The sequence below is a fragment of the Curtobacterium sp. ABR8 genome, from assembly GCF_057812125.1.
On the sequence record NZ_CM173818.1, the window covers coordinates 1,181,093 to 1,238,763 of the forward strand.

The window sequence follows — 57,671 nt, forward strand, 5'->3', positions numbered from 1 at the left end:
GTGCGTCGGCGATGCTGAACGCCACGGGCTCGGCGATCTGGGTCCACACCGGCACCGTCGCCTTCGCCCACTGCTCACGCGTGTAGAGGCTCGGGGTGGCGGTGAGCTCGGCGACCGTCGTGACCTCGTCCAGCCAGAGCGCCGCGACCTGGAACGCCTGGTCGGCCGCCTGCGAGGCCACCGGGTCGACGGCGTGGCCGCCCTCGCGGGCGATCGCGGTCGCGCGCTCGGCGGTCGCGGAGAAGTCGATGCCGTCCCCGCCGGACTGCGCGGCACGCTGCAGCTGGCTCATGAGGTTCGCGACGAAGGCCGGGTCGTTCGGCAGGCCGGCCGCCCCGGCGAGCTGCGACGGGTCGATCTGGCCCTCGCCCGAGAGCAGCTTGCGCAGCATCTCCTGGAAGTCGTCGTCCGGCCCCGGCTGTGGTTCATCAGGCATGCCGACTACGCTAATCGCTGCTCACGGGGCCGCACCTGGGATGCCCCCGTGGGAACGCCCGAACCGCTGCGCCGAGGGCGAACAGTCCCGCCGTACGGCGAGGACGACCGCCCCGCCGCCAGGCCCGGCGACCGCCCCTGGAAGGACCCCGCGTGACCCTCTTCGCCCCCGCGCCCCGTCGTCGTTCGCGTGCCAGGACCGTCGGGTGGGCGTTCGTGATCGGGGCCGTGGTGCTGGGCATCCTCGCGAGCGTGCTGCCGAGTCCGTACCTGATCGAGGTCCCCGGACCGGTCTACAACACCATCGGGACGCAGGAGCAGGGGACGGGCAAGGACGCGAAGGACGTCAAGCTGATCCAGGTCTCCGGGCACGAGACCTACCCCACCGCCGGAGCGCTCGACATGCTGACGGTCGGCATCCAGGGCGACGCGACGAACCGTCCGTCGTGGACCAGCGTCGTCCGCGCGATCTTCACGAAGTCCGAGGCCGTGATCCCGGTCGAGGCGATCTACCCGACCGGCACCACGACCGAGCAGGTCAACCAGCAGGACTCCGCCGACATGCAGGCGTCGCAGCAGTCCGCCGTGGCCGCGGCGCTGATCCAGCAGGGGAACGACCTGCCGACCGAACTCGAGGTCGGCACCGTGCAGCCCGGCTCGGCTGCCGACGGTCCGATCGAGAAGGGCGACGTCATCACGGCCTTCGACGGCACCTCGCTCACGACGAACGCCGACGCCACCTCGCTGCGCGAACTCGTCGCGAAGCACGGCACGTCGACCCCGGCGACCGTCACCATCGAGCGCGACGGTGCGACGAAGGACGTCCGGGTGACCCCGCGCGACGAGCAGGGCACCGCGCTCCTGGGCGTCGGCGTCACCGAGAAGTACGACTTCCCGTTCGACGTCTCGATCAAGCTGCAGGACGTCGGCGGCCCCTCGGCCGGCATGATGTTCGCGCTCGGGATCATCGACGAGATCACGCCCGGCAAGCTCAACGGCGGCAAGCACGTCGCGGGCACGGGCACGATCACCGCAGACGGCGAGGTCGGCGCCATCGGCGGCATCCGGCAGAAGCTCTACGGGGCACGGGAGGCGGGCGCGACGGTGTTCCTCGCCCCGGCTGACAACTGCGACGAGGTCGTCGGGCACGTGCCGGACGGGCTCGACGTCTACAAGGTGTCGACGCTCGACCAGGCCGTCACCGATCTGCAGACCATCGCCGACGGCAAGAGCACCGCGAAGCTCGCCCGCTGCGGTTCCTGACCGGTTTCCTGAGTCCTCGCACAGTTTCACACTCCGCGCGGTCCAATAGGATCAGTGCACTGACGGCCCGCCGCGAGCCGGGCCCGCCGGTCCGACACGTCTGGAGCACATCAAGTGACGACAACCTCGTCCACCTCGGGGCGGCGTTCGCCGCGGGTCCCGATCGTGGTCACGATCATCGTGCTGGCCGCACTGGTGATCGGCTTCTTCATCTTCGCCAGCCTGTACACGGACTACGCGTGGTTCGCGCAGCTCGGGTTCCAGCAGGTCCTCACGACGCGGTGGGTCGCAGGGACCTTGATGTTCCTCGCGGGCTTCCTGGGCATGGCGGTGCCGGTCTTCCTGAGCATCGGGCTGGCCTTCCGGTACCGCCCGGTCTACGCGAAGCTCAACTCGCAGCTGGACCGGTACCAGCAGGTCATCGAGCCGCTGCGTCGTGCCGTCATGATCGGCATCCCGGTGGTGCTCGGCATCTTCGCCGGGTTGTCGACCTCGGGGCGCTGGAGCATGGTGCTCGAGTACTTCAACCGGACGCCGTTCGGCAAGACGGACCCGCAGTTCGGCCTCGACATCGGCTTCTACGTCTTCGAGCTGCCGTTCTGGCGCTCGATCGTGGCGTACTCGTCGGCCGTGGTGCTGATCGCCGGCCTCGCCGCCCTCGCTGCCTGCTACCTGTACGGCGCGCTGCGCTTCGGGGGACGTGAGGTCCGCATCTCGCGTGCCGCGCGCATCCAGCTCGCCGTCACCGCAGCGCTCTACATCGCGCTGCAGGCCGTGAGCCTCTGGCTCGACCAGTACGCGGCGCTCACGAAGTCGAACTCGCTCATCACCGGTGCCCAGTACACCGAGGTGAACGCGGTCATCCCGGGTCGCGAGATCATGGCGGGCATCGCGGCGATCGTCGCGATCCTGTTCATCGTCACGGCGGTCATCGGTCGCTGGCGCATCTCGATCGTCGGGACCGGGCTGCTGCTCGTCGCCGCGATCGTCATCGGGGGCATCTACCCCTGGATCGTCCAGCGCCTGCAGGTCAAGCCCTCGGAGCGCACGTACGAGTCCGCGTACATCGAGCGGAACATCAAGGCGACGCGTGACGCCTACGGTGTCTCCGACGTCAAGGAACAGAACTACGACGCCACGACCGAGGCCAGCTCGGGCGCCCTCGCGCAGGACGCCCAGACGACGGCGAACATCCGCCTCATCGACCCGAAGATCGTCTCCGACACCTTCAGCCAGCTGCAGCAGTACCGGCAGTACTACCAGTTCCCGGACGAGCTCGACGTCGACCGTTACGACGTCAAGGGCGAGACCGAGGACACCGTCATCGCGGTGCGCGACATCGACCTCGACGGGCTGAGCTCGGCCGCGAACACCCAGTACAACCGGGCGTTCGTGTACACCCACGGCTACGGCGTGACCGCGGCCTTCGGCAACCAGCGTGCGAGCGACGGCAAGCCGGTGTTCCTCGAGTCGGGCATCCCGTCGAACGGTGCGCTGGGGGACTTCCAGCAGCGCGTGTACTTCGGTGAGACCTCGCCGGCGTACTCGATCGTCGGCGCCCCGAAGGGCTCGAAGGACGTCGAGCTCGACTACCCCTCCGGGTCCGATGACGACAACGGCGGGAACGCCACCACGACGTACTCCGGTGACGGCGGACCGAGTGTGGGCAACTTCTTCAACCGACTCGTCTACGCGGCGAAGTTCCAGTCGGAGCAGGTCCTGCTGTCGGACGCCGTCAACAAGGACTCCCAGATCCTCTACGACCGCGACCCGATCACGCGTGTGCAGAAGGTGGCTCCGTACCTGACGGTCGACAGCGACGCCTACCCGGCGATCGTCGACCACCGCATCCAGTGGGTCGTGGACGGCTACACGACGAGCGACGCCTACCCGTACTCGCAGAGCCAGAGCTTGTCGGACAGCATCGCCGGTTCGGAGTCCTCGGCGTACCGCACCGACCAGGTGAACTACATCCGCAACTCGGTCAAGGCCACGGTCGACGCCTACACGGGCAAGGTGACCCTCTACGCGTGGGACACCAAGGACCCGGTGCTGAAGACCTGGGAGAAGATCTTCCCGACGTCGGTCAAGTCGGTGTCGAGCATGAGCGCCGAGTTGCTGGACCACGTCCGGTACCCGACGGACCTCTTCAAGGTGCAGCGGTCGATCCTCGGCACGTACCACGTGACGAATGCGAACTCGTTCTACTCGGGTGACGACGCGTGGAACACGCCGCAGGAGCCCACCACGACCGGCGGGACGGACAGCGACGCGAGCGCCGCGGACACGTCGACGACCACGAACGCCCTGGGCGCGCAGACGACGACGACCGCGAGCAAGGCGAACCTGCAGGACCCGTACTACCTGACGATGAAGGTGCCGGGGCAGGAGACCGCGTACAACCTGTACACGACCTACATCCCGCAGCAGTCCGCCGGCGCGAACAACCGCAACGTCCTGACGGGGTACCTGGCGGCCGACTCCGACGCGGGAGGTGCGGGCAAGGGCAAGAAGGCGTCGGGCTACGGCAAGCTCACGTTGTTGACGATGCCGAAGACCGACAACATCCCGGGCCCGGCGCAGGTGCAGAACCTGTTCAACTCGGACACCACGGTGTCGCAGGAGCTGAACATCCTGAAGCGCGGCAACTCGACGGTGAAGCAGGGCAACCTGCTCACGCTGCCGGTCGGCGGCGGCTTCCTGTACGTGCAGCCCGTGTACGTCCAGTCGACGTCGAGCGGCTCGTACCCGCTGCTGCAGAAGGTGCTGGTCGCGTTCGGCGACAAGATCGCGTTCGAGGACACCCTCGACGAGGCGCTCAACTCGCTGTTCGGCGGTGACTCCGGTGCTGCTGCCGGCGATTCCGATGCCAGCGGCTCGGGGAGTGGCTCCGGCTCGTCGGATTCGGGTTCGTCCGACTCCGACTCCGGCTCCGACTCCGACACGGGGTCCGGTTCGACGGGCGGTACGAGCGGCTCGGGTGCCACGGGCAACGACGCGCTGCAGCAGGCGCTGTCCGACGCGAACGACGCCCTGCAGGACCGCCAGCAGGCCTACGCCGACAACGACCTGGTCGCCGCGGCCGAGGCCGACAAGCGCCTGCAAGAGGCGATCGAGGCCGCGACCGCAGCCGAAGACGGCAGCTGACACGCCGTGGCGGGGCACACGATTTGTGCCCCGCCACGACCGTGTGTAGGCTATTCAACGTGCCGCGGGGTGGAGCAGTTCGGTAGCTCGCTGGGCTCATAACCCAGAGGTCGTAGGTTCAAATCCTGCCCCCGCAACCAAGCGTCACACGAAAGCCCCGGTCCGAAAGGACCGGGGCTTTCCTCGTTCCCGGGCGCGTGCACGCCGGAGCGCGCCGCGGTGCGCCGCAGTGCGCCGGTACGCTCGGCGGATGGGCACCCTCACGATCGCCGCCGCGCAGTTCGCTCCCGCGGACGACAGCGCCGCGAACCTCGAGACCGTCCGGGCCGCGGCCGTCGACGCCGCCGCGCGGGGAGCGGCTCTGCTCGTCACGCCGGAGTACTCGTCGTACTTCACGGCCGAGATCGACGACCGGTTCGTCGCCGCAGCGCAACCGCTCGACGGCCCCTTCGTGTCAGGGCTGCAGGACATCGCCCGCGACACCGGTGTCGCACTGGTCGTCGGGATCGCCGAGACGACGGAAGCAGCGACCGCAGAAGCAGCGACCGCAGAAGCAGCGACGACAGAAGCAGCGACGACGGACGCGGCGGCCACGGCGGGTCCCACGCGCTTCCGCAACACCCTGGTGGCGGTGCTCCCCACCGGCGAGCTCGCGGCGACGTACCGGAAGGTGCACCTCTACGACGCCTTCGGGTCGCGGGAGTCCGACCGCATCGAGTCCGGCGATCCGGAGCAGCTGCCGGTCTTCGAGCTCGAGGGCGTCCGGATCGGACTCGAGACCTGTTACGACCTGCGCTTCCCCGAGGTCACCCGGCGGCTGGCCGCACCGGAGCACGGTGCGGCCGACGTCGTCGTGCTGCCGGCCGAGTGGGTGCGCGGCCCGGGCAAGGAACACCACTGGCGGACGCTGCTCACGGCGCGGGCGATCGAGAACACCGTGTGGGTCGTCGGCGTCGGCCAGACGCCGCCGGTCGGCATCGGCGCCTCGGTGGTGCTCGACCCCTCCGGCGTCGCGGTTGCCGCCGCCGGGTCCACGCCCGGCACGCTCGTCGCGACCGTCGACACCGCCGTGACCGCGGCGGTCCGGCAGGTCAACCCGTCGCTGGCACTCCGGCGGTACGACGTCGCGCTGCGCGCCCTGCCCGGAGGCGCGGCTCGCCCCTGACCTGTGCGTCCCGTCCGGTGCGTGGTCGCGGCTGCGCCGGTGGCGGGATCGGGCTCAGGACGGCGCGTGGAGGCGTGCCAGGCGTCCGGCGGCGTCCTCGAGGACCGAGCGCCGCTTGCAGAACGCGAACCGCACGAGCGACCGGTAGCCCGCGGCGTGGTCCGGTCGGACGAACGCCGACACCGGCACGCCGACGACCCCGGCCAGTGCGGGCAGCTCGAGGCAGAAGGCCCGCGCGTCGTCGTACCCGAGCGGCGCGGTGTCGGCGATCACGAAGTACCCGCCGTCCGGGCGCATCACGTCGAAGCCCGCTGACCGGAGCCCCGAGGCGAGCAGTGCGTGCTTGGCGGCGAGTTCGGCGGCGATCCCGGCGAAGACGGCGTCGGGCAACCGCAGTCCCACGGCGACGGCCGGCTGGAACGGCGCACCGTTGACGAAGGTCAGGTACTGCTTCACCGTCGTGATCGCGTCGACGAGCGTCGGGGGAGCAGTCAGCCACCCGATCTTCCACCCGGTCGTGCTGAAGGTCTTGCCGGCGCTCGAGATCGACACCGTCCGCTCGGCGGCTCCGGGCAGGGTGGCGATGGGGGTGTGCGGGACGGTGAACGTCAGGTGCTCGTAGACCTCGTCGGTGATGATCACGGCGTCGTACCGGGTCGCGAGTTCCACGATCGTGCGCAGGACCTCGTCGGGCAGGACCCTGCCGGTCGGGTTGTGCGGCGTGTTGACGAGGACGACGCGGGTGCGGTCGGTGAACGCGGCCCGCAGGGTGTCCTCGTCCGGCAGGAAGTCGGGGGCCGTGAGGGGCACCGTGACGTGGGTGCCGCCGGCGAGCCGGACGAGCGCACCGTAGGCGTCGTAGAACGGTTCGAACGTGATGACCTCGTCGCCGGGTTCGACCAGGGCGAGGAGCGTCGCGGCGAGGGCCTCGGTGGCGCCGGCGGTGACCAAGACCTCGCGGTCGGGGTCGACGTCGAGGCCGTACCACCGCTGCTGGTGCTCGGCCACGGCGGTGCGGAGGTCGGCCGTCCCGCGTCCGGGCGGGTACTGGTTGACGCCGTCCCGGATGGCGCGGACCGCGGCTTCGAGCACCTCGGCGGGGCCGTCCTGGTCGGGGAAGCCCTGCCCGAGGTTGATCGCTCCGGTGCTCGCGGCGAGGGCGCTCATCTCGGCGAAGACGGTGGGCGCGGGGGTGCCGTCCGGTCCGAGGAGCATCGCTCCCTCGGCTGCTCGCAACCAGGGTCCTGCCTGCCGCATGTGGTTCCCTCCGGTGACGGCGACGACGTGTCGCGCTGAACGGACCCCAACCTAGCTGGCCGTCCGACGGCGATCCGGGGACGGACCCACAGCCCACGCATAAGATCGGCAGAGGATGCTTCCAGCGTCGCCAGAAGCACCGCTCAGGTGGTTGCGACAGACTGCACGAGCTTGAAAGGAGCACGTCCAGCATGACCGACACCACGCCCAACGGGCAGGGCGACGAACGCCGTCCGGACGATGCGGCATCGCCTGCCGCCAGCGAGGACGCCGCCGCAGCGGCCACGAAGGGGAACACGTCGATGCCGAACGACTCCGAGCAGTTCAACGACGCCGAGCGGTCCGACGCCGCCGCGCAGCACGCGGCTCCGTCCGACGACGCCACGGGCGCCGACCACACCGATGTGATCCCGTCGGCGACCGACCACCCCACGGACCGCTACACGGCTCCGTACCCGACGCCCTCCGGTGACCAGCAGCGCGGCCCCGGCCAGCAGCAGACCGGCTACGGGCAGCAGGCCTCGCCGTACGGGCAGGCGTCCCAGTACGGGCAGCAGCCTGCGGCCGACCAGACGAGCCCGTACGGCCAGCAGGGCCAGTACGGCCAGCAGTCGCAGTACGGCCAGCAGGGCCAGTACGGCCAGCAGGGCCAGCAAGGTCAGTACGGCCAGAACCACCAGAGCCAGTACGGCCAGCAGAACCAGCAGAGCCAGTACGGCCAGCAGAACCCGTACGGCCAGAACCAGCAGTCCCCGTACGGCCAGCAGCCGACCGGGGGTCAGCCCCGGTACGGCGAGTACGCCCAGCCGGCCTCCGCCGCGGCCCCCGCGTCCTCGTCGGAGTACGCGACCGCATCGGCGCAGGCGCCGCAGTCCGCCACGAGTGCCTTCGGCGACGTCGACGGCGCGAACCAGCGCAACGGCCACTACTTCGACGACAGCGCCTCCGGCGCGGCCTCGACCGCCGCCGGCACCCGCTCGGGCCGCAGCAAGCTCGTCCTGCCGATCATCGCCGGACTGGTCGTCGCAGGTCTGGTCGGCGGCGGTGCCGGCTGGCTCGCCGGGTCGTCGCAGGGTGGCACGGTCACGTCGTCGCCCGGTTCGTCGCAGGGCGGCAACCTGACGGTGAACGACTACGACTCCGCGACCGTCGTCACCGCGGTCGCGGCACAGGCGACGCCGTCGGTCGTGACGATCAACGTGTCGGCCAGCAGCGAGGCCGGAACCGGCTCGGGCGTCGTGATGAGCAAGGACGGCTACATCGTCACGAACACCCACGTGGTGACGCTCGACGGCGACAGCTCGAACGGCCGCATCACGGTCACGACCTCGAACGGCAAGATCTACGCGGGCAAGCTCATCGGCACCGACCCGACGGTCGACCTCGCCGTCATCAAGATCGACGCGACCGACCTCAAGCCGATGGAGTTCGCCGACTCGTCGAAGCTCAACGTCGGTGACACCGCGGTCGCGATCGGTGCGCCCCTGGGCCTGTCGAACACGGTCACGGACGGCATCGTCTCGACCCTGAACCGCAGCATCCAGGTCACGTCGAGCGCTCCGAGCGAGGGCGGCGACTCCAACGAGGGCGGCAACGGCGGCAGCGGGCCCTTCGACTTCTGGGGCAACGGCGACAACGGCAGCAGCTCGTCCGCGAACACGACGGTCTCGCTGCCGGTCATCCAGACCGATGCGTCGATCAACCCCGGCAACTCCGGTGGTGCGTTGCTCGACGCGAAGGGCAAGCTGATCGGCATCAACGTCGCGATCGCGTCGGCCGGCAGCTCGTCGTCGTCGGACTCGGCGGCCGGCAGCATCGGCGTGGGCTTCTCGATCCCGTCGAACCTGGTGGAGCGCGTCGCGAACGAGATCAAGGACAAGGGCTCGGCCACGCACGGTCTGCTCGGTGCCACCGTGGGCGACGCATCCGAGGACGCGAGCGCGACCCAGATGGGTGCCCTCATCAAGTCGGTCTCGTCCGGCGGGGCGGCCGCGAAGGCCGGACTGCAGAAGGGCGACGTCGTCACGAAGATCGGTTCGGCGACCGTCTCCGACGCGACCGACCTGACGGCGCAGGTCCGCTACTTCGCGGGCGGCGCATCGACGACGATCAGCTACATCCGGAACGGCCAGTCCCACGAGGCGGACGTGACCCTGGGCACGTACGACAGCAAGGGCTGACGCCACCACGGACAGGACGGGAGGCCCGGTGCACGACGTGCGCCGGGCCTCCCGTCCGTCTGCGGGTCGCGTCGCGGGCGCACCGCAGGTTCCGGGTTCGGGTCTTGATAGGCTCATGGTCGCTCTGCGGGGCGGCACCGCCCCGGTGCGTCCCGTGCACCCAGCCAGCACCCCGAGGTACGCATGCAGACAGACGGACAGCCCCTGCCGGGCGTCTCGTACGTGATGCCCGTGCTCAACGAGGTCACCGAGGTCCGCGCTGCGGTCGCCAGCCTGCTCGACCAGGACTACTCCGGCGTGTTCGAGGTCATCCTCGCGCTCGGCCCCTCGATCGACGGCACGAACGAACTCGTCGCCGAGATGAGTGCGGCCGATCCGCGCATCAAAGCGATCGACAACCCGGTCGGGTCCACACCGGCGGGTCTGAACGTCGCGATCCGGGCGTCGGTGCACCCCGTCGTGGTCCGTGTCGACGCACACTCGGTCCTGCCCCCGGACTACACGCGCATCGCCGTCCGCACCCTGCTCGAGTCCGGCGCGGACAACGTCGGCGGCATCATGCGCGCCGAGGGCCGCAGCCCGTTCGAGCGAGCCGTCGCGCTGGCGTACGGCAGCCGCGTCGGGCTCGGCGGGACCCCGCACCACGTCGGCGGGACCGCGGGCCCCGCCGAGACGGCGTACCTCGGCGTCTTCCGTCGCGACCGCCTGTTCGAGGTCGGCCTGTTCGACGAGGGCATCAAGCGTGGTCAGGACTGGGAGCTCAACCGACGCCTGCGCCAGACCGGCGGCACCGTCTGGTTCACCCCCGAGCTGGTCGTCACCTACCGCCCGCGACCGAGCCTGAAGCGCCTGGTGCGGCAGTTCGTCGCGACCGGGTTGTGGCGCGGGGAGCTCGCCCGCCGGTTCCCCGCGAACAACGGCCTGCGGTACTTCGTGCCACCGGCGATGGTCGCCGCGATGGCCGTCGGGATCCTCGCCGGCATCGTCGGCGTCATCGGTGCGGCCCTCGGCAGCCCGGTCGCCTGGGCACTGCTCGGGTTCGCCGTGCCCGCCGTGTACCTGCTCTTCGTCATCGTCGGGTCGGTCGCCGTCGCGCGTCGATCCGGGGTGGCGACCTTCCTCTGGTTGCTCGTGGTGCTGCCCTGCATCCACGTGGGTTGGGGGCTCGGTTTCATCATCGGGTTCCTCACCCGCACCTCCGAGTTGACCACCCACACCGGACGGTGACCCCCATGACCGACCACGCCACCCCCGGCCGCGGATCCGCACGCCCGACGTCGATCGCCGAGCTGCGGGCCGTCGCCCAGCCGGACGAGGTCCGTGCCCGCGCCAACGCCGAGCACTGGACGGCGTCGCTGTACCTGCGCGACGTCTCGCCGTACCTGACCTGGGTGCTGCTGAAGACCCGCGTCAGCGCGAACCAGGTGACCGGTCTGATGATCCTGGTCGGGTGGAGCATCGCCGCGGCCCTGCTCATCCCGGGCATCTGGGGCGCAGCGCTCGCCCTGGTGCTCGGGCAGCTGCAGATGCTCGTGGACTGCTGCGACGGCGAGGTCGCGCGGTGGCGTGGCACCCGGTCGCCCGCCGGGGTGTTCCTGGACAAGGTCGGGCACTACACGACCGAGGGGCTGATCCCGGTCGCGCTGGGCATCCGTGCCGCCACCTGGCCGATCCACGGAGCCGACTGGATGTGGACGACGATCGGTTGCGCCCTCGGTCTGGTCATCGTGCTGAACAAGGCACTCAACGACATGGTGCACGTCGCCCGCGCGAACGCGGGGCTCGACAAGCTCGTCGACCGACGCGACGCATCGACCGCGCCGTCCGGCCGGAAGCTCGCCTCGCTGCGCCGCCTGGCCCGGTTCCTGCCGTTCCACCGCCTGTACCACTCGGTCGAGCTGAGCATGCTGGCGTTCCTGTTCGCGCTCATCGGACTGGCGATCGGCGACACGCTCGCCAGCCGGATCCTGGTCGGCGCGCTGCTGCCCCTCGCGGTGCTGGCGACCGTCGGGCACTTCCTGGCGATCATCGCGTCGAAGCGGGTCAAGGCATGACCGACGACGCGGAGACCGCAGGCCCGGTGACGCCGGGGACGGTGCGTCGCCACGCGGTCCCGCACCGTGCGCGGCCGCGCGTCGCCGTCGTGAGCCTGTCGCAGGGCACCCGGCCGGAGGACCTCCGTCGCGGGCTCGACAGCGTGCTCGCGCAGCAGGGCGTCGAGCTCGACGTGGTCTGCGTCGGCAACGGCTGGGAGCCGACCGGTCTGCCGGACGGGGTCCGGACGCTGGCGCTGCCGGAGAACCTCGGGATCCCGGCCGGACGGAACGCCGGCGCGGAGGTCGTCGACGGGGACTACGTGTTCTTCCTGGACGACGACGCCTCGATCCCGTCGGTGACGTTCCTGCAGGACGCCGTCGCCCGGTTCGAGCGCGACCCCTCGCTCGGACTGCTCCAGCCACGAGTGGTCGACCCGACCGGCGCCGCGAACCCGCGTCGCTGGGTCCCGCGCATCCGCAAGGGTGAGCCGGACCACTCGTCGCCGGTGTTCTCCGTGTGGGAGGGCGCCGTGGTGCTGCCGATGGACGTCTACCGGGTCGTCGGGGGCTGGGGTGCCGAGTACTTCTACGCCCACGAGGGCATCGAGCTCGCGTGGCGGGTGTGGGACGCCGGTCGACGTGCCTGGTACGCGGGCGACCTGGTCGCCCACCACCCGGCCATCGACCCGGCGCGGCACACCGAGTACTACCGCCTGAACGCCCGCAACCGCGTCTGGTTGGCCCGACGGAACCTGCCGGCGCCGCTCCGGCCGCTGTACGTCGGCTCGTGGGCCGCGATCCAGGTCGCGCGCTGGTGGCGGCACCCGCGACGCCTGGCGACGTGGCTCGCCGGGATCCGCGAGGGCTGGGCCACCGACTGCGGACCGACCCGGCCGATGAGCTGGCTGACGGTCGCACGGATGACCATCGCCGGCCGCCCGCCGGTCGTGTGACCACCCCGACCCACACCGCCACCGCCACCGCAGAACGGGAGACAGAGCATGCCGATCACCAGTGACCTGCGGACCGCAGTGCGCCTGGCCCAGCGGCTGCTCGCCTCGCGCCGGAGCCGCCGCGAACTCGCGCGTCGTCTGCCCTCGGTCGCGGTGCCGGCACCCGGCACGATCGAGATCGCGGTGTACTTCGCCGACGGCCCCGTGAACATGTACCAGGTGCGCCAGTGGTACGCACCGCTGGCCGAACTGGCGAAGACCCACCCGGTCGCGATCATCGCGCGCAGCCCCGGCACGATGACGACGCTGATCGACGAGTCGCCCGTCCCCGCGGTGTACGCCCGCCAGGTCGTCGACCTGGAGCACTTCGTCGAGACGCAGGCGCCGAAGGTGGTGCTGTACGTCAACCAGAACGCCCGCAACTTCCAGATGATGCGGTACGGGCGCATGTGGCACGTCTTCGTCAACCACGGCGAGAGCGACAAGATGTACATGACGACGAACCAGTTCAAGGCGTACGACTACGCGTTGATCGCGGGTGACGCCGCGCGTGGTCGGCTCGCCGAAGCCCTGTGGGACTACGACCTCGACGCCAGGACCATCGCGATCGGTCGTCCCCAGGCCGACCACTTCGCCGGCGCTGCCCCGTACCCCGACGACGACCGCACCGTCGTGCTGTACGCGCCGACGTGGGAGGGCGACCGGGGCGCCGCTGCCTACGGGTCGATCGCGTCCCACGGGACCACCATCGCCGAGCAGGTGCTCGCATCGCCCCGGCACCGCCTGGTGTACCGACCCCACCCGCGGAGCGGCGTGCTCGAGCCGACCTACCGCGCGGCGCACGAGCGGATCGTCGCGGCGATCACGGCGGCGAACACGGCCGACCCGTCCGCCCACCACGTCCACGACACCGGCGGGGAACTCGGCTGGCAGCTGGCGGACGCCGACGTGGCGATCACCGACATCAGCGCGATGATCTACGACCGGCTGGCGGTCGGCAAGCCGCTCATCGTGACCCGGCCGGTGTCGCCCGAGGCCGACGTCGACGAGCGCGGGTACCTGAGCGATGCGAACTGGTTGACCGCGGCCGATGCGTCGTCGGTGCTCGCACGGATCGACGCAGCCGTGGGCGACGCCGCCGAGCTCGCCAAGCTGCAGCACTGGGTGGCGCAGTACTTCGGCGACACCACGCCCGGCGCCGCGACGGCCCGGTTCCACGCCGCCGTCGAGTGGTTGCTCGAGCGCTGGCGCATCGTCGCCGCCGAGCGCGGAGAGCGCTGACCCCCGTCTCGACGTGGTCACGGGTGCAGGCCGGGGCCGACGAGTGACATCCGCCAGAGGTACTCGGAACGGTCCGGGCGACGCCAGCGGACGATGACGACGCCGGTGTCCTGCGGATCGGCGCCGAAGACGGCGACGGACAGGTGTCGACCGGGCTCGAGCCGGCGGACCGCCAGTGGTGGGCTGTAGCCGGTGCCCAGGTGCGTGAGGGTGAGTCCGTCGACCGGTTCGTCCCCGGTGTTGACGAGGTCGTAGCGGCGCGGGGCCTGCGAGCGGTCGATGGTGAACGGGACGGCGTACGCGGGTGCTGGGTGGTGCATGGGTGGAACGGTAGGGGGAGGGTCCGACGGTGGGGTCTTGGTGTGGGGCGCGGGTCCCGTCGCTGTGGAGGGGGAGCGTGGTGCCCGGGTTGTGGAGGGGGAGTGCCCCAGCCGTTCAGACGCCGTAGTCGGCCGAGTACTGCGCCAGGGCTTCCTCGATGGTGCCGTCGAGCTGCAGCCGCCCCTTGTCGAGGTACAGGCCGCGGTCGCAGAAGCGGCGCAGGTCCTTGTCGCTGTGGGACACGAAGAACAGCGTCCGGCCGCCGGCCAGGAGCTCCTCGATCCGCTTGTAGCACTTCTCGCGGAAGGCCTTGTCGCCGACGGCGAGGACCTCGTCCACCAGGATGACGGGTTCGTCGAGCCGCGAGATGACCGCGAAGGCGATGCGTACCTTCATGCCGCTCGACAGGTGCTTGTACGGGGTGTCGACGAAGTCCGCGATCTCGGCGAACGCGATGATCTCGTCGAAGGCGGCGCGGATCTCGGCACGCGACATGCCGTGCAGGCCGGCGGTGAGGTAGACGTTGTCGCGGACGGACAGGTCGCCGACGAAGCCGCCGGTGATCTCGATGAGCGGTGCGACACCGGCGCCGACGTCGACCCGTCCCTCGTCCGGCAGCATCACCTGGGCCACGAGCTTCAGGAGCGTGGACTTGCCCTGACCGTTCCGTCCGACGACGCCGATCGCCTCTCCGGGGCGGACGTCGAACGACACGTTGCGGAGGGCCCAGAACTCGTCGGCGCGCTTGCGGCGCCCTCGTCCGGCGAAGAGGTCCTTGAAGTTGCGGCTCGCCCGCCGGTTGCGCTTGAAGCAGATGCCGGCGTCGCGCACGGAGATCACCGGGGCGACGGTCTCGGTGCGTCGGGTCTGGTCGGTGGCGGTCATCACAGCTCCTTCAGCACGCGGTGCTCGCTCCGGCGGAAGACCGCGAAGCCGATCACCAGGACGATGCCCGTGATCACCACCGATGCGCCGACCTCGAACCAGTCGAGCTGGCTCGGGAAGAACGCCGCCCGGTACATCCCGAAGATGCCGGTGAGCGGGTTGACCGCGGCGATGGGCCGCAGGGCGTCGGGCAGCGCGTTCGTGCCGTAGATGATCGGCGATGCGTAGAACAGGAACCGCAGGACGAGCTTGGTGGCGCGCTCGAGGTCGCGGAAGAAGACGACGAGCGGTGCGACGATCAGGCCGAGGCCGTACACGAGCGCGCACTGCAGCACGATCGCCAACGGGAAGAAGACGACCTGCCAGTGCAGGTGCGCACCGGTCGCGATCGCGAACGCGGCCAGCACGGGCAGGCTCAGCAGGAACTCGATGCCCTTCGACGCGTCGATCCGCGCGACCCAGATGGTGCGGGGGATCGTCGTCGAGCGGATGAGCTTCGACTCCTTGATGAACGCCCGTGTGGAGTCCGAGACGCCGCCCGTGAACCACATCCACGGCAGCAGCGCGGAGAGCAGGAAGACGATGTACGGGTCTTCGCCGACGGAACCGCGGTGGAACACCTGGGTGAAGACGAACCAGTAGATCGCCGACATGACGAGCGGGTCGAGGATCGACCAGACGTAGCCGAGCGCCGAGGTCGAGTACCGGACCCGCAGATCGCGGACGGTCAGCAACCAGAGGGCATGACGATAGCGCCGACCGGCGCTCCGGGTCGCCGCTGGTGCGGCAGCCGCGGGCACGGTCGGCGCGCTCGCTGTGGTCACGGTTTCCCTTCGGGCGGAACCGCCGAAGGGGTCCTGACGGAGGTTCAGGCGAACAGGTTGTTCGCGCGCTCGAGGTCCTCGGCGAAGTCGATCTCGACCGCGTACAGGTCGGAGATGTCGATCGGGGACCAGCGTAGCCCGTCCTCGGCGATGGCAGCCTCGATGCCGCCCTCGAAGTACTCCTGGTCGTCGACGCGCCCGAGCTGGCGGATGAGGGCCTGCTTGTCGCTCGCCGAGACGTAGTTGATGCCGACGGCTTCGCCGAGCCCACCGACGACCTGCTTGGAGAGCTTGTGGATGAAGCCCTCGGCGTCGACGGTGTACTTGACCTCTTCGTCGGAGACCTTGTCGGTGTTGACGCTGACGAACGAGTGGTCCTCGTCGATCATGTCGGCCGCACGGACGAGCGCCATCGGGTCGAAGACCACGTCGCCGTTCATCCAGAGGACACCGCTCTTGCCGGTCGCCTTGAGGGCGCGGAGCAGGCTCTTCGAGGTGTTGGTGGAGTCGTAGGACTCGTTGTAGACGAAGGACGCGTCGGGGAAGGCCTCGACGATGTGCTCCGACTTGTAGCCGACGACGATCGTCACGCGGGCGCTCGAACCGAACGCGGCGCGGATGTTGTCGAACTGCTGCTGCATGATGGTGCGGCCGTCACTGAGCTCCGTGAGCGGCTTCGGCAGGCTGCGGCCGAGACGGCTCCCCATCCCCGCTGCGAGGATCACGATCTGCGTGGTCATGCTGGTCCCTTCTGGTGTCCGCCCGCGCGCCCTGGGGCACGGGCGGGCCTCGTCGAGTCTGCTCGCGGAACGTCCGAGTTCGCCGAGAACCAGACGCCGCGGACCCGTCGGGCCTGCCGCTGTGCGGTGTCGGAGAGCCCGCCGGAGCAGGTTTCCAAGTGGTGAACACTCCTTCGTGCCCTGGTGAATGATACGGAAACACCCGCTCAAGGGGTAGGTCAGCGGCGCTTCGTACTCATTTCGTGACACTGGAGCAGGCGGTTCCCCGCTGTCCGGAGAGCGTTGGTACGGTTGGGCGATGGCCGCCGGAGCAGACAACGAGGACGTGTACGCCACGACCGACGCTGCCTGGATGACCGAAGCGAGCGACGCCGACGAGCGTGACGCCGCGGCGGGGGACGACGCCGACGACGACGACATGGGGGAACCGGATGCGCGCGACGCCTCCGTTGATGACGAGATGACCGACGACAGCACGGCCACCGACACCACGACCACCGACCCCGCGACCACCGAACCCGATCCGGCCACCGAGCCGGAGTCGGCTGCCGCACCCGGTCCCGCGGCGCGTGCCGCAGCAGCGGCCCCGACGACCACCACCGGCGCCCGACCCGCCAAGGCGCGCACCACGAAGCAGCGCACCAAGCGACCGGCGAAGGCCGACGGGGCGACCGGCAGCGTGCCTCCCGGTCCGACCGCGAGCGACGCGACGAACGCGACCGGGGACGCACCGGCGACCGCCGCACCCGAGGCGGACGCACCGGAGACGGGCGCAGCGGAGGCGGGCGCCGCGACCGGCCCCGCCGCCAAGAAGCGCGCACCCCGGGCCACTGCCACGAAGGCCCCGCAGCAGCAGCAGCCCGTCGTGCTCGCCGCGAACGGCCTCGTCAAGCGGTACGGGCAGACGCTCGCCGTCGACGAGGTCGACCTCGAGATCCGCCAGGGCTCGATCTTCGGCGTGGTCGGCCCCAACGGCGCCGGCAAGACGACCACCCTGTCGATGATCACCGGACTGCTGCGTCCCGACGCCGGTTCCGTCACCGTCCTCGACCACGACGTCTGGGCCGACCCCACGGCCGCCAAGCGGAGCCTCGGCGTGCTGCCGGACCGCCTGCGGCTGTTCGACCGACTCACCGGCGCGCAGCTGCTCTACTACTCGGCCACCCTGCGCGGCCTCGACGGTGCCACCGCGCGCGAGCGCAGCACCGACCTGGCCGAGGCGTTCGGGCTCGGCGAGGCACTCGGCCGCCAGGTCGCCGACTACTCGGTGGGCATGGCGAAGAAGATCGCCCTGGCCGCCACCCTCATCCACTCACCGCGGGTCCTCGTGCTCGACGAACCGTTCGAGTCGGTCGACCCCGTGAGCGCCGCGACCATCACCGACATCCTGCGCCGGTACACGCGCGGTGGCGGCACCGTCGTGCTCTCCAGCCACTCCATGGAGCTCGTCCAGCGCACGTGCGACTCCGTCGCCATCATCGTCGGCGGCAAGGTCCTCGCCTCGGGCACGATGGCCCAGGTGCGCGGTCGCAAGAGCCTCGAGGACAAGTTCGTCGAACTCGCGGGCGGCCGCGTCGTGGCAGAGAGCATGGAATGGTTGCACAGCTTCTCCGGCTGAGGGCCGACCTGCTCGCGGGCGAGGTCCGCGGCAGCGCCCGCCGGTCCGTGTTCGTCGTGCTCGGCAGTCTCGTCGGACTCCTCGCCGCCGTCTTCGTCGCGACGCAGACGGTCGCACTGCGGTCGGCGGACCCCGACACGGCCCGAGCGGTCACCGTGCCGGTCGGCACGCTCATCGCGTTCGCGTTCACCGTCGTCCCGCTCGTGGTCGGCCGGAGCGACCAGCTCGACCCGCGGCGCTTCGCGGTGTTCGGCATCCGCCGGCGCACGCTCGCGGTCGGCCTCGTCGTCGCCGGGCTGATCGGCATCCCCGTCACCGGGGTCGTCGTCGTGGCGGTGGCGCAGTCCGTGGTCTGGGCGCGGGACGCCGGTACCGGCGTGCTCGCGGTCGTCGGCGGGCTGCTGGCGATCGCCACGTGCGCGCTCCTGGTCCGCGTGTGCTGCACCGTCGGCTCGCGGCTGATCGGTCCGCACCGGTCCCGTGACGCCGGTTGGCTCGTCGCGCTCGTGATCATCGTGCTCGCGATCCCGGCGGTGTCGCTGCTGCTCCGCGTCGACTGGCTCGACCCCGAGGGCGCCGAGATGCAGCGCGTCGCGGACGTCGCCGGGTGGACGCCGTGGGGCGCCGCCTGGGCCGTGCCCGCCGAGGTCGCCAGCGGCCACGTCGGCACCGGGTTCCTCAAGCTGCTCGTCGCGATCGCCGTCGTCGCCCTGCTGACCTGGGCGTGGTGGGCGCTCGTCGGTCGCGCGCTCGACACCGTCGACGGTCGCACCCGGACCCGGCGGTACCAGGGGCTCGGCTGGTTCGACCGGCTCGGGTCGACCCCGGTCGCCGCCGTCGCCGCCCGCGCCCTGACCTACTGGGTCCGTGACCCGCGGTACCGCACCTCGTACCTGATCATCCTGTTCGTCCCGCTCGTCGTCATCCCGCTCGGGGTCGCCGGCGTGCCGTGGCACTGGACGGCGCTCGTGCCGTTGCCGCTGATGGCGCTGATCGCCGGGTTCCTGCCGCACAACGACGTCTCGTACGACAACACCGCGGTGTGGCTGCACGTCGCCTCCGGGGCTCCCGGGTGGAGCGACCGCCTGGGCCGCGTCGTCCCGGTGCTCGTCGTCGGTGCGCCGGCGATCGTGGCCGGCTCGGCGCTGTCCGCCTGGTTGTCCGACGACTGGACGGCGTTCCCGCTGCTGATCGGCGTGAGCGCCAGCGCGCTGCTGTCCGGACTCGGGCTGTCGAGCGTCGTGTCCGTCCTGCTGCCCTACCCGACCGTGCGGCCGGGGGACCACCCGTTCCAGCAGCCGCAGGCCGCCGGGGTGACGGCGACGGTCGCGCAGTCGATGATGGTGATCGGCATCGTGCTCTGCACCGTCCCGGCCGCGTGGCTCGCGGTGCTCGCCTTCGTCCGCGGCGCCGAGCCGTGGTCGATGCTGACGCTCTCCGTCGGCATCGGGGTCGGCGTGGTCGTGCTCGTCACCGGGATCGTCGCGGGTGGTCGGCTGTTCGACCGACGCGGACCGGACCTGCTGGCGGCGGCGCAACGCAACTAGCGTTCCGGAGCACGCGCAGGGAGCACAGCGCGCCCGTGGGCAGACCGTCGTACCCTGGACCCATGAGCATGACGGAACCAGGCGGCGGCCTCGACGTGATGGACCGGGAGCTCGAGAAGCTCCTCGAAGACGAAGCGATCGAACCCGGCGACCACGAGCGGTTCTCGCACTACGTCAAGAAGGACAAGATCCTGCAGTCGGCGATGTCCGGCAAGCCGGTCAAGGCGCTGTGCGGCAAGAAGTGGATCCCGGGCCGCGACCCGGAGAAGTTCCCGGTCTGCCCGGACTGCAAGGCCATCTACGAGAAGATGAAGGCCGAGTAGACGCGGCCCGCGCATCGTGAGCAGAAATGGTCGGGTCGCCTTCGGGGACCCGACCATTTCTGCTCACCGAGCGATGCGCAGCGGCGCGCTAGATCACCAGGGTCGGGATCGCGGGGTCGCCGCGACCGATGCGCGCGGCGTCCGCCGGCAGCTCGGCCTTGGCACGCTCGTGGTGTGCCCGAGCGGCTTCGACGCCCTGCACCCCGAGGAACGCCGGATCCACCTCGCCGCCGGTGACGACGGGCACGAGCAGGGGGCGCTCATCGGGGCCGACCTGCCCGGCGGTCAGCACGACCTCGGCCGTGGCGACACCGTTGCGCAGGCGACGCCCGGCTTCCTTCCGCCCGCCGATCGAGGCCTTGTCAGCCGACTTCTTCGCCACGGCGACCCAGTCGTCGCCGTCGGCGGACCGGTGCGCCACGAGCTTGAAGACCATGCCGGCGGCGGGGTGTCCGGAGCCGGAGACGACTGAGGTGCCGACGCCGTACGAGTCGACCGGGGCGGCCCGGAGCGCAGCGATCGTGTACTCGTCCAGGTCGTTCGTGACGGTGATCTTCGTGCCCGTCGCGCCGAGGCGGTCGAGCTGCGCCCGGACCGCCGCCACGACGGACGGCAGGTCGCCGCTGTCGATCCGGACACCGCCGAGCTTGCCGTCGGTCAGGCGGACGGCGGTCTCGACGGCCTGCTCGATGTCGTACGTGTCGACGAGCAGGGTCGTGCCGTTGCCGAGGGCGTCGAGCTGCGAACGGAACGCCGCTTCCTCGGAGTCGTGCAGCAGGGTGAACGCGTGCGCGGCCGTGCCCATCGTCGGGATGCCCCAGGTGCGGCCGGCCTCGAGGTTGCTCGTCGCGCCGAAGCCGGCGATGTACGCGGCACGGGCGGCGGCGACGGCGTTCCACTCGCCGGTGCGGCGCGACCCCATCTCGGCGAGCGGGCGGCCGTCGGCGGCGGAGACCATGCGGGCGGCCGCCGAGGCGATGGCGGAGTCGGCGTTGAACACCGACAGGGCGAGCGTCTCGAGCACGACGGCCTCGGCGAACGTGCCCTCGATCTGCAGGATGGGGGAGTTCGGGAAGTACACCTCGCCCTCGCGGTACGCCCGGACGTCGCCGGTGAAGCGGTAGTCGGCGAGGAACGACGCGGTGCCCGCGTCGATGACCCCGCGGTCGCGCAGGAACCCGATCTCGTCGTCGCCGAAGCGGAAGTCGCCGAGGGCGGTCAGGAACCGCCCGAGGCCGGCGGCCACGCCGTACCGGCGGCCGTCGGGCAGCCGCCGGGCGAACACCTCGAAGACGCAGCGCCGGTGGGCGGTCCCGTCCTTCAGGGCCGCGTCGACCATGGTGAGTTCGTACTGGTCCGTCAGGAGCGCGCTGGTCACCTCCCCGACACTACTGCGAGCGTCGGTACGCTGGTCACCGTGACGGATGCACCGATCGGAGTCTTCGACAGCGGGGTCGGCGGGCTCACGGTGGCCCGCGCGATCATCGACCAGCTGCCGCGCGAGAGCATCCGGTACGTCGGCGACACCGTGCACTCGCCGTACGGCCCGAAGCCCATCGCCGACGTCCGCCGCTACGCGCTCGAGGTCATGGACGACCTGGTCGAACAGGGCGTCAAGGCCCTCGTCATCGCCTGCAACACGGCGTCGTCCGCCGTGCTCCGCGACGCCCGCGAACGGTACGAGCAGGCGTACGGCATCCCGGTGGTCGAGGTCATCCAGCCCGCCGCCCGCGCCGCCGTGAAGCAGACCAGGACCGGGCGCATCGGCGTCATCGGCACGGTCGGCACCATCGCGTCGCGCGCCTACGAGGACGCCTTCGCGGTGGCCTCGGACGTCACCCTCGCCCTGGCGGCGTGCCCGCGGTTCGTCGAGTTCGTCGAGGCGGGGGACACCTCCTCGCCGGAACTGCGCGAGGTCGCCGCCGGGTACCTCGACCCGATCCGTACCGCCGACGTCGACACGCTCGTGCTCGGCTGCACCCACTACCCGCTGATGTCCGCGGCCATCCAGTACGTGATGGGCCCGGACGTCACCCTGGTGTCGAGTGCCGAGGAGACCGCGAGCGACGTCTACCGCCGGCTCGTCGAGCACGGCCTCGAACGCACCACCACCACCGCTCCGACGTACTCGTTCGAGTCGACCGGCGACGACGAGGACGGGTTCCTGCGGCTCGCCCGCCGGTTCCTCGGCCCCGAGATCGTCCGCGTCGGCCACCTCGAGACCGGCGCCATCACGCTGCCCCGTGGGCGGCCCTGAGCGGCGACCAGCCGCTCGCCGCCGCCCGCTCCGTCGAACCGCACCGCGCCTCCCGGCCGGACCGAAAGGACACCATGACCACCCGCATCGACGGCCGCCAGGCCGAGGAACACCGCCCCGTCACCATCGAGCGGGGCTGGAGCACGCAGGCCGAGGGCAGCGCGCTCATCTCGTTCGGCAACACCAAGGTGCTCTGCACCGCCTCGTTCACGAACGGCGTTCCCCGCTGGCTCGCCGGCAAGGGCACCGGCTGGGTCACCGCCGAGTACTCGATGCTGCCGCGCTCGACGAACGAGCGCATGCAGCGCGAGTCCATCAAGGGCAAGGTCGGCGGACGCACCCACGAGATCTCCCGCCTGATCGGGCGCTCGCTCCGCGCCGTGGTCGACACGAAGGCCCTCGGTGAGAACACCCTGGTCATCGACTGCGACGTGCTGCAGGCCGACGGGGGCACCCGCACGGCGTCGATCACCGGCGCCTACGTGGCGATGGTCGACGCGATCGAGTGGGGCCGCGGCAAGGGCTTCATCGCGAAGAAGGCCACCCCGCTCACCGACAGCGTGCAGGCGATCTCGGTCGGCATCGTCACGGGCGAGCCGATGCTCGACCTGGCGTACACCGAGGACTCCGCCGCCGACACCGACATGAACATCGTCACGACCGGGTCGGGGAAGTTCATCGAGGTGCAGGGCACCGCCGAGCACGCACCGTTCGACCGCGACGAGCTGAACGTCCTGCTCGACCTGGGCCTGGCCGGCAACCAGTCGCTCGCGTCGATCCAGCGTTCGGCCCTGGGCCTGGCGTGACGTCCCGCGAGGTGGTGCTCGCCACCCACAACCAGGGCAAGGTCGTCGAGCTGCGCGAGATCCTCGGGTCGGCGCTGGGCGAGGGCGTCGAGCTCGTCGGCTACGACGGCCCCGAACCGGTCGAGGACGGCGACACCTACGCCGCGAACGCCCTGATCAAGGCCCGTGCCGCGGTCGCCCACACCGGGCTGCCGGCGCTCGCCGACGACTCCGGCATCGCGGTCGACGCGCTCGACGGTGCCCCGGGCATCCACTCGGCGCGGTACGCGGGGACCCGGTCGGACGCCGACAACATCGCACTGCTGCTGCAGAACCTCGAGGGCGTCGTGGAGCGCACCGCCGCCTTCGTGTGCGCTGCCGCCTTCGTGACGCCCGACGGGTTCGAGCACGTCGTCGAGGCGGTGTGGAACGGCGAGGTGCTGACCGAACCCGTCGGCGACGGCGGTCACGGCTACGACCCGGTGTTCCGGCCGGACGACGCCGACCGCTCGTCGGCCGAGCTCACCCGCGAGGAGAAGAACGCGCTCTCGCACCGCAGCAAGGCGTTCCGCGGCATCGCGCCGATCGTGCGGGAGCACTTCGGGCTCTGAACCGCCCACCTGAAACGACGACAGGCCCACACCGAACGGTGTGGGCCTGTCGTGTTCGGTCCGGCTACAGCTGCGGGTCGACGGCCGGCGACTCGGCCTGGTGCTCGTGCTTCTTCGCCTTGCGGGCGTTCCGGATGTAGGTCAGCGCCATCGGCACGACGGTCACCAGGACGGCGGCGAGCAGGATGATGTCGATGTACTCGCGCACGATGTGGGCGACGAACGGGATGTGCCCGATGAAATACCCGAGGAACGTCACACCGACACCCCAGACGACGGCGCCGATCGCGTTGTAGAGCGAGTACTTCTTGTAGTCCATGCGGCCGACGCCGGCGGCGATCGGGGCGAAGGTGCGGACGACCGGCACGAAGCGCGCCAGGATCACCGCGAGCGGGCCGAACCGGTGGAAGAACGCGTTGGTCCGCTCGACGTTCGCCTTGGAGAACAGTCCGCTCTCCTTGCGCTCGAAGATCGGCGGACCGGCCTTCTTGCCGATGAAGTAGCCGAGCTCCCCGCCGAGGAACGCCGCGGCACCGATCATCAGCGCCGCGACCCAGATCGGGATGCCGCCGATCTCGCCGCCGCGGTCGAACGCGAAGAGGCCGGTGATGACGAGCAGGCTGTCGCCCGGGAAGATGAAGCCGATCAGCAGACCGGTCTCGGCGAAGACGATCGCACACACGACGAGCACGGCGACGGCCCCGAAGTGGTCGAGGATGTACTGCGGATCCAGCCATGGGATCAGGGCGAGTGCGACGGAGTGCATGTCTCTTCCGGTCGTGCAGATGCGGTGACGGGAGGGTCACCCGCACGACGAGGGTACCGTTCACCGATGTCGCCGACGTCCCTCGGCGGTATGAGATGCGCGAGCACGCAACCGTCCGTGCGGAAGGAGGGACTCGAACCCTCACGCCTGGGGCACAGGAACCTAAATCCTGCGTGTCTACCGATTCCACCACTCCCGCGAGCAGCGGCAGTCTACCGATCGGTCCCTGCTCGTCGGACGTCGGTGCGTGCGCACGATGCGCCGGACATCACCCGGTGCGGGCTTGCCCGCTCCGTGCGCCGCAGCAGGCGCGCACGGAGCGACCAGCGGGGTTGTGGGTGACCCCGTCGACACGGTGCGGTGTTCGTGACGGGGGTGCGTGGGGCCTCCCGGGCGGTGGTGCGCACGTGCGCACGGTGCGCCGGTCGTCACCCGGTGCGGGGTTGGTCGCTCCGTGCGCCGCAGTAGGCGCGCACGAAGCGGGGAACCTCGCACGGAGTCGCGGAACGCGCACGGTGCGCCGGCCGCGCGGCGCGCGGTACGCGGTACGCGGTACGCGCCGCGCGCGTCAGCGGAGCTGCCGCGGCAGGTACCGGGGGACGTAGCGCAGCAGCACGCCGGCGCCGATCAGGCCGAGCACGCCCATCACGCCGCTGGCCACAGCGATCGTCGCGACGGCCGTCACCCCCGAGATCACGAGCGGTGCCGCGGCCGACCCGAAGTCGCCGGTGAACCGCCAGGCTCCGAGGAAGGGCGCCGGGTCGTCGCGTGGGGCGAGGTCCGCGCCGAGCGTCATCAGGATGCCGGAGCCCACGCCGTTCGCGAGGGACATGCCCATCGCGATGCCGACGAACCAGCCGACGCGGGCGTCGAGGTGCCCGCTCCAGGCGAGCAGGAAGTAGCTGATGCTCAGCCCGAGCATGCAGGGGAGCGCACTCGCCAAGCGGCCCCAGCGGTCCATGATCTGGCCGCTCGTGTAGAACAGCGCGAAGTCGACGGCGCCGGCGATGCCGATGACCAGTGCCGCCGTCGAGTCGTCGAGCCCGATGCTCACCGCCCAGAGCGGCAGGATCACCTGGCGTCCGGCACGCATGGCGCCGATGAGCGCGGCGCCGCTGCCGAGCCGCAGCAGGACGGCGCCGTTCGCGCGGATGGTGCGGAAGAGCCCGTGCGCCTCCTTCTCGACGAAGACCGCTCCGGTGTCGGTGGACGGCTCCGTCACGCCGGTCGCGTCGGACCCCGACCGGGAGGCCCGTGGCGGCATCCGCAGACCGCGTGCGCCCGTCGCCGGGTCGCGCAGCACCAGGAGCACGGTCGCCGCCGCCAGGCAGCACACGACGTGGATCCAGAAGGCGCTGGCGGTGGTGCCGGTCAGGTGGATCACGCCGGCGGCGAGGAACGGCCCGACGAAGTACCCGAAGCGGAACACCCCGCCCAGGCTCGAGAGCGCCCGAGCGCGGATGCGGACGGGGATCGCCGTGGTCATGTAGGCGTGCCGGGCCAGTGCGAACACCGCGGTCGAGACACCGACCAGGAACACCCCGAGCGCCAGCACCCACGCGTTCGCCGCGGTCGTGCAGACGACGAGTCCGCCGACCGACACCAGGGCGGCGCCGATCATGGCGTTCCGCTCGCCGATCCGGGCGACGACGATGCCGGACGGCACGTCGCCGATGAGCTCGCCGACCAGGATGAGCGACGCGACGAAGCCCGCGAACGCCAGGGTCGCACCGAGGGAGTCGGCGGCGATCGGGATGATCGGGATGATCGCGCCCTCGCCGATCGCGAAGAGTGCCGCCGGCAGGAAGCCGGACAACAGGACGGACCGGAAGTCGAATGAGTCGTTCCCCGTCGTGGTCATCGCACCACAACGGTACGCCAGCGGTACCGCTTCGTCGGCGGGTTACCCTGGAGGCATGCGTGTTCTGGCGGCGATGAGCGGTGGGGTCGACTCGGCGGTGGCTGCTGCCCGGGCGGTCGACGCCGGGCACGACGTGGTCGGGGTGCACCTGGCGTTGAGCCGGATGCCGGGGACGCTCCGCACCGGCAGCCGCGGGTGCTGCACCATCGAGGACTCGATGGACGCCCAGCGCGCCGCTGCGGCCCTCGGCATCCCGTACTACGTGTGGGACTTCTCGGCCCGGTTCAAGGAGGACGTCGTCGACGACTTCGTCGCCGAGTACCAGGCTGGCCGAACCCCGAACCCCTGCATGCGGTGCAACGAGCGGATCAAGTTCGCCGCCCTGCTCGAGAAGGCCCTGGCCCTGGGCTTCGACGCCGTCGCGACCGGGCACTACGCCTCGATCGTCACCGGACCGGACGGCTCGCGCGAACTGCACCGGTCGGCCGCGTGGGCGAAGGACCAGTCCTACGTGCTCGGGGTCCTGACCGCCGAGCAGCTGCAGCACGCGATGTTCCCGCTCGGGGCGACCCCGTCGAAGGACGAGGTCCGGGCCGAGGCCGCCGAGCGCGGGCTGACCGTCGCGCAGAAGCCGGACTCGTACGACATCTGCTTCATCCCGGACGGCGACACCCGCGGCTGGCTGGCGGACCGCGTCGGCACCGCGCCGGGCGAGGTCGTCGAGCGTGACGGCACGGTCGTCGGCTCGCACGAGGGCGCGACCGGCTACACCGTTGGTCAGCGCCGCGGCCTGGCCCTCGGTCGCCCGGCACCGGACGGCAAGCCCCGGTTCGTGCTCGAGATCCGCCCGAAGGACAACACCGTCGTCGTCGGCCCGAAGGAGGCCCTCGCCGTCACCTCGATGTCCGGCTCGCGGTTCACCTGGGCGGGCACGGCCCCGGCCGACCCGGCGACGCCGTTCGCCTGCGACGTGCAGATCCGCGCGCACGCCGACCCGGTGCCCGCGACGGCCCGGGTGCAGGACGACGTGCTCGTGATCGACGTCGACGAGCCGCTGCACGGGGTCGCACCCGGGCAGACGGCCGTGGTCTACGTCGGCACGCGGGTCCTCGGCCAGTGCACGATCGACAACACCGTCAGCGCCGTCCCCGTCGACGCCTGACCCCGCCGCTCCCGGGGCACACGCTCGCTGCACGCCGCGTCGGTGGTGCACGGTAGAACTGATGCCATGAGCGAGACCGACGCCACGTTCGAGACCATCGACCCCGACGGGCTCGACGCCGCCCAGGCCGGGCGCGAGGTCGACCGGCTGCGGGCGCGCATCAACGAGCTGCGACAGGCCTACTACCAGGGCGAGAACGGTTCGCCGGAAGCCGATGCCGACTACGACGTGCTGGTCCGGCGGCTCGACGCGATCGAGCAGCGCTTCCCGGAGCTCCTGACCGAGGACAGCCCGACCCAGACCGTCGGCGGCCAGGCGCAGACCACGCAGTTCGCGCCGGTCGAGCACGCCGAGCGCATGCTCTCGCTCGACAACGTGTTCAGCCCCGACGAGCTCACCGAGTGGGCCGTCAAGGTGCAGCGCGACGCCGGTGCCGAGCGCGTCCGCTTCCTGACCGAGCTGAAGATCGACGGCCTCGCGATCAACCTGCGCTACGAGCACGGCCGGCTGGTGTCGGCGGCCACCCGCGGCGACGGCGTGGTCGGCGAGGACGTCACCGGCAACGTCCGGACGATGGGCACGATCCCGGACCGCCTGTCGGGCACCGGCCACCCGCCCCTGGTCGAGGTCCGCGGCGAGATCTTCTTCCCGGTCGCCGAGTTCGACGAGCTCAACGCGAACCAGCGCGAGGCGGGGGAGCGGGTCTTCGCCAACCCGCGCAACGCCGCCGCCGGGTCCCTCCGCCAGAAGGAAGAGGGCAAGTCCGAGGCGAAGCGCGCGCTCATGATCGACCGGCTCCGGCGGTTGCGGATGCTCGTGCACGGCATCGGCGCGTGGCCCGTGCGCGAACTCGAGCAGGAGACCGACGTCCGCTCGCAGTCCGAGGTGTACGAGCTGCTCGAGACGTGGGGGCTGCCGACGAGCAGCCACTACCGGGTCTTCGACACCATCGACGAGGTGAACGCCTTCGTCCGTTCGACGGGTGACCGCCGCGCCTCGGTCGAGCACCAGATCGACGGCGTCGTGATCAAGGTCGACGACCTCGCCCTGCACGAGGAACTCGGCTCGACGTCACGGGCACCCCGGTGGGCGATCGCCTACAAGTACCCGCCGGAAGAGGTCCACACGACGCTCACCGACATCGTGGTGAGTGTCGGCCGCACCGGTCGTGCGACGCCGTTCGCAGTGATGGCCCCGGCCGAGGTGGCCGGCTCGGTCGTGCGCCAGGCCACCCTGCACAACCAGCAGGTCGTCAAGGCGAAGGGCGTCCTGATCGGCGACACCGTCGTGCTGCGGAAGGCCGGCGACGTCATCCCCGAGGTCCTCGGGCCGGTCGTCGACCTGCGCGACGGCACGGAGCGCGAGTTCGTGATGCCGACGCACTGCCCGGAGTGCGGCACCGAGCTCGCCCCCGCGAAGGAAGGCGACATCGACCTCCGCTGCCCGAACGCGAAGAGCTGCCCGGCGCAGGTCCGCGGTCGTGTGGAGCACATCGCCTCGCGCGGCTCGCTCGACATCGAGGGCCTCGGCGAGGTCGCAGCCGCAGCGCTCACGCAACCGCTGCACCCGGAGACCCCGCCGCTCGTGACCGAGGCCGGGCTGTTCGACCTGACGATGCAGGACATCGTCCCGATCGAGGTGATCGTGCGCGACGCCGAGACCGGCATGGAGAAGGTCGACGACGCCGGCGCACCGAAGCGCGTGACCCCGTTCAGCCGGGCGCGCAAGAAGACCGACCCGCCGTTCGACGCCGACGCCCGCGGTGCCGACTACACCGGCGAGCCGAGCCGCTACCCCTCGAAGAACGCGTTCGAGATGCTCGCGAACATCGACGCGGCCAAGACGAAACCGCTCTGGCGCATCATGGTCGGGCTGAGCATCCGCCACGTCGGACCGGTCGCGGCGCGGGCGCTCGCGAACCACTTCGGTTCCCTCGACCGGATCCGCGCCGCCTCGCGCGAGGAGCTCGCCGCGGTCGACGGTGTCGGCGGGATCATCGCCGACGCCCTGCTCGCGTGGTTCGAGGTCGACTGGCACCGCGAGATCATCGACCGCTGGACGGCGGCGGGCGTGCAGTTCACCACGCCGGACCACCCCGGCCCCGGCGGTGCTGCGGTCGAGGGCGGTGTCCTGAGCGGTGTCACGGTCGTGGCCACCGGATCGCTCGAGGGGTACACGCGAGAAGGTGCGCTGGAGGCGATCATCACCGCCGGGGGCAAGGCGGCGTCGAGCGTGAGCAAGAAGACCGACTTCGTGGCCGCGGGCCCCGGGGCCGGTTCGAAGCTCACGAAGGCCGAGCAGCTGGGCCTCCGGATCATCGACGCCGAGCAGTTCCACCTGCTCGTGACCCAGGGCCCGAGCGCGCTCCCCGAACCCGAGGAGACCACGGCCGAGGGCTGAGCCCGACCGCGAGCACGCCGTCGACGTGTCCGCACGCCGCGGCGCGCCGTCCGACGCACCCAGTTCGGGGGACAAGTTGCACCGCGCATGACCGATCCTCGGGCTTTCTCCTTACACTCGACAGAGCATCACCCGTCGTCTGCAGGGGGGCGGCGGGACGGCCTTCCAGGGGGAGACCCGATTGCTGCTCATCGCCGCGGCTCTGCTCACCGCCTCGATGCACTCGCTCGGAGTGATCGAGGCCCCCGTCGCGCCTCCGTCCCACGCCACCACGGCCACCGTGACGGTCGCGCTGGTCTCCGAACGCCACGCGGTGCCCCAGCCGGTCATGACCGGGGGACAGATCGACGTCGACACCGTCGCGACCGCGCACGGACGCGCCTTCCTCGACGACCTCCGCACCCTCGGCGCCGGTGCCCTGCGCCGTGCCGCGGACGACCGACGCGTGGTGGCGACCGCACAGGACGACCCACCCGCCGCGGCCGTCGTCGCGCAGTGGTGGGCGGGGCTCGACGCCGACGAACAGGACACGCTCCTGGCGCACGCGCCCTCGATCGTCGGCAACCTCGAGGGCGTGCCCTACGCCGTGCGCGACCGGGCGAACCGGTCGACCCTGGCCAGCGGCCTCGCCGACCACGACACGACTGCCGCCCACGCCGCGATGCTCGGACAGGTACGGGACTCGCTGCGGCGCGAGCCCGGTGACCCGCAGCGGTTCCTCGTCACGCTCGACACCCGGGCAGCGGGACGAGCGGCGATCAGCATCGGCGACCTCGACACGGCGGCGGACGTCACCGTCATCGTGCCCGGGATGTTCTTCACCGTGACGGGGCAGATGGCCGACTTCACGAACACCGCCAACGACCTGGCGAGCGAGCAGGCGACCCTCGCACCGCTGGCAGCCGGTGGCTCCGGTGACGGGTCCGGCGTCGCCGTCGTGGCGTGGATGGGCTACCGCACGCCCGACCTGTCGAACATCATGTCGCTCAGCCTCGCCGACACCGGAGCACAGCGACTCGAGCGCACCGTCGACGGTCTGCGGCAGATCCGCGACGGCGACCAGCCCCGGCTGAACATCGTGGCGCACTCCTACGGGTCGACCACGGCGCTCATGGCGCTCGCCTCCGGACGGATGAGTGCCGACACCCTCACCGTCCTCGGGTCGCCGGGCAGCGACGTCCGGTCGTCGGCGGAGCTGGCCGTCGCCTCGGACGAGGTGTTCGTCGGCGTCGCGCACAGCGACCCGATCGCCGGGTCCGGGTACTACGGCACGGATCCCGGCGGTGCGTCCTTCGGCGCCACCGTGATGGACCTGGCCGGCGGGGCCGACGCGCTGGCCGCTGGCGACCTGTTCCGCCGTCCGGTCGGGCACAACGACTACCTCAGGCCAGGGACCGCGTCGCTGCACGACGTCGCCCTGATCGGCGTCGGCCGCGGCGACCTCGTCCGCGAGCAGGTCCGACGTGGCAGCACCGGTGGCGACGGCGTCGTCGGGGCGTCGATCGACATGTACCTGGTCCGTCCACAGGACCTGCAGCCGCGCGACTGACGTGGTGCGGCCCTGGGCGTGACCGGATCGTGACCGGTGGCCGACGCGCCGGGCGTGCGCCGGGCCTCCCGGTCGGATCCTTGACCGCGCGCGGATCGCGACCCGCGTCGGGTGGTGCCTGAGCGGCAACCTGAGCGACGGCGCAGCCTCAGTCGGTTCCACGGCAGAACCAGTACAGCCCGCCTCCCTACGGTTCGGGGCATGCGTGTGGTGCGATGGCCTGGTGCTCTCCTGATGTTCGTGGTGATGTCCGTGCTCGCCGGCATGCTCGTCGCCGTCGCGGTGACGCCGGCGGTCGCCGTCGCGGGTGAGAGCACCTCCGGAGCGGTCGCGTTCTTCGAGGACCTGCCGAGCTACCTCGACGTGCAGACGCCGCAGCAGGTCTCGTCGGTGTACGCGACGAAGGGCGGCAAGCAGGTCAAGATCGCGTCGTTCTACGCCGAGAACCGGACGAACGTCACGGCCGACCAGATGGCGGACACGCTCAAGCAGGCCGCGATCGACACCGAGGACCCCCGGTACTACGACGAGGGCGGCATCGACGTCCTCGGCACGCTGCGCGGAGTCGCCGCGACCGTGGTCGGCGGCGACGTCCAGGGCGGGTCGAGCATCACCCAGCAGTACGTCAAGAACGTCCTCGTGCAGCAGTGCGAGGAACTCACCGGCAAGGACCAGGCCGCCACGGCGAAGAAGGTGGAGGCCTGCTACCAGGACGCGGCCGGCGTCACCCCGCAGCGGAAGCTGCAGGAGATGCGGTACGCGATCGCCGTCAACAAGAAGTACTCGAAGGACGACATCCTGACCGGGTACCTGAACATCGTCGGGCTGGGCGGCCGGGTCTACGGCGCCGAGGCCGGTGCCGAGTACTACTTCGGGGTGCACGCGAAGGACCTGTCGCTCGTGCAGTCGGCGACGCTCGTGGCGATCCTCAACAACCCGTCGAACCTGCGCATCGACGTACCGAGCGACAAGGACAACGGCTCGGCCAACGGGTACGCGCTGACGAAGGAGCGCCGCGACTACGTGCTCCGCCGGATGCAGGCGCACGGGTCGATCACGAAGGCCGCGATGACGAAGGCGATCGCGACGCCGGTCACGCCGAAGATCACCGAGACCGCGAACGGCTGCTCGACCGCGGCGACGAACGAGGACGCCGGCTACTTCTGCGACTACGTCCGCGACCAGGTGCTGCAGGACCCGGCGTTCGGCAAGACCGCCGCGGCACGCATCGCGACCCTCGACACCAAGGGCCTGCAGATCCACACCTCGCTCGACCTCGACCTGCAGAGCCAGGCGCAGACCGCGCTGTCGACCTACGTGCCGTCCACGATGGCCGGCGTCGACGTCGGCGGCTCGAACGTCACCGTCGAGCCCGGCACCGGACGCATCATGTCGATGGTGCAGAACACGTCGTACACGCAGGGGGACAACGCCGCAGCGGGGTCGACCGCGGTGAACTACAGCGCGGACTCCGGGTACGGCAACTCCGGAGGGTTCCAGACGGGGTCCACCTACAAGGTGTTCACCCTGGCCGAGTGGCTCGCGACCGGCCACACCCTGTCCGAATCGGTGTCGACCACCGAGCACACCTTCCAGAACTCGGAGTTCACCAACTCCTGCCAGAACGTCAGTGGCGGGACGTGGCCCGTCGCGAACGCCGAGTCCGTGCCGGCGTCGATGACCGTGCAGGCCGCCACCGTCGAGTCGATCAACACCGCCTTCGGCGCGATGGGCAAGCAGCTCGACCTCTGCAAGATCGCGCAGCTCGCCCAGTCGATGGGGATCCACCGCGCCGACGGCGGTGCCCTCGGGCAGACCCCCTCGTCGATCCTCGGCGTCAACGAGCTGTCGCCGATCGACCTCGCCGAGGCGTACGCGGGCTTCGCGAACGGCGGTGTCGTCTGCACGCCGACCGCCATCGACTCGGTCACCGAGTCGGACGGCACCAAGATCACCCCGACGCCGTCGTCCTGCACCCAGGGCGTCTCGGCGGACGTCGCCGGCACCGTGGACTACGCGCTGCAGGGCGTGCTGTCGGGCTCGGGCACCGCCGCCAGTGCGAACCCGGGCGACAGCGTGCCGAAGTTCGCGAAGACCGGCACGACCGACGGCGACGTGCAGAACTGGCTCGTGGCGTCGTCGACGAAGTACACGAACGCCACCTGGATCGGCAACGTGCAGGGGAACGTGAGCCTGGCGAACTGGCCGTTCCTGCAGGGGACCACCGGGTACAGCGCGAAGTTCGGCGTCGGGAAGTCGATGATGGCGTACCTGGACCAGACGGTCGGTGGGGACGCGCTGCCCGCTCCGAGCCAGGCGATGATCGGGCAGGCCAGCCACTCGTCGCAGTCGCAGTCGCAGTCGCAGTCGCAGTCGCAGTCGCAGTCGCAGTCCTCGCAGTCGTCCTCGGGATCCTCGTCTGGACAGGGAGCCTCGCAGGCTGACCAGACGACGCCGACCACGCCGACGCAGCCGACTGCTCCTTCCGCTCCGGCAGCACCGGCGGCTCCCGCCGCCACGGCGGCTCCGGCAGCGGGCGACCAGAACGGGAAGTGACTGCTCGGGCCAATAGACTGTCGGACATCCCACGAACCGATCGACGGAGCACCATGCCTGACATCACGAGCGAGCAGGTCGCGCACCTGGCGAACCTCGCGCGTATCGCACTCACGCCCGACGAGATCGAGAAGCTGACCGGGGAGCTGTCGCACATCGTCGAGAGCGTCGCCAAGGTCGCCGAGGTCGCGACCGACGACGTCCCGCTGACGAGCCACCCCGTGCCGCTCGGCAACGTCACCCGACCCGACGTCGTCGGCCAGACGCTGACACAGGAGCAGGCGCTCTCCGGGGCGCCCGACTCCGACGGCGAACGGTTCCGAGTGACCGCGATCCTGGGAGAAGAACAGTGACCGACATCACGCGCATGAGCGCCGCAGCGCTCGCCGACGCCCTCGTGGCACGCGACGTCTCGAGCGTCGAGGCCACGCAGGCCCACCTCGACCGCATCGCCGCGGTCGACGGCGACGTGCACGCCTTCCTGCACGTCAACCAGAACGCCATCGCGGTCGCGAAGTCGATCGACTCGCGCCGTTCGGCCGGCGACGACCTCGGGCCCCTCGCCGGTGTCCCGATCGCGATCAAGGACGTCTTGTGCACGCAGGACATGCCGACGACCTCGGGCTCGAAGATCCTCGAGGGCTGGGTGCCGCCGTACGACGCCACCCCGGTCGCCAAGCTCCGTGCCGCCGGCCTCGTGCCGCTCGGCAAGACCAACATGGACGAGTTCGCGATGGGCTCGACCACCGAGTTCTCGGCGTACGGTCCGACCCACAACCCGTGGGACCTCGACCGCATCCCCGGCGGCTCCGGCGGTGGCTCGGCCGCTGCCGTCGCCGCGCACGAGGCACCCATCGCGCTCGGTTCCGACACCGGCGGCTCGATCCGCCAGCCGGGAGCCGTCACCGGCACCGTCGGCGTGAAGCCGACCTACGGCGGGGTGAGCCGCTACGGCGCGATCGCCCTGGCGTCCAGCCTCGACCAGATCGGCCCGGTCGCGCGCACCGTCCTCGACGCCGCGCTCCTGCACGACGTCGTCGGCGGGCACGACCCGCGCGACTCCACCTCGATCCCCGACGCCTGGCCGTCGATGGCCGCCGCCGCTCGCGAAGGGCTACAGGCGGACACGCTGCGCGGCCTGCGCGTCGGCGTGGTCAAGGAGCTCGCCGGTGGCGACGGCTTCCAGGCCGGGGTCACCCAGCGCTTCCAGGAGACCGTCGCCCTGCTCGAGTCGGCCGGTGCGGTCGTCGTCGAGATCGACGCCCCGTCCTTCGCCTACGCGATCAGCGCCTACTACCTGATCCTGCCGGCCGAGGCCTCGTCGAACCTGGCGAAGTTCGACTCGGTGCGCTTCGGACTCCGGGTCACGCCCGAGAACGGTGCCACCGTCGAGGACGTCATGGCCGCCACGCGCGAAGCCGGGTTCGGGCCCGAGGTGAAGCGTCGCATCATCCTCGGCACCTACGCCCTGAGCGCCGGGTACTACGACGCGTACTACGGCTCGGCGCAGAAGGTCCGCACGCTCGTGCAGCGGGACTTCCAGGCCGCCTTCGAGCAGGTCGACCTGCTCATCAGCCCGTCGGCCCCGACGACCGCGTTCCCGATCGGTGAGCGCATCGACGACCCGCTCGCGATGTACCTCAACGACCTCACCACGATCCCCGCGAACCTGGCGGGCGTGCCCGGCATGAGCATCCCGAACGGCCTGGCGCCCGAGGACGGCCTGCCCGTCGGCGTGCAGCTCATGGCCCCGCAGCGCGAGGACGCCCGCCTGTACCGCTACGGTGCGGCGCTCGAGCGTCTGCTCGAGCAGCAGTGGGGTGCCCCGCTCATCGACCGGATCCCGGACCTCGACCAGAGTCAGCAGTCGGCTGCGCAGGAAGGTGTGATCTGATGGCGCAGAAGGACGCGCTCATGGACTTCGACGAGGCACTGGAGCGCTACGAGCCGGTTCTCGGCTTCGAGGTGCACGTCGAGCTCGCGACGAAGACCAAGATGTTCTCGGACGCACCGAACTTCTTCGGTGGCGAGCCGAACACGAACGTGACGCCGGTCGACCTCGGGCTGCCCGGGTCGCTGCCGGTCGTGAACGCGCAGGCCGTGCGGTACTCGATCCAGCTCGGGCTCGCGCTCGGCTGCTCGATCGCCGAGTCGTCGCGGTTCGCCCGGAAGAACTACTTCTACCCGGACAACCCCAAGAACTACCAGGTCTCACAGTTCGACGAGCCCATCGCGTTCGAGGGCGAGGTCGAGGTCGAACTGGCGGACGGCACGATCTTCAACGTGCCGATCGAGCGCGCCCACATGGAAGAGGACGCCGGCAAGCTGACGCACGTCGGCGGTGCCACCGGCCGCATCCAGGGCGCCGAGTACTCGCTCGTCGACTACAACCGCGCCGGGGTGCCCCTGGTCGAGATCGTCACGAAGCCGATCTTCGGCGCCGAGCACCGCGCTCCCGAGCTCGGTGCCGCGTACGTGCAGGTCATCCGCGACCTCGTCCGGGCACTCGGGGTCTCCGAGGCCCGCATGGAACGCGGCAACCTGCGCTGCGACGCCAACATCTCGCTGCGCCCCCGCGGCCAGGAGAAGCTCGGCACCCGCACCGAGACGAAGAACGTCAACTCGTTCCGTGCCGTCGAGCGTGCGATCCGCTACGAGATCCAGCGCCAGGCCGCGATCCTCGCCGACGGCGGCACCATCACGCAGGAGACCCGCCACTGGCACGAGGACACCGGCCGCACGTCGGCCGGCCGTCCGAAGTCGGACGCCGACGACTACCGCTACTTCCCCGAGCCCGACCTGCTGCCGGTCGTGCCGGACCCCGCGGTCGTCGAGGAACTCCGCGCGTCCCTGCCCGAGGCGCCGGTGGCTCGCCGCCGCCGTCTCAAGGGCGAGTGGGGCTTCGCCGACCTGGAGTTCCAGGACGTCGTGAACGGCGGGCTGCTCGACCAGGTCGAGGGCACCGTCGCCGCCGGAGCCGCGCCGCAGGCCGCTCGCAAGTGGTGGACCGGTGAGATCAGCCGCGTCGCGAACGCGCAGGACGCCGAGCCCGGCGACCTCGTGTCGCCGCAGCACGTCGCCGAGGTCATCGCGCTCGTCGAGTCCGGTGACCTGACCGACCGCCTGGCCCGCCAGGTACTCGAGGGCGTCATCGCCGGCGAGGGCTCGCCGGCCCAGGTCGTCGAGGCCCGCGGGCTCAAGGTCGTGTCCGACGACTCGGCGCTCACCGCCGCGGTCGACGAGGCGCTCGCCGCGCAGCCCGACGTGCTCGCCAAGATCCAGGACGGCAAGGTCCAGGCCGCCGGCGCCATCATCGGCGCCGTCATGAAGGCCATGAAGGGCCAGGCGGACGCCGCCCGCGTGCGCGAGCTGGTGCTGGAGCGCGCGCAGCAGTCGTAGACGGGATCCGTTGACGGACAGGAGGCGCGGTGCCGGCTGGCACCGCGCCTCCCGTCGATCCTGGGGACGCGTCAGCGACCCGGTGACAGGATGAGTCGTGTCCGCAACGATCCGCGCCATCGGAACCGCCGTCCCGGAGACGACGCTCGAGCAGGCTGCGGTGCGGGATCTCTTCGCCGCGCAGCCCGAGCTCGGTCGTCTCGGTCGGCGGCTCGTCCCCGCAGCCTTCGACGCCTCGGCGGTCGACCACCGGCACACCGTGCTGGACGAGCTCGACCGCGAACGAGCCGCCGGCGCCTTCCGTGACGCGGACGGCGCCCTCCACTCGCCGTCGACCGGCACCCGCAACGACCGGTACCGCGAGCTCGCACCGGCGCTGTTCGTCGACGCCGCTCGTGACGCCCTCGACCGTGCGGACGTGGACGCCGCCTCGGTCACGCACGTCGTCACGGTGTCGTGCACGGGCTTCACGCAACCCGGTCCGGACCTGGACATCGTGACCGCGCTCGGGCTGCCGCGCGCCGTCTTCCGCCACCACATCGGGTTCATGGGCTGCTGTGCGGCGTTCCCGGCCCTGCGGATCGCCGCCGCGTTCGCCGAGGCCGACCCGGGCGCCGTCGTGCTGGTCGTCTGCGCCGAACTCTGCACCCTGCACGTCCGCGCGAGCGACGACCCCGACCAGATCGTCGCCAACAGTGTCTTCGGCGACGGCGCCGCGGCCGCCGTCGTCACCGCCGACGGTCCCGGCCTGCGCCTCGACGCGTTCGCCACCGCCGTCGTGCCCGAGAGCGCCGGCGAGATGGCGTGGAACATCGGCGACGAGGGCTTCGAGATGGTCCTGAGCACCGCCGTGCCCAAGCTCGTCGGCACGAGCGTCGCCGAAGCCGTCGCGTCGCTGCTCGACGGTCCCGCCGCCGACGTGCCGGTGTGGGCCGTGCACCCCGGTGGCCGCGCGATCCTCGACCGGGCCCAGCAGGCGCTCGACCTGCCGGACGCGGCGATCGCTGCGAGCCGCACGGTCCTGCGCGACCACGGGAACATGTCGAGTGCGACCGTGCTGTTCGTGCTCCGCGAAGCCGTCGACGCCGGCGTCCCGGACGGGGCACCCGTGGTGGCGCTCGCCTTCGGCCCCGGACTCACCGTCGAGAGCGCGCGACTGACCATGGTGCGCACGTGAGCCGTCCCGACGGCGGCTCCACGGGCCTCCCGGTCCTCGACCTGCGCACCCGTGCGCTCGACCTGACCGAGCTCATGGACGACCCGGACTGCGATCCGCGCGCGCTGGCGCGCACCTTCCGGCGGTTCGCGCTCGTCAACGCCCTGGTGAGCGGGTGGCGATCGGCGTGGCGGACGCACGTCGTGCCGGCCCTGCCGGTCACCGGCCGCGGACGGGTGCTCGACCTCGGGTGCGGTGGCGGCGACCTGGCCCGGGCCGTCGTGCGGTGGGCGGCGAGCGACGGGTTCGACGTCGAGGTCGTCGGGGTCGACCCGGACCCGCGGGCGATCGACGCCGCGAACCGACGGGCGCCGCGGGGCGTCAGCTTCCGGCAGCAGTCGAGCGGTGACCTGGTGGCGGCGGGGGAGCGGTTCGACGTCGTCGTGTCGAACCACGTGCTGCACCACCTGGGAGACGACGAGCGGACGGGCTTCCTCGCCGACTCCGCTGCGTTGGCGTCGGGCCGCAGCGTGCACTCGGACATCCGTCGGTCGCGGGAGGCGTACCGCGCCTACGCGCTGGCGTCGCCGTTGGTGTCCGCGGGGACCTTCGTCCGGGTCGACGGTCTGCGGTCGATCCGCCGGTCCTTCACCCTGGCGGAGCTGCGGGACACGTTGCCGAGCGGGTGGCGGGCGGAACGGGCATCGCCGCACCGGGTGCTGGCGGTCCGCGACGCCTGACGCTCAGGGCGGCTCCGCCAGCCGGCCTATCGCGTCCGCTAGCGTCGACGGCATGGCTGCGTCCGCACTGCACCGCGTCGCGGTCCTCGTGCTCGACGGGGCGAAACCGCTCGACGTCGGGATCCCCGCGCAGGTGTTCTCGAACCGCCCGAGCATGCCCTACGAGGTGCGGGTGTGCGGGCCCCGGGCCGGTCGGATCACCGGCGGCGACGGGCTGGCCTACGCGGTCGACCACGGGCTGGAGGCACTGGACTGGGCCGAGACCGTCTTCGTGCCCGGCTACCGCCGACCGTCGGACTCGGCGCCGCCGGCCGACGTCGTCGCGGCACTGGCTCGGGCGCACGACCGCGGCGTCCGCATCGCGGCGATCTCCACCGGGGCGTTCGCGCTCGCGGCCGCCGGGCTGCTCGACGGACGCCGGGCGACGACGCACTGGCACTACACGCGGGTGCTCCGTGAGCGGTACCCCGAGGTGGACGTCGACGAGGACGTGCTGTTCGTCGACGCGGGCTCGGTGCTGACCAGCGCGGGAGCCGCGAGCGGGATCGACCTGTGCCTGCACATCGTCCGGCAGGACCACGGCGTGGCGCTGTCGAACCACGTCGCCCGACGGCTCGTCAGCGCCCCGTACCGCAGCGGCGGCCAGGCCCAGTACGTGCCGCGCAGCGTGCCGGAGCCGCTCGGGGACGTGTTCGCGGACACCCGGGAGTGGGCGCTCCGGCACCTCGCCGAGCCGCTGACGCTCGAGGCGCTCGCACGGAACGCCACGGTGTCGGCACGGACGTTCTCGCGCCGGTTCGTGGAGGACACCGGGTACACGCCGATGCAGTGGGTGCTGCGGGCGCGCGTGGACCTCGCCCGGGAACTCCTGGAGCAGTCGGACCTCGGCATCGACCAGGTGGCCGATCGGGCGGGCCTCGGCTCCGACGCGAACCTGCGGACGCACTTCCGGCGGATCCTCGGGACGTCGCCCACCGAGTACCGACGGACGTTCCAGGACTGACCGCGCCGTCGCGGCCGTGGTGGCGACATCCTTTCGAACGCTGGCTTCCCTGCCACTGGAGCCGTGCCTCCCGGCCCGTGAGCATGGAGCACGGAACGAAAGGAACCCCACATGACCCGCATCGCCATCAACGGCTTCGGCCGCATCGGCCGCAACACGCTCCGCGCCCTGCTCGCACGGGGCGGCGACGACCTCGAGGTCGTCGCCGTCAACGACCTGACCGCCCCCGACACGCTCGCGCACCTGTTCCGGTACGACTCCGCACTCGGCCCGTTCGACGGCACGGTCGAGGTCGACGGGGACACGCTCGTGATCAACGGCCGCCGTGTCCGCGTCCTGGCCTCGCGTGAGCCGTCGGAGCTCCCGTGGGGCGACCTCGGCGTCGAGGTCGTGCTCGAGTCGACCGGCCGGTTCACCGCGCGCGACGCAGCGGCGGGACACCTGACCGCAGGAGCCCGCCGCGTCCTCATCAGTGCACCCGCAACGGGCGCGGACGCCACCATCGCGTACGGCGTGAACACGGACACGTTCGACCCGGCCGCGCACACGGTGATCTCGAACGCGTCGTGCACGACCAACGCGCTCGCACCCCTGGCATCGGTGCTCGACGACCTGGCAGGGATCGAGCACGGGTTCATGACCACCGTGCACGCGTACACACAGGAGCAGAACCTGCAGGACGGGCCGCACCGGGACCTGCGTCGAGCACGCGCCGCCGGGGTGAACATCGTGCCGACGACGACCGGAGCCGCCAAGGCCATCGGGCTGGTGCTGCCGCGACTGGAGGGCAAGCTCTCCGGTGACGCCATCCGCGTGCCCGTGCCCGTCGGGTCGATCGTCGAACTGAACACCGTCGTCTCGCGGGACGTGACCGTGGACGAGGTCAACGAGGCCTACCGGGCCGCAGCCGCCGGACCGCTCGCCGGGGTCCTGGCGTTCACCGCGGACCCGCTCGTGTCGACGGACATCACGGGGCGGCCCGAGTCGAGCGTCTTCGACTCGCTGCTCACGCGCGTCGACGAGGGCCGGCACGTGAAGGTCGTCGCCTGGTACGACAACGAGTGGGGCTTCTCGAACCGCGTCGTCGACACGCTCGGGATGCTGGCGCGCGCGTAGTGCGGTGCCGCGCGCGGGCGGGCGCGCGAGGGCGCGCGCGGCCGCGCGATCTGTGCCGCGAGAGCGACAGTCTGCCGCGAATGTTCGGCGGCAGACTGTCGCTTTCGCGAGGGGATCGCACAGCGCCCCGGCCGGTTGCAGCACTCCGTCCGGTCGCAGCGCGTCAGCGGATCAGCGGATCAGCGCGGTCGTGCTCGCGAACGCGCGGGAGCGCACGGCGACGCGGTACCGCTCGAGCGCGGCGTCGTCGGCACCGACCGACTCCAGCGCCGCCAAGCCCGCACCGAGCACCGGGGGATCGGTGACCCAGGTCGGCACCGCTCCGGGGACCCGGGCAGCGAGCCCGTCGACGACGCCGTCCACGAGCAACGGGTGACGAGCAGCGAGCACCCCACCGCCGAGCACGACGGGCACCGGCTCGGCGGCCGAACCACCGAGGCCCAACCGCTCGAGTGCGACCGCGGCGAGCAGGACGATCTCCTCCGCCTGACGCTCCACGACGCTCCGGGCCACGGCGTCGCCGGCTCCGGCCACCTCGAACAGCACCGGGCAGAGCCGGTTGAACACGCGCTGGTCGAGGCGACCGAAGTGGATGGCCTCGGTGACCTCGCGGACGCTGCGGAGGCCGACCGCCGCCGGCACCGCGTCGACCAGCGCCGTCGCCGGACCGCGGCCGTCGTCGGCCCGCGCCGCGTGCCAGAGCGCCCGGTTGCCGAGCCACGCACCACCGCCCCAGTCACCGGAGACGTCGCCGATGGCCGGGAACCGTGCGGTCGTGCCGTCGGCGCGCACTGCAAGGGCGTTGATCCCGGTGCCGCACACCACGGCCGCCGCGTCGGGGGACAGGGTGCCGGCCCGCAGCAGGGCGAACAGGTCGTTGTCCAGGACGTGCGGCTCGCCGCCGTCCTCGGCCCAGTGCGCGAGGGCCGCGGTCGCCGCGACGAGCTCGTCGTGCAGGTCGAGCCCGGCCAGGTACACGTGCGTCGTGCGGATGCGCCGGTCGCCCAGCTCACCCACCACCCGTGCACGGACGTCGTCGAGGATCGGCCCGGCGAGGTCCCACCCGCGGGTCTGCGGGTTCGAGCCCGGACCGCGTGCGTGCCCGACGATCGTCCCGTCGAGCGCGATCGCGACGACGTCCGTCTTGCTCCCGCCACCGTCGACGGCGAGCACGACGTCGGTCGCGTCCGGTGGGACCGGAGCGGGCGGACGGGAGGCTCGCGCCGGGCCCGCCTCGCCGGTCCGGCTCAACCCGCCCACGTCACCTGCTCCGATCGCGCCCACGGGATGTGTTCCGCGTTCGCGGCCAGGAGCAGGTCGGTGAGCTTCTCCGCCTTGTCGACCTGCCCCACGAGGGGGTGCGCCCACATCGCGCGGAGCACCCGGTCGCGGCCGCCGTGCACCGCGGCGTCGAGCGCGAGGCGCTCGTACCCGGCGACGTGCGACACGAGACCGACCATGTCCGGGGCGAGCGGGGAGACCGGCAGCGGCGTGATGGCCTGGCGGGTGACGCGGGACGGCACCTCGATGACGTGGTCGTCCGGCAGGAACGGGAACGTGCCGTCGTTCCGCACGTTGAGCACCTGCACGTCGCCGCGGTCGCCGAGGATCGAGGACAGCACGTCGATCGCCGCCTCGGAGTAGTAGGCGCCACCGCGCTGCTCGAGTTCGGCGGGCTTCGTCACGACGGACTCGTCGGCGTACTTCGCGAGCAGGGCACGCTCGGTCTCCATGACGGCCTCGGCACGGGTGGGTTCGTGCAGCTGCTCCTGCAGCACGATGTCGTGGCTGTAGAAGTACCGCAGGTAGTACGAGGGGATCGCATGCTGCAGACGGAGGAGATCCGGTTGCATGTGCACGCTGTCCGCCGTCCGGTCGAGGGCGCCGTCCGACTCGGCGAGCAGGTCCGCCATCACGTCGCGTTCGACGCCGTCCGCGCCCGTGACGTGCACGCCGCGCTCCCACGTCAGGTGGTTCAGGCCGACGTGGTCGAGCCGGACGTGGTCGGGGGCGACGCCGAACTCCTTCGCGAAGCGTCGCTGGAACCCGATCGCGACGTTGCACAGGCCGACGGCGCGGTGCCCGGCTTCGAGCAGGGCGCGGGTGACGATGCCGACGGGGTTGGTGAAGTCGACGATCCAGGCGTCCGGCTTGGCGTGCTTCCGGACGAGTTCGGCGTACTCCAGGACCACGGGCACGGTGCGGAGCGCCTTCGCGAAGCCGCCGGGACCGGTGGTCTCCTGCCCGATGCAGCAGGCTTCGTGCGGCCACGTCTCGTCCTGTTGTCGTGCGGCCTGTCCGCCGATGCGGAGCTGGAACATGACCGCGTCGGCGTCGGTGACCCCGGCGACGACGTCGTCGGTGACGTGGATCGTGCCGGGGTGGCCGGCGTGCGCGAACATCCGCCTGGCGACGCCGCCGACGAGTTCGCGGCGCACCGGGTCGGGGTCGACGAGCCAGAGCTCGTCGATGGGGAGCTGGTCGCGGAGCCGGGCGAAGCCGTCCACGAGTTCGGGGGTGTAGGTGGATCCGCCACCGACGACTGTGAGTTTCACTGGAGCTGCTATCCCTTCACGCCGGTGAGCGCGATGCCCTCGACGAATGCCTTCTGTGCGAAGAAGAAGATGATGACGACGGGGACCATGACGACGACGGTCATCGCCATCGTCATCGACCAGTCGGTGCCGTGCTGTCCGCGGAACGTGGCGAGCCCGTACGCCACCGGCCAAGCGGCCTGGTTCTCGGACGCGTACAGGAGCGGGCCGTAGTAGTCGTTCCACGAGTGGAAGAACATGAAGATCGCCGCCGACGCGATGCCCGGGCGGGCCATCGGGACGACCACGCGCCAGAGCACGCCCCACTCGCTGCAGCCGTCCATGCGGGCGGCGTCGCCGTACTCCTTCGGGATGGTCATGAAGAACTGGCGGAGCAGGAAGATGCTGAACGCGTCGCCGAGCAGGTTCGGCAGGATGAGCGGCCACAGGGTGCCGGTCAGGTGCAGGTGCGACCACATCACGTAGACCGGCACCGCGGTGACCTGCGGGGGCAGGAGCATCGCGACGATGATCACCGTGAAGATCAGGTTCGCACCCCTGAACTTGATCTGGGCGAGCGCGTACGCCGCCGGTACGGAGCTGACGAGCATGAACGCGGTGGCGAGGACGGCGTACATCGACGAGTTGCCGAACCACTGCGTGAGCGGCAGTTCGGTGAACACCCGCGCGTAGTTCGAGAAGTCGAGCGGCCGGGGAACGATCGACGCCGTGAGTGCCTGGTTGCTCGACATCAGCGAGGTCAGGACCACGAACACGATCGGGGCGATGGTCAGCACGCCGAGGGCCACCAGAGCGGCGTGCTCGGCGATCCAGACCAGCAGGCTGCGGCGCGGACCGCGGGCGGAGCCGGACGCGGCACCGCGGGGAGCCCGGGCGAGCGGGGACTGGGACACGGCGGTCATCAGGACTCCTCGGGACGGAAGACGGAGATGCGGCGCATCGTGAAGACGAGCACCACCGCGGTGATCACGAACAGGACCACGGCCATGGCGGATGCGTAGCCGAACTGGAAGTTCGCGAACCCGTGCTGGTAGAGCAGCTCGGTGTACGTGAGCAGCGATGTGCCCGGGTAGCCGAGCTGGGCGGCGGTCCCGCCACCGATCGTCGCCTTGCCGGACGCGACCCCGGACGCCACCGCGGCCTCGGTGAAGTACTGCAGGGCCGCGATCACCCCCGTCACCGCGGCGAAGCCGATCACCGGGGCGATCGTCGGCAGCGTGATGTGCCGGACCTGCTGGACGCCGTTCGCGCCGTCGAGCGACGCGGCCTCGTACAGGTCGCGCGGCACGTCGAGCAGGGACGCCAGGAAGATGATCATGATGTCGCCCATCACCCAGACGCCCAGGATCACGAGCGACGGCTTCGACCACGCCGGGTCGTTGAACCAGAGCGGGCCGTCGATGCCGAAGACCCGCAGGATCTGGTTCACCGGCCCGGTGCCCGGGTTGAACAGGAACACGAACGCCACGACGCTCGCCACCGGCGGGACCAGCGCGGGCAGGTAGAAGAGCGTCCGCCAGAAGCCCGTGGCGGTGCGGGCCCGCGACAGCAGCCCGGCCACCAGCAGCCCGCACACGATCCGGACCGGCACCAGGATGACGACGAACCACAGCGTGTTGACGACCGCGGGACCGATCTGCGGGTCCTGCGTGAACAGGAACCTGTAGTTCAGCAGCCCGACGAACTCGGGCTCCTGCAGCTGGTTGTAGCGCGTGAACGAGTAGAAGATCGACGCGACGAGCGGGTAGGCGAAGAAGATCACCAGGCCCGCCAGGGCCGGCGCGAGCATCGTCAGGGCGACGAGTCGGCGTCGGGACTCGGCGGAGCGGGGCCGACGTCGCGGAGCCGTCGGGGGCACCGGACCGGACCCCGTCGGGTTCGTGGGCCGGGCGGCGCGGGCGAGCCGCGCCTCCCGGCCGGTCGTCTTGGTGGTGACGCTCATCACGGACCAGCCAGCTGGTTGGCGTTGTCGATGTCCGAGTCGAGCTTCTTCAGCTTGGCGTCGAGGTCGCCGCCCTTCTGCTGGTACGCCTGCCAGAACTTCGTGAAGGTGCCGATGTAGGCGGCGCCGTCGGCCGTGCCCGGCGAGGTCATGGTGTCCGCGTTGCCCGCGACGTCGACGAAGGTCTTGTAGTTCTCGTCGACCTCGAGGTCGGGGGACTCCAGCGCCGAGGTGAGCGTCGGGATGTTCTTCAGTCCGTTGCCCAGGGTGACCTGTGCGTCGGTGTTCGTCGACAGGTACTTCAGGAGTGCCCACGACAGCTCCGGGTTCTTGGAGCCCTTCGCGATGCCCGCGACGTTGCCCGCGATGTACGTCGAGCCGTAGTTGCCGAGGCCGTCCATCACCGGGGTCGGCGACGTGCCGTAGTCCGGGTCCGGCTTCTGGTCCTTGATGAACGCCGTGCGGTACTCGCCGTCGATCTGCATCGCGACCTGCCCGGTCTGGAACGCGTTGTCCGCGGCGAACTCCTGCCCGAGGCCGGACGTGAAGGCCTTGAGCTTGTCGTAACCGATCTCGTCGACGAAGCCCTTCTGCCAGGTGATGAGCTGCTTCCACGCGTCGGACGTGCCGATCACGCTGTTGCCCTTCTCGTCGAGCCACGAGCCGTCGACCATCGGCGCCCAGTGCTCGGGCGAGTTCTCGTAGAAGTCGATGAGCGGGTTGAAGCCGAGCTGCTTGATCGAGCCGTCGGCGTTGTACGTCGTCAGCTTCAGCGCGTCGGTCTTGAGCTCGTCGAGCGTCTTCGGCGGGGAGTCGATCCCGGCCTTCTCGAGCAGCGGCTTGTTGTACATGAGCGCACTGACGTCGGCGAGGGCAGGCAGCGTGCACCGGGTGCCCTTGTACTGCGTGTACGACTGCACGGCCTTCGGGATGTCCGACAGGTCGACCTTGTCGCGCTTGATGTAGGGCGAGAGGTCACGGAAGGCACCCGAGGAGCAGAAGCTGCCCACGATGGCGGTCGAGTACGACAGCCCCACGTCGATGTTCTGGCCGGACGAGATCGCCTTCTGCAGCTTCTCGTCGTCCTGGCCGGCGTGGATGTCGACGGTGACGTCGGGGTTGGCCTTCTCGAAGCCCTCGACGGCGGTCTTCACCACGCCGGCTTCACGGCCGGTGAAGAAGTGCCACAGGGACACGGTGCCCTTGAGTTCCTTCGGGGCGCTCTTCTCGATCGAGTCGGCGCTGCTGCCGGAGCTGCAGCCGGCGACGACGAGGGCGCCGACGGCGGCGACGGCCGTGGCGGTGGCGATGCGGCGGAACGCCCGGCGGCGCGGGACGTTCGGTTCGGGGAGGGACAAGGCGGTACTCGCTCTCTGGTCTCGCTCCGGCGCGCCGAGGATTCCGGGCGCGACGAAGAGCCCTGTGACAGGGCTGGGTGATGGTGCCTCGAGTGGTGCGGGTGGAACGGTTCAGGGGCGCTCGACGGGGTCCGGCGTCGGGGCATCGTCACTGATGCGCTCGAGTCGGTCCGCGAGCGCGGTACGGACGACGTCGATGAGGACGTGTCGCGCACCGTGCAGGACGGGGGTGTCGGGGACGCCGGGCGCGACCACGGCGGTGGACCAGCGTGAGCGGGTCCGGAGCCAGGCGGTCACGGCGGCGGCCAGGGCGGGCCCACCGGCGATCCCGGTCGGGCCGTGCAGCACGACCGTCTCGGGATCGGCCACCGCGAGAGCGGGGAGCACGTTGTGCCCGACGCGCTCGCCGAGGGCGACGGTGAAGGGGTGCTGCTCGGGCAGGCCGGGCAGCTGCGGGAGCACCTGGCGCCAGTCGGCTGCGGTGCCGTCCGGTGCCGTGATCCCGTGCTCGGCGGCCAGGGCGATGATCGCGGGCTCGGAGATGAGGTCCGCGACGATCGTGGCCGTCGGGTCGATGGAGCGTGCGTCGGCGGGCACGCTGAGGTAGCCGATCTCACCCGCGGCACCGGACGCGCCGGTGTGCAGGTGGCCGTGCAGGTCGAGGGCCATGCCGAGGCCCTCGGCCATCCAGAAGAGCGCGAACGACCCGGGAGCCCGACCGGCCCCCATGTTGCGTTCGGCGATAGCGGCGAGGTTGGCGTCGTTCTCGACGACCACGTGGACCCCGAGGTCGGCGGACAGGGTCGCGCTCACCTGCTCGCGGGGCCAGCCGGGCAGGCCGTCGGTGAAGATCAGGGTGTCGGTGGCGTGGTCGACACTCGCCTGCACGCCCACCGCGACGGCGGTGACGAGCTCGGGGTCCACACCGGCCGCGGCGGCTGCGCGGGAGATCGCGGCGGCGACGATGTCGGCGCCGGGGGAGCGCACCTCGGCCTCGGACATCCGGTGCGTGGCGACCGGGAACGTGCGACCGGCGGCGTCCACCACGGTCGACCGGACGTCGACGAGCTGGACGTCGACCGCGACCCCGAGGTCGCGGTCGGTGATCGCTTCGTACACGACGGCGCTCGGCCCGCGGCGTCCGGCCTGGGTGTCGGTGCCGGCCTGGCGGATGAGGTCGGCGGACTCGAGCCGGCGGATGATCTCGGCGGCGGTGGGCTTGCTGAGGCCGGTGCGCTGTGCGATCTCGTTGCGCGTGAGCGGGCCGTCGTCGAGCAGCAGCTCGAGCGCTGCGCGGTCGTTCAGGACGCGGAGCAGCCCGGGCTGTCCGGGGGTGCGTCCTCGAGTGGTCATGTCGAGGACTGTAACGGACAACCTTCTTTACTGAAAGGTTTGTTTACCGATTCGAAACACGCGTTCTGCTGCGCGAAACGTGCCACCCGTCGGATGCACGCCGGACGCGCGTCCGACGCCCGGCGGACGCGCGCTGGCGACCGGCGCCTACGGCCGCAGCAGCACCTTGATCGCCCGACGTTCGTCCATCGCCCGGTACGCCTCGGCGGCCTCGTCGAGCGGCAGTTCGAGGTCGAACACCCGGCCCGGGTCGATCGCACCCGACAGGACGTCGGGCAGCAGCTCCGGGATGTACTTCCGTGCCGGCGCCATCCCGCCCGCGATCGCGATGTTCGTGTCGAAGAGGTACCGGGTGCCGATCGTCGGCACGCCGTGCGGCACCCCGACGAAACCGAGGTTGCCGCCCGCACGCACCGAGTGCAGCGCCTGGTCCATGCTCTCCTCGGTGCCCACGGCCTCGACCGCGCAGTCGGCCAGGTCGCCGCCGAGCAGCTCGCGGATCGCCGCGACGCCCTGCTCGCCGCGGGAAGCCACGATGTCCGTCGCGCCGAACTCGCGAGCGAGCGCCTGGCGATCGGCGTGCCGGCTCATCGCGATGATGCGCTCGGCGCCCAGTCGCTTCGACGCGAGCACGGCGGACAGGCCGACCGCGCCGTCGCCGACCACGACGACCGTCTTGCCCGGGCCGACCGCTGCCGACACCGCGGCGTGGTGCCCGGTGGAGAAGACGTCGGACAGCGTCAGCAGCGACGGCACGAGTGCGGGGTCGACCGGGCCGGGGACCGCGACGAGCGTCGCGGACGCGTCCGGGATGCGGACGTACTCGGCCTGCGCGCCGCCGACCGGGTCGCCGTACGCGTCCTTCCCGCCGAAGCCGGACAGGTGGTCGCAGCCACTGGTCATGCCGTGGCGGCAGGCCTGGCAGGTGCCGTCGTTCATGGTGAAAGGGGAGATGACGAAGTCGCCCTCGTGCAGGTCGGTGACCTGGTCCCCGACGGCGACGACCTCGCCGACGAGTTCGTGCCCGATCGGCCGTGGCCGCTTCGTCTCGGTCACGCCACGGTAGGGCCAGAGGTCGGAACCGCACACGCACGCCGCGACGACCTTGACGACGACGTCCTTCGGGGTCAGGACCGAGGGGCGGTCGCGCTCCTCGACGCGGATGTCGTTCGGGGCGTGGATGATCGCTGCGCGCACGGGAGGCCTTCCGTCGAGATGGTGGGGAGTCGGCGCGGTCGACGTCGTCCGGGCCGACGTCGACAGTACCCTCGTGCGGGTGGACGACGACCGGTACGGCGGGGACGTGCTCTCGGGAGACTGGCGCTCCCGCGGAGTGAAGAAGGTGCGGCAGGTGCCGCTCGAACGCGACATGGTGCTCGAGGACCCGGACTCCGGGTGGGCGGGTGCCGTCGTGGGGCTCGAAGCGGGCAACATCGCGCTCGAGGACTGGAAGGGCCGCACCCGCTCGTTCCCGTTCACCGGGCAGTTCCTGCTCGAGGGTGAGCTCGTCACGCTGGGCCGTCCGCAGGCGCCGGTCGGCCGGTCTGCCGCAGCTGCACCACCGGACAGGAGGCCCGGGGCGGCTCCGGCGGTCAAGCACGCGTCCGACGGCGGTCGCCTCCGCACCGCGTCCGGATCGTTCGCCGTCGAGTCGCAGCGAGCTCGGGTGGCCCTGCCCTCCCGCATCATGGTCGAGGGCAAGCACGACGCCGAGCTCGTCGAGAAGGTCTGGGGAGCCGACCTGCGCGTCGAGGGCGTCGTCGTCGAGGAGCTCTCCGGCGTCGACAACCTGGCCGACGTCCTCGACGAGTTCCAGCCGACGCGCGACCGTCGCGTCGGCGTGCTCGTCGACCACCTGGTGCCCGGGTCGAAGGAGTCCCGCTTCGCCGACGCCGTGATGCGCGGCAAGTGGGGAGCGCACGTGCTCGTCGTCGGCCACCCGTTCGTCGACGTGTGGCAGTCCGTCAAGCCGGCGCGTGTCGGACTGCAGGCGTGGCCGACGATCCCGCGGTCGATCGAGTGGAAGAAGGGCATCTGCCAGGCGCTCGGGTGGCCGCACGCCGAGCAGGCCGACATCGCCCGGGCGTGGCAGCGGATCCTCGGGCAGGTGCGGACCTTCGCCGACCTCGAGCCGCAGCTGCTCGGCCGCGTCGAGGAGCTCATCGACTTCGTGACGGAACCGAAGGCCTGAGAACCGGCGGATTGCCGGACCGGCGCGGTGTGCCGGGGGTGATCCGCGCCTCCAGGCCTACTGTTGAGGGATGGACGGCATCGACGGACGCGTGCGCAGCGCTGTCGACGTCTGGCTGCGCTGGCTGCCGCGCTGGCAGATCGGGACCGCCCGCCCGCGCACGCGCATCTGCCGGAAGTGCACCGGGTCCCCGATCGCCGCGGCCGCCGGGTTCGGACCCGACGTGCCGCATGCCGTCCAACACGCGCTGATCGGGCGGATCTCGACCATCGTCGAGGACGCCGTCGACGACTACACGGCCAAGAACCTGCCGCTGCTGCAGCGTGAGCTCGAGCGCGCTGCGGCCCGGAAGCGGCACGCGGGGTACCAGCCGGCCGAGGGGCTGTCGCCGGAGTTCCAGGGCCTCGACGTCGACCCCGAGCCGTCGCCGGGGTCACCGTTCCTCTTCACGCTCGGCGAGCTGGCGGGGACGGGCGCGGGGGAGCAGACGCCGCGCGAGCCGCTGTCCGACGAGGCCAAGGCCGCGCTCCGGCACGAGATCGAGTTGTCCGACGAGTGCGCCCGCTCGACCGGCACCGCGGTCTGCCTGGCGCTCATCGACCACCGGCCGCGCATCGCCGAGGCCGTCGAGCGCCTGGTGGAGCCGCAGATCGAGGCGCTCGTGACCGACATGTTCCGCGGGTTCGACGGTCCGGACGAGGGGCCGCGCTCGGGCTTGTTCTGAGGTGCGGGGCGGGGCGGGGTGGCGGCGGCGGGTGCGTTCGTTGCGAGGCGGCGTGGTGGCGGCGAAGCCAGCACCGCGCGGAGTCCGTCGGCCCGTGCGAGGTTGCCCGCTCGGTGCGCCCTTGTGACGCCGCACCGAGCCGCCAGTGCTGCACGGTCCGGCGAAGCTCGCACCGTGCAGAACTCGGGAACCTCGCTCGGGGCCGCGAAGCTGGCACCGTCCATCCGAGCCCGCACCGTGCGTGTCTCGCTGAACCCGCATGGGCCGGCGAAGCTCGCACCGTGCGAGGTCCGTCGCTCAGCGGGGGAGCAGCGTGCGTCCGGGCACGACCGTGCCCCGCAGTGAGCGGTGCTCGACGGCCCGCGTCGGGTCGTCGATCCGGCCGATGACGAGGTCGATCGCCTCGCGGCCGATCCGCTCGATCGGCTGCTCGAGCGTCGTGAACCCGATCCAGTCGCTCGCGAGGGGGTACACGCCGTCGAACCCGGTGACCGACAGATCGTGCGGGACCCGGACACCGCGGCGTGCGAGCGCCTCGCACACGTCGAGCATGAGCCGGTCGGTCGGGCACATCACCGCGGTGACGCCCGACTCGCGCATCGCGTCGACCAGGTCGGCGGCGAGGTCGTCCGGCGGGCGCACGAAACTGGCATCGATGTCGATCACCCGCGTGCCTCGAGCCCGGAGCCGCTCGACCATCGCCGACGACCGCGCGTGCTGGGTGATCGCGTTGTCGATCGGGACGGTGAGCACCACGACCGTGCTGTGGCCGGCGTCGGCGACGGCGTTCGCGATGGTCGCACCACCGTCGACCTCGTCGCAGTAGACGCTCGAGAGTGCCGGGTGCAGCTCGGGCCGACCGGCGACGACGGTGGCGATGCGTGGTGCGAACTCGGCGATGTCGGCGGACGGCATGAGGCCGCTGCACACGACCAGTCCGTCGACGCGCATCGAGACGAGGGCCGCGAGGGCGGACTTCTCGTCCTCGACCCGGCCGACGCCCGTCGTGGTGACGACACGGTAACCGAGCTCAGATGCGCGGCGCTCCATCACGGCGTGCAGGGCGGTGTAGACCATCGACGAGGCGTCACGGACGAGCATCCCGATCGTGTTCGTGCGGCCACTGACCAGCCCGCGGGCCATCGCGTTGGCGACGTACCCGAGTTCGGTCGCGGCGCGTTCCACTCGCTCACGCGTCTCATCGGAGAACCGACCTGTTCCGGAGAGGACCCGGCTCACCGCCGACTTCGAGACACCCGCACGTGCGGCGACGTCGAGGATGGTCGGCTGTGAACCGCGGCTGCCGTTCACGCGTCGGTCGCTGCAGCATCCTGCCGCGACCGCGACGAGGTGGACCGGAGCACACCGCGGACGATCGCCCGCCAACCGAGCAGGAACACCCCGAGCACGATCGTGGCGACGATGACGAACGAGATCGGCAGCGGGTTGCCGTCGACGTCGCCCTGGCCGGTGGCGACACGGATCGCCAGACCGACGAAGACCGTGAGGACCCAGACCACGACGCCGGTCGGCCAGAAGCGCAGCGGCCGGGCCCAGGCTCCGCTCGTCACGTACCCGATCGCCCAGCCGGCCAGGAACGGGTAGGCGGTCGTCCACAGCGCCAGCGCCGTGTTCGCCTCACCGTGGGACGAGCGCCCGATGAGTGCGAAGACGACGATGAGCACGACGTCGATGACCGCTGCGAGCCAACCCCAAGTGCGTGTGTTCACCCGGACAGTCTCGCAGCCTCCAGTGGTGGGGCTCATCCCTCCACACGGCAAGAGTGCGGTGGTCCGTCCACAGGGCTCGAGTCCGGAGCTGCGGTCGTCCGGTCGGTTCTCGACCATCGGGACATGTCGATGAACCTGAAGCTCGCACCGGTCCCCGAAGTCCTCACGTACCGAACATCAGCACAACGGCCGGACGAGTCCGACGCCATCAGACGACGGGCGGCGGCAGGAGAGCTCACCCGGGTCGCACGCGGTCTGTACGCGGAGGCCGCCGGATGGGCAGCACTCCGAACCACCGAGCAGCACCACGTCCGCGTGCGCTCGTTCGCCGATCGCATCCGGCCAGGAGACCTGGTGTCCCACGTGTCCGCGGCCGTGGTCTTCGGCGTGCCGCTCCTCACCCCTCCACCGACGCGGATCCACGTGACCTCGGGCGGCGCCGACCGGCGGACCACGAACGCGACCTTCATCGTGCACGCGGACCTCGACCCCGATCGGAACCGAAGAGCAGTGACGACACCGGACGGGCTGGTGCTGTGCGGGCTGGACCGGCTGGCGACGGACCTCGCGCTCACGCTGCCCTTCAGCGACGCGGTCGTCGCCCTCGACTCGCTCCTCGGCCGTGCGGTCGAGCGGGACTCGGTCCGGTCGGCTGTCGAGCGGCGAGGACAGAAGGGCCGGCGGCGAGCACTGCGGGCCGTCGACTTCGCCGATGCCGCGTCGGACTCACCGGGGGAGTCCTACGCCCGCGCCCGGTTCGACCAGTTCGGCACGCCGACACCTGTCCTCCAACACCGGTTCCGGACGGCGGGCGAGCCCGACATCGTCGTGGACTTCTGGTTCCCGGAGTCCGGGGTGGTGGTGGAGTTCGACGGTGCCGTGAAGTACCAGCGCAGTGAGTACCTGCGCGGGCGCACCCCGGAGGAAACGCTGATCGACGAGAAGATCCGGGAGGACCGTCTCCGCGCGTTCCCCGAGGTCCGGATCGTGCTCCGGCTGACCTGGTCCGACCTGCGGAACGAATGGACCCTGCGAACGAAGCTCCGTCAGGCTGGCGTGCGGATGTCGCGCTGAGACCGCCCGAGATCGCACCGTGCGGCGTTGTTCCGGCGTTGCGCACGGCGCACGGTGCGAAGTCGCGCGGTCGGGAAAGGGAAGTCAGCTCGGTGCGAGGTCATCCGTGGGTCCGGCTGACTTCGCACCGTGCGCCTTTCGTCGGCCGGGGGTGCGTTGCCCGCTTGGTGCGAGCTTGTAGGCAGGCACGGAGCGGGCAACCTCGCACCAGGTGGCGAGGTCGGCACGGTGCGGGCGTGACGCCGACGCCGACACCGACGCCGACGCCGACACCGACACCGCCGAGCCCCGCACCCCGGAGTTCACCCGACGGCGACGCCCGCGGCACCCGGCGTTCACCCGGCAGCGCCACACTCGACCCCGGTGCGGGAACGTTCCCGCACCACCCGCACCCACCCGCACCACCCACCTCCATCCCACCCAGCACCACCCCCCACGGAACAGGGAGACCATCGACGTGAAGACCCGAGTCCTCGCCGGCCTCGCCATCGCAGCGGCCGCGACCGTCGCGCTGTCCGGCTGCGTCCAGAGCGCCAACGCCTCGAACGCCGCAGACACGAGCAGCGGCACCACGAACCTCACGGTGTTCATCAGCGGCGACACCAACGTCCAGGACCTCTGGGACAAGTCGCTCATCCCCGCCTTCGAGAAGGTGCACCCGAAGATCCACGTCAGCACGAGCATCGACCTGCACGGCGAGCACGACGCGCAGACCCAGGCCAACCTCGCCACCGCGGTCAAGGCCGGCAAGTCCGTCGCGTACGACCTCGTCGACGCCGGGTTCGTCAGCACCGCGGGCAAGGCCGGGCTGCTCAGCACGGTCAGCGACAGCACGATCCCGAACCTGAAGGACGTCCCCGAGGCCACGAAGCAGCAGGGTGGCGACAGCGCGATCCCGTACCGCGCCTCGAGCGTCCTGCTCGCCTACGACTCGAAGAAGGTGACGGACCCGCCGGAGACCCTCGACGACCTGCTCGCCTGGATCAAAGCGAACCCGGGCCAGTTCGCCTACAACTCCCCGTCGTCCGGCGGCTCCGGTGGCTCGTTCGTCGCCACGGTGCTCGCGAAATACCTGACCGCGGATGAGCAGGCGACGATGCAGACGACGTACGACAAGTCGCTCGAGTCGAAGTGGGACAAGGGCTTCGCCGCGCTCGAGGACCTCGGCCCCTCGACGTACCAGAAGGGCGTCTACCCGAACGGCAACGACCAGGTCGTGCAGCTGCTCGGCAGCGGCCAGATCGCGATGGCACCGGTCTGGAGCGACCAGTTCATCACCTCGCAGAAGACCGGCGTGATCCCGAAGACCGTCAAGGCGATCCAGATCACCGACCCGTCGTTCACCGGCAGCGCGAGCTTCCTCGGCATCCCGAAGACCGAGCCGAAGGCCAAGAAGGCCGCTGCCGAGCAGCTCGCCGACTTCGTCTTGAGCTCGAAGGGGCAGCAGCTCGTCGCGAGCGCCGTCTCCGGCTACCCGGTGATCCCGCTCGACAGCCTGCCGAAGTCGGTCGCCGAGCAGTTCGCCGACGCGAACCCCTCGCAGCTCCGCCTCGGGTTCCAGAGCGACTTCGCCGCCGACATGAACGCCGCGTGGGACGCGAAGGTCCCGCAGTGACCCAGACCGTCCAGGACGGCCCGGCGACCGACCGGGAGGCCCGTGGCGACTCCGCCACGGGCCTCCCGCCCGTCCCGCCCTCCGCCCACGGCACGGCGCAGCCCGCCAGCGACCGCACGACACAGGAGCGCCTGGCCCGCCGCCGGCGCTGGCAGGGCCTCGCGCTCGTCGCGGCGCCCGTGCTGGTCGTGGTCCTGTTCGTCGGCGTCCCCGTCGTGAACGCCGCCCTCTTCAGCCTCGGGTTCACCGGCGGCCTGAACCAGGCGCTCGCCGACATCGGCGGCGACACCGTTCACGGGTTCTCGTTCGCGGTGTACGGCACACTGCTCGGGAACGCCACGTTCCTGCGTGACCTCGTCGCGACGCTCGGGGTCACCGCGCTGTCCACCGGCCTGACCGTGGCGCTCGCCGTGGCGGTGGCCGTGGTCCTCCGGCTCCGCGGTGGGATCCTCGGCAAGAGCCTCAGCGTCCTCGCGGTGGTCCCGCTCTTCGTGCCGGTGGTCATCGCGAGCTGGTCGGTCCTGACCTTCACCGATGCGCAGGGGTTCCTCCGGAGCCTCGGTGCCCAGTTCGGCCTGGACGTCCCGGTGTTGGGCTACACCCTCGTCGCCGTGGTGTTCGGCAGCGTCTGGACGAGCCTGCCGTTCGCGGTGCTGATGATCGCCGGGGCGCTGCAGGGCACCCCGGACGCCCTGGTCGAGGCCGCGAAGGACGCGGGCGCGAGCACCTGGCGTGTCGTCTGGCAGGTGCTCCTGCCGATGGCAGCGACCCCGCTCGTCATCGCGACGACGTTCACCGTGATCGGGGTCCTCGGGTCGTTCACGGTGCCGTACTTCACCGGTCCGAACGCGCCGACGATGCTCGGCGTCGACATCTCGAAGTACTTCCAGGCCTACAACCGTCCGCAGCAGTCGACGGCGATGGCGTTCGTCGTGTTCGCCTTCGCGGCAGCCGCGAGCGTCTTCTACCTCCGCTCGACGGTCCGCTCGAACGCGGGCGAGCTCGACGAGAAGCAGCAGGAGCAGCAGTGATCAAGCGTCTGACCGGCAACGCCCTCGTCTGGGCGACCGCGATCGTGTTGGCCGTCTTCATCCTCGGGCCGCTCGTCTGGCTGGCCGCTCGTGCCTTCGCCACGACGTGGACCTACCCGAACCTGCTGCCCGACGGCTGGACCCTGCAGTGGTGGGGCACCGTGTTCGAGGACCGCAGCCTCGCCGTCGCGGTGCAGAACTCGCTCGTCCTCGCCCCGCTGACCGTCCTCATCGCCGCGGTGGTGTGCCTGCCGGCCGCCTGGGCGATCAGCCGCATCGAGTTCCCGGGACGGCGGCTCGTGCTCGTCGGGCTGTTCGCCACGAACGCGTTCCCGAAGATGGGCCTCTTCGTCACGATGTCGGCGATGTTCACGGCGCTGAACCTCATGAACACGGTGACGGGCATCCTGATCGTGCACGTCCTGGGGTGCGTCGTGTTCATGACGTGGCTGCCCGCCGCCGCGTTCTCGGCCGTCCCCCGGTCCCTCGAGGAAGCGGCCCGTGACGCGGGGGCGAGTCGCTGGCGCACGTTCTGGCGGGTCACGTTCCCGATCGCGTGGCCGGGGATCCTCGTCGCGATGGTGATGTCGTTCCTGGCGTCGTTCGACGAGGCGCAGGGCACGTACCTCGTCGGCGCTCCGACGTACATGACCATGCCGACGGCGATGTACTCGCTCGTCCTCAACTCCCCGCGGCAGGTCTCGGCGGTGTTCGCGATCGCGCTGAGCATCCCGTCCGTGGTCCTGCTGCTGCTCGCCCGGA

Annotated in this window: 49 protein-coding genes and 2 tRNA genes (2 of these 51 running past the window's edge); 32 read left to right on the forward strand and 19 right to left on the reverse strand. The window is 71.1% G+C overall.

Annotated elements, in window-relative coordinates:
- Positions 1 to 436: the 5' end (the start) of a zinc-dependent metalloprotease gene (locus ACXKZB_RS05770; protein ID WP_488825124.1), read on the reverse strand. Its footprint begins 1,007 nt before the window's first position; only the first 436 of its 1,443 coding nucleotides appear in the window; its start codon is at positions 434 to 436; the stop codon falls past the left edge of the window.
- Positions 437 to 588: 152 nt separating this feature from the next.
- Here ACXKZB_RS05770 and ACXKZB_RS05775 point away from each other — a divergent pair, with 152 nt between their 5' ends.
- From ACXKZB_RS05775 to ACXKZB_RS05790, 4 genes are all read left to right on the forward strand, one after another.
- On the forward strand, positions 589 to 1,698 hold the full coding sequence (locus ACXKZB_RS05775; RefSeq protein WP_488825125.1) for a YlbL family protein: 1,110 nt from the start codon (positions 589 to 591) through the stop codon (positions 1,696 to 1,698).
- 165 nt (positions 1,699 to 1,863) lie between these two features.
- Positions 1,864 to 4,845, forward strand: a complete 2,982-nt coding sequence (locus ACXKZB_RS05780) for a UPF0182 family membrane protein (protein ID WP_488825126.1) — start codon at positions 1,864 to 1,866, stop codon at positions 4,843 to 4,845.
- Positions 4,846 to 4,908: 63 nt separating this feature from the next.
- A tRNA-Met gene (locus ACXKZB_RS05785) sits at positions 4,909 to 4,985 on the forward strand.
- Positions 4,986 to 5,095: 110 nt separating this feature from the next.
- Complete coding sequence (locus tag ACXKZB_RS05790) at positions 5,096 to 6,010, forward strand: carbon-nitrogen hydrolase family protein (protein ID WP_488825127.1); 915 nt, start codon at positions 5,096 to 5,098, stop codon at positions 6,008 to 6,010.
- Positions 6,011 to 6,064: 54 nt separating this feature from the next.
- On the opposite strand, the gene ACXKZB_RS05795 is transcribed toward ACXKZB_RS05790, so the two are convergent.
- Positions 6,065 to 7,267 carry an aminotransferase class I/II-fold pyridoxal phosphate-dependent enzyme gene (locus ACXKZB_RS05795; protein WP_488825129.1) on the reverse strand — a complete coding sequence of 401 codons (1,203 nt, stop codon included), beginning with the start codon at positions 7,265 to 7,267 and terminating at the stop codon, positions 6,065 to 6,067.
- Positions 7,268 to 7,458: 191 nt separating this feature from the next.
- Between ACXKZB_RS05795 and ACXKZB_RS05800 the strand changes: the two genes are divergently transcribed.
- From ACXKZB_RS05800 to ACXKZB_RS05820, 5 genes are all read left to right on the forward strand, one after another.
- On the forward strand, positions 7,459 to 9,447 hold the full coding sequence (locus ACXKZB_RS05800; protein ID WP_488825130.1) for a S1C family serine protease: 1,989 nt from the start codon (positions 7,459 to 7,461) through the stop codon (positions 9,445 to 9,447).
- Between the two features lie 183 nt (positions 9,448 to 9,630).
- The gene (locus ACXKZB_RS05805) at positions 9,631 to 10,674 is read left to right on the forward strand and encodes a glycosyltransferase family 2 protein (protein ID WP_488825131.1); all 1,044 of its coding nucleotides are present in this window, start codon (positions 9,631 to 9,633) and stop codon (positions 10,672 to 10,674) included.
- A 5-nt stretch (positions 10,675 to 10,679) separates the two neighbouring features.
- Positions 10,680 to 11,501: a CDP-alcohol phosphatidyltransferase family protein gene (locus ACXKZB_RS05810; protein ID WP_123313359.1), complete on the forward strand. Its 822-nt coding sequence runs from the start codon at positions 10,680 to 10,682 to the stop codon at positions 11,499 to 11,501.
- Entirely contained in the window at positions 11,498 to 12,436 is a 939-nt protein-coding gene (locus ACXKZB_RS05815; protein WP_488825133.1) for a glycosyltransferase family 2 protein, read from the forward strand. Before ACXKZB_RS05810 ends, ACXKZB_RS05815 begins: the two co-directional genes overlap by 4 nt.
- A gap of 48 nt (positions 12,437 to 12,484) precedes the next feature.
- Positions 12,485 to 13,717, forward strand: coding sequence for a CDP-glycerol glycerophosphotransferase family protein (locus ACXKZB_RS05820; protein ID WP_488825134.1), 1,233 nt, complete (start codon positions 12,485 to 12,487; stop codon positions 13,715 to 13,717).
- Between the two features lie 17 nt (positions 13,718 to 13,734).
- Here the strand turns inward: ACXKZB_RS05820 and ACXKZB_RS05825 are convergent, their stop codons facing one another.
- From ACXKZB_RS05825 to ACXKZB_RS05840, 4 genes are all read right to left on the reverse strand, one after another.
- Positions 13,735 to 14,037, reverse strand: a complete 303-nt coding sequence (locus ACXKZB_RS05825; protein WP_123313361.1) for a hypothetical protein — start codon at positions 14,035 to 14,037, stop codon at positions 13,735 to 13,737.
- Between the two features lie 115 nt (positions 14,038 to 14,152).
- Positions 14,153 to 14,923, reverse strand: coding sequence for an ABC transporter ATP-binding protein (locus tag ACXKZB_RS05830; protein WP_123313362.1), 771 nt, complete (start codon positions 14,921 to 14,923; stop codon positions 14,153 to 14,155).
- Positions 14,923 to 15,747 carry an ABC transporter permease gene (locus ACXKZB_RS05835; RefSeq protein ID WP_488825135.1) on the reverse strand — a complete coding sequence of 275 codons (825 nt, stop codon included), beginning with the start codon at positions 15,745 to 15,747 and terminating at the stop codon, positions 14,923 to 14,925. Before ACXKZB_RS05835 ends, ACXKZB_RS05830 begins: the two co-directional genes overlap by 1 nt.
- 44 nt (positions 15,748 to 15,791) lie before the next feature.
- Positions 15,792 to 16,487 carry a phosphocholine cytidylyltransferase family protein gene (locus tag ACXKZB_RS05840; RefSeq protein ID WP_488825136.1) on the reverse strand — a complete coding sequence of 232 codons (696 nt, stop codon included), beginning with the start codon at positions 16,485 to 16,487 and terminating at the stop codon, positions 15,792 to 15,794.
- A gap of 298 nt (positions 16,488 to 16,785) precedes the next feature.
- On the opposite strand from ACXKZB_RS05840, the gene ACXKZB_RS05845 reads away from it, so the two are divergent.
- The 3 genes from ACXKZB_RS05845 (at position 16,786) to ACXKZB_RS05855 (ending at position 19,975) form a co-directional block, all read left to right on the forward strand.
- Positions 16,786 to 18,105, forward strand: a complete 1,320-nt coding sequence (locus ACXKZB_RS05845) for an ABC transporter ATP-binding protein (RefSeq protein WP_488825137.1) — start codon at positions 16,786 to 16,788, stop codon at positions 18,103 to 18,105.
- Positions 18,081 to 19,652, forward strand: a complete 1,572-nt coding sequence (locus tag ACXKZB_RS05850) for an ABC transporter permease (protein WP_488825139.1) — start codon at positions 18,081 to 18,083, stop codon at positions 19,650 to 19,652. Before ACXKZB_RS05845 ends, ACXKZB_RS05850 begins: the two co-directional genes overlap by 25 nt.
- A 62-nt stretch (positions 19,653 to 19,714) precedes the next feature.
- The gene (locus ACXKZB_RS05855) at positions 19,715 to 19,975 is read left to right on the forward strand and encodes a DUF3039 domain-containing protein (protein WP_123313364.1); all 261 of its coding nucleotides are present in this window, start codon (positions 19,715 to 19,717) and stop codon (positions 19,973 to 19,975) included.
- Between the two features lie 88 nt (positions 19,976 to 20,063).
- Here ACXKZB_RS05855 and ACXKZB_RS05860 read toward each other — a convergent pair whose 3' ends face one another.
- A complete protein-coding gene (locus tag ACXKZB_RS05860; protein ID WP_488825864.1) occupies positions 20,064 to 21,314 on the reverse strand; it encodes a nicotinate phosphoribosyltransferase in 1,251 nt (416 codons plus the stop codon).
- 78 nt (positions 21,315 to 21,392) lie between these two features.
- Here ACXKZB_RS05860 and murI point away from each other — a divergent pair, with 78 nt between their 5' ends.
- The 3 genes from murI to rdgB all read left to right on the forward strand — a co-directional run bounded on the left by murI (position 21,393) and on the right by rdgB (position 23,628).
- Positions 21,393 to 22,232: a glutamate racemase gene (gene murI, locus ACXKZB_RS05865; RefSeq protein ID WP_488825141.1), complete on the forward strand. Its 840-nt coding sequence runs from the start codon at positions 21,393 to 21,395 to the stop codon at positions 22,230 to 22,232.
- A 74-nt stretch (positions 22,233 to 22,306) separates the two neighbouring features.
- Positions 22,307 to 23,038 (forward strand): ribonuclease PH, encoded by a 732-nt coding sequence (gene rph, locus ACXKZB_RS05870; RefSeq protein WP_488825142.1) that lies wholly within the window; start codon positions 22,307 to 22,309, stop codon positions 23,036 to 23,038.
- Entirely contained in the window at positions 23,035 to 23,628 is a 594-nt protein-coding gene (rdgB, locus tag ACXKZB_RS05875) for an RdgB/HAM1 family non-canonical purine NTP pyrophosphatase (protein ID WP_123313367.1), read from the forward strand. The genes rph and rdgB overlap by 4 nt, the downstream gene beginning before the upstream one ends.
- Positions 23,629 to 23,692: 64 nt before the next feature.
- On the opposite strand, the gene ACXKZB_RS05880 is transcribed toward rdgB, so the two are convergent.
- The 3 genes from ACXKZB_RS05880 to ACXKZB_RS05890 form a co-directional block, all read right to left on the reverse strand.
- The gene (locus ACXKZB_RS05880) at positions 23,693 to 24,394 is read right to left on the reverse strand and encodes a DedA family protein (RefSeq protein WP_123313368.1); all 702 of its coding nucleotides are present in this window, start codon (positions 24,392 to 24,394) and stop codon (positions 23,693 to 23,695) included.
- A gap of 118 nt (positions 24,395 to 24,512) precedes the next feature.
- Positions 24,513 to 24,593, reverse strand: a tRNA-Leu gene (locus ACXKZB_RS05885).
- A gap of 369 nt (positions 24,594 to 24,962) precedes the next feature.
- Positions 24,963 to 26,255 (reverse strand): MFS transporter, encoded by a 1,293-nt coding sequence (locus ACXKZB_RS05890; protein ID WP_488825143.1) that lies wholly within the window; start codon positions 26,253 to 26,255, stop codon positions 24,963 to 24,965.
- 55 nt (positions 26,256 to 26,310) lie between these two features.
- On the opposite strand from ACXKZB_RS05890, the gene mnmA reads away from it, so the two are divergent.
- The 11 genes from mnmA to gap all read left to right on the forward strand — a co-directional run bounded on the left by mnmA (position 26,311) and on the right by gap (position 41,336).
- Positions 26,311 to 27,417 (forward strand): tRNA 2-thiouridine(34) synthase MnmA, encoded by a 1,107-nt coding sequence (gene mnmA / locus ACXKZB_RS05895; protein ID WP_488825144.1) that lies wholly within the window; start codon positions 26,311 to 26,313, stop codon positions 27,415 to 27,417.
- Between the two features lie 66 nt (positions 27,418 to 27,483).
- Positions 27,484 to 29,817, forward strand: a complete 2,334-nt coding sequence (ligA, locus tag ACXKZB_RS05900) for an NAD-dependent DNA ligase LigA (RefSeq protein ID WP_488825146.1) — start codon at positions 27,484 to 27,486, stop codon at positions 29,815 to 29,817.
- A gap of 181 nt (positions 29,818 to 29,998) precedes the next feature.
- Positions 29,999 to 31,366, forward strand: a complete 1,368-nt coding sequence (locus ACXKZB_RS05905; protein ID WP_488825147.1) for an alpha/beta hydrolase — start codon at positions 29,999 to 30,001, stop codon at positions 31,364 to 31,366.
- A gap of 201 nt (positions 31,367 to 31,567) precedes the next feature.
- Positions 31,568 to 33,922 (forward strand): transglycosylase domain-containing protein, encoded by a 2,355-nt coding sequence (locus ACXKZB_RS05910; protein WP_488825148.1) that lies wholly within the window; start codon positions 31,568 to 31,570, stop codon positions 33,920 to 33,922.
- Between the two features lie 53 nt (positions 33,923 to 33,975).
- Positions 33,976 to 34,275 (forward strand): Asp-tRNA(Asn)/Glu-tRNA(Gln) amidotransferase subunit GatC, encoded by a 300-nt coding sequence (gene gatC, locus ACXKZB_RS05915; protein ID WP_111085021.1) that lies wholly within the window; start codon positions 33,976 to 33,978, stop codon positions 34,273 to 34,275.
- Positions 34,272 to 35,816, forward strand: a complete 1,545-nt coding sequence (gene gatA / locus ACXKZB_RS05920; RefSeq protein ID WP_222660047.1) for an Asp-tRNA(Asn)/Glu-tRNA(Gln) amidotransferase subunit GatA — start codon at positions 34,272 to 34,274, stop codon at positions 35,814 to 35,816. Before gatC ends, gatA begins: the two co-directional genes overlap by 4 nt.
- Complete coding sequence (gatB, locus tag ACXKZB_RS05925; protein ID WP_222660049.1) at positions 35,816 to 37,321, forward strand: Asp-tRNA(Asn)/Glu-tRNA(Gln) amidotransferase subunit GatB; 1,506 nt, start codon at positions 35,816 to 35,818, stop codon at positions 37,319 to 37,321. Before gatA ends, gatB begins: the two co-directional genes overlap by 1 nt.
- A 97-nt stretch (positions 37,322 to 37,418) precedes the next feature.
- Positions 37,419 to 38,498 (forward strand): type III polyketide synthase, encoded by a 1,080-nt coding sequence (locus tag ACXKZB_RS05930; RefSeq protein ID WP_488825149.1) that lies wholly within the window; start codon positions 37,419 to 37,421, stop codon positions 38,496 to 38,498.
- Complete coding sequence (locus ACXKZB_RS05935) at positions 38,495 to 39,217, forward strand: methyltransferase domain-containing protein (protein WP_488825150.1); 723 nt, start codon at positions 38,495 to 38,497, stop codon at positions 39,215 to 39,217. The genes ACXKZB_RS05930 and ACXKZB_RS05935 overlap by 4 nt, the downstream gene beginning before the upstream one ends.
- Positions 39,218 to 39,269: 52 nt before the next feature.
- On the forward strand, positions 39,270 to 40,220 hold the full coding sequence (locus tag ACXKZB_RS05940) for a GlxA family transcriptional regulator (RefSeq protein WP_456796575.1): 951 nt from the start codon (positions 39,270 to 39,272) through the stop codon (positions 40,218 to 40,220).
- 111 nt (positions 40,221 to 40,331) lie between these two features.
- Positions 40,332 to 41,336 (forward strand): type I glyceraldehyde-3-phosphate dehydrogenase, encoded by a 1,005-nt coding sequence (gap, locus tag ACXKZB_RS05945; protein WP_488825152.1) that lies wholly within the window; start codon positions 40,332 to 40,334, stop codon positions 41,334 to 41,336.
- Between the two features lie 171 nt (positions 41,337 to 41,507).
- Here the strand turns inward: gap and ACXKZB_RS05950 are convergent, their stop codons facing one another.
- The 7 genes from ACXKZB_RS05950 to ACXKZB_RS05980 all read right to left on the reverse strand — a co-directional run bounded on the left by ACXKZB_RS05950 (position 41,508) and on the right by ACXKZB_RS05980 (position 49,741).
- Positions 41,508 to 42,587, reverse strand: a complete 1,080-nt coding sequence (locus tag ACXKZB_RS05950; RefSeq protein ID WP_488825153.1) for an N-acetylglucosamine kinase — start codon at positions 42,585 to 42,587, stop codon at positions 41,508 to 41,510.
- Complete coding sequence (locus ACXKZB_RS05955) at positions 42,584 to 43,891, reverse strand: 6-phospho-beta-glucosidase (protein ID WP_488825154.1); 1,308 nt, start codon at positions 43,889 to 43,891, stop codon at positions 42,584 to 42,586. The genes ACXKZB_RS05950 and ACXKZB_RS05955 overlap by 4 nt, the downstream gene beginning before the upstream one ends.
- A gap of 8 nt (positions 43,892 to 43,899) precedes the next feature.
- Entirely contained in the window at positions 43,900 to 44,793 is an 894-nt protein-coding gene (locus ACXKZB_RS05960) for a carbohydrate ABC transporter permease (RefSeq protein WP_488825155.1), read from the reverse strand.
- Positions 44,793 to 45,833, reverse strand: a complete 1,041-nt coding sequence (locus ACXKZB_RS05965) for a carbohydrate ABC transporter permease (protein WP_340197400.1) — start codon at positions 45,831 to 45,833, stop codon at positions 44,793 to 44,795. Before ACXKZB_RS05965 ends, ACXKZB_RS05960 begins: the two co-directional genes overlap by 1 nt.
- Positions 45,833 to 47,191 carry an extracellular solute-binding protein gene (locus tag ACXKZB_RS05970; protein WP_488825156.1) on the reverse strand — a complete coding sequence of 453 codons (1,359 nt, stop codon included), beginning with the start codon at positions 47,189 to 47,191 and terminating at the stop codon, positions 45,833 to 45,835. Before ACXKZB_RS05970 ends, ACXKZB_RS05965 begins: the two co-directional genes overlap by 1 nt.
- 111 nt (positions 47,192 to 47,302) lie before the next feature.
- Positions 47,303 to 48,544, reverse strand: coding sequence for an ROK family transcriptional regulator (locus ACXKZB_RS05975; protein WP_488825157.1), 1,242 nt, complete (start codon positions 48,542 to 48,544; stop codon positions 47,303 to 47,305).
- Positions 48,545 to 48,691: 147 nt separating this feature from the next.
- Positions 48,692 to 49,741, reverse strand: a complete 1,050-nt coding sequence (locus tag ACXKZB_RS05980) for an alcohol dehydrogenase catalytic domain-containing protein (protein ID WP_488825158.1) — start codon at positions 49,739 to 49,741, stop codon at positions 48,692 to 48,694.
- Positions 49,742 to 49,820: 79 nt separating this feature from the next.
- On the opposite strand from ACXKZB_RS05980, the gene ACXKZB_RS05985 reads away from it, so the two are divergent.
- Both ACXKZB_RS05985 and ACXKZB_RS05990 read left to right on the forward strand, forming a co-directional pair.
- Positions 49,821 to 50,735 carry a DUF3097 domain-containing protein gene (locus ACXKZB_RS05985; RefSeq protein ID WP_340197404.1) on the forward strand — a complete coding sequence of 305 codons (915 nt, stop codon included), beginning with the start codon at positions 49,821 to 49,823 and terminating at the stop codon, positions 50,733 to 50,735.
- Positions 50,736 to 50,805: 70 nt separating this feature from the next.
- On the forward strand, positions 50,806 to 51,459 hold the full coding sequence (locus ACXKZB_RS05990; protein WP_488825160.1) for a spermidine/putrescine ABC transporter substrate-binding protein: 654 nt from the start codon (positions 50,806 to 50,808) through the stop codon (positions 51,457 to 51,459).
- A 297-nt stretch (positions 51,460 to 51,756) separates the two neighbouring features.
- Here the strand turns inward: ACXKZB_RS05990 and ACXKZB_RS05995 are convergent, their stop codons facing one another.
- Together ACXKZB_RS05995 and ACXKZB_RS06000 are read right to left on the reverse strand one after the other, a co-directional pair.
- Positions 51,757 to 52,770, reverse strand: coding sequence for a LacI family DNA-binding transcriptional regulator (locus tag ACXKZB_RS05995; protein ID WP_488825161.1), 1,014 nt, complete (start codon positions 52,768 to 52,770; stop codon positions 51,757 to 51,759).
- Positions 52,767 to 53,189, reverse strand: coding sequence for a DUF3054 domain-containing protein (locus tag ACXKZB_RS06000; protein ID WP_488825163.1), 423 nt, complete (start codon positions 53,187 to 53,189; stop codon positions 52,767 to 52,769). Before ACXKZB_RS06000 ends, ACXKZB_RS05995 begins: the two co-directional genes overlap by 4 nt.
- 123 nt (positions 53,190 to 53,312) lie before the next feature.
- Between ACXKZB_RS06000 and ACXKZB_RS06005 the strand changes: the two genes are divergently transcribed.
- The 4 genes from ACXKZB_RS06005 to ACXKZB_RS06020 all read left to right on the forward strand — a co-directional run.
- Entirely contained in the window at positions 53,313 to 54,263 is a 951-nt protein-coding gene (locus ACXKZB_RS06005; protein WP_488825164.1) for a hypothetical protein, read from the forward strand.
- A 457-nt stretch (positions 54,264 to 54,720) separates the two neighbouring features.
- Positions 54,721 to 55,878 carry an extracellular solute-binding protein gene (locus ACXKZB_RS06010; protein ID WP_488825165.1) on the forward strand — a complete coding sequence of 386 codons (1,158 nt, stop codon included), beginning with the start codon at positions 54,721 to 54,723 and terminating at the stop codon, positions 55,876 to 55,878.
- Positions 55,875 to 56,909 (forward strand): ABC transporter permease, encoded by a 1,035-nt coding sequence (locus ACXKZB_RS06015; RefSeq protein ID WP_488825166.1) that lies wholly within the window; start codon positions 55,875 to 55,877, stop codon positions 56,907 to 56,909. The genes ACXKZB_RS06010 and ACXKZB_RS06015 overlap by 4 nt, the downstream gene beginning before the upstream one ends.
- On the forward strand, positions 56,906 to 57,671 hold the 5' portion of the coding sequence (locus ACXKZB_RS06020) for an ABC transporter permease (protein WP_456795722.1). Its footprint extends 47 nt past the window's final position; only the first 766 of its 813 coding nucleotides appear in the window; its start codon is at positions 56,906 to 56,908; its stop codon lies off the right edge, out of view. Before ACXKZB_RS06015 ends, ACXKZB_RS06020 begins: the two co-directional genes overlap by 4 nt.

Bases quoted from the DNA above. Each gene is read 5' to 3' on its own strand.
- ACXKZB_RS05860 (WP_488825864.1), bottom strand. From the start codon at position 21,314: ATGGTCGACGCGGCCCTGAAGGACGGGACCGCCCACCGGCGCTGCGTC.
- ACXKZB_RS05940 (WP_456796575.1), top strand. From the start codon at position 39,270: ATGGCTGCGTCCGCACTGCACCGCGTCGCGGTCCTCGTGCTCGACGGG.
- ACXKZB_RS05790 (WP_488825127.1), top strand. From the start codon at position 5,096: ATGGGCACCCTCACGATCGCCGCCGCGCAGTTCGCTCCCGCGGACGAC.
- ACXKZB_RS05855 (WP_123313364.1), top strand. From the start codon at position 19,715: ATGAGCATGACGGAACCAGGCGGCGGCCTCGACGTGATGGACCGGGAG.
- ACXKZB_RS05845 (WP_488825137.1), top strand. From the start codon at position 16,786: ATGGCCGCCGGAGCAGACAACGAGGACGTGTACGCCACGACCGACGCT.
- ACXKZB_RS05805 (WP_488825131.1), top strand. From the start codon at position 9,631: ATGCAGACAGACGGACAGCCCCTGCCGGGCGTCTCGTACGTGATGCCC.
- ACXKZB_RS06005 (WP_488825164.1), top strand. From the start codon at position 53,313: ATGTCGATGAACCTGAAGCTCGCACCGGTCCCCGAAGTCCTCACGTAC.
- ACXKZB_RS05960 (WP_488825155.1), bottom strand. From the start codon at position 44,793: ATGACCGCCGTGTCCCAGTCCCCGCTCGCCCGGGCTCCCCGCGGTGCC.
- ACXKZB_RS05965 (WP_340197400.1), bottom strand. From the start codon at position 45,833: ATGAGCGTCACCACCAAGACGACCGGCCGGGAGGCGCGGCTCGCCCGC.
- gatC (WP_111085021.1), top strand. From the start codon at position 33,976: ATGCCTGACATCACGAGCGAGCAGGTCGCGCACCTGGCGAACCTCGCG.
- ligA (WP_488825146.1), top strand. From the start codon at position 27,484: ATGAGCGAGACCGACGCCACGTTCGAGACCATCGACCCCGACGGGCTC.
- ACXKZB_RS05800 (WP_488825130.1), top strand. From the start codon at position 7,459: ATGACCGACACCACGCCCAACGGGCAGGGCGACGAACGCCGTCCGGAC.
- ACXKZB_RS05975 (WP_488825157.1), bottom strand. From the start codon at position 48,544: ATGACCACTCGAGGACGCACCCCCGGACAGCCCGGGCTGCTCCGCGTC.
- ACXKZB_RS05990 (WP_488825160.1), top strand. From the start codon at position 50,806: ATGGACGGCATCGACGGACGCGTGCGCAGCGCTGTCGACGTCTGGCTG.
- ACXKZB_RS05810 (WP_123313359.1), top strand. From the start codon at position 10,680: ATGACCGACCACGCCACCCCCGGCCGCGGATCCGCACGCCCGACGTCG.
- ACXKZB_RS05815 (WP_488825133.1), top strand. From the start codon at position 11,498: ATGACCGACGACGCGGAGACCGCAGGCCCGGTGACGCCGGGGACGGTG.
- ACXKZB_RS05850 (WP_488825139.1), top strand. From the start codon at position 18,081: ATGGTTGCACAGCTTCTCCGGCTGAGGGCCGACCTGCTCGCGGGCGAG.
- ACXKZB_RS05825 (WP_123313361.1), bottom strand. From the start codon at position 14,037: ATGCACCACCCAGCACCCGCGTACGCCGTCCCGTTCACCATCGACCGC.
- ACXKZB_RS05840 (WP_488825136.1), bottom strand. From the start codon at position 16,487: ATGACCACGCAGATCGTGATCCTCGCAGCGGGGATGGGGAGCCGTCTC.
- ACXKZB_RS05880 (WP_123313368.1), bottom strand. From the start codon at position 24,394: ATGCACTCCGTCGCACTCGCCCTGATCCCATGGCTGGATCCGCAGTAC.
- ACXKZB_RS05820 (WP_488825134.1), top strand. From the start codon at position 12,485: ATGCCGATCACCAGTGACCTGCGGACCGCAGTGCGCCTGGCCCAGCGG.
- mnmA (WP_488825144.1), top strand. From the start codon at position 26,311: ATGCGTGTTCTGGCGGCGATGAGCGGTGGGGTCGACTCGGCGGTGGCT.
- rph (WP_488825142.1), top strand. From the start codon at position 22,307: ATGACCACCCGCATCGACGGCCGCCAGGCCGAGGAACACCGCCCCGTC.
- ACXKZB_RS05910 (WP_488825148.1), top strand. From the start codon at position 31,568: ATGCGTGTGGTGCGATGGCCTGGTGCTCTCCTGATGTTCGTGGTGATG.
- gap (WP_488825152.1), top strand. From the start codon at position 40,332: ATGACCCGCATCGCCATCAACGGCTTCGGCCGCATCGGCCGCAACACG.
- ACXKZB_RS05890 (WP_488825143.1), bottom strand. From the start codon at position 26,255: ATGACCACGACGGGGAACGACTCATTCGACTTCCGGTCCGTCCTGTTG.
- ACXKZB_RS05830 (WP_123313362.1), bottom strand. From the start codon at position 14,923: ATGACCGCCACCGACCAGACCCGACGCACCGAGACCGTCGCCCCGGTG.
- gatB (WP_222660049.1), top strand. From the start codon at position 35,816: ATGGCGCAGAAGGACGCGCTCATGGACTTCGACGAGGCACTGGAGCGC.
- ACXKZB_RS05795 (WP_488825129.1), bottom strand. From the start codon at position 7,267: ATGCGGCAGGCAGGACCCTGGTTGCGAGCAGCCGAGGGAGCGATGCTC.